Source organism: Sphingomonas sp. P4_G3 (genome assembly GCF_056401105.1).
The window spans coordinates 167151-223797 of record NZ_JBFUJZ010000001.1 but is presented as its reverse complement, the minus strand read 5'-3'; the positions used below and the strand labels follow the sequence as shown (position 1 = coordinate 223797).

Genomic DNA, 56647 nt, shown 5'->3' with positions numbered 1-56647 from the left:
CGTCGGATGACAAGGCCGGGCGGTCGCGACGACATTGGGGAAAAGAGCGATGAAGCGACTTGGCCTGCTGGCTTGCCTGGCGTTGATCGGCGCAGCGGACACGCCCCCCTCCCCGGTGGTTATCCCGGTGACCGTGGCGCCCGCGCTGGGCGATCATTTCTCGGGGCGACTGATTGTCTTCGCCGAAAAGGCCAAGCCCGACGCCAAGCCGGCGACCGCAGTCGATTTCTCGCCGTTCGAGCCGACCGGCGCGTCGATCGCGGCACGCGAGGTGAGCGACCTCGGCCCCAATATGGTCGCGCAGATCGACGGCGAGGCCGATGCCTTTCCCGCGCCGCTGTCGAGCCTGCCGCCCGGCACCTATCGCGTCCAGGCGGTGCTCGATCGCAACCACAATTACAATTATGGCGGCCGCGATGCCGGCGACCTGGTGTCGAAGGTCGTCGAGGTGACGCTGCCCGGCAAGCTGCCGACGATCGCGCTCGACACGATGATTCCGGCCGATGATCCGACGGCGATGCTCGCGCGCCTGTCGCCCAAGGAGCGGCCGCCAGTCGAAGCCGCACTTGCCCAGCTCAAGCCGGTCGAGTTCCAAAGCAACGCGCTGACCATTTTTCGTGGGACACCAACATCGATCCGCGGCTGGGTCGCGCTGCCGCCCGGCTATGATGGCAAGACCAAATTCCCCACCGTCTATTCGGACAGCGGCTTCGGCGGGACGCTCGCGTCCGAGCGGATGCAGGGCGCGCGCATTTCGGCGATGATGGCCGATCATTCGCTGCCGCCGATGATCTGGGTGTTCCTCGATCATAGCGGCGCAACCGGAACCAACGAATTCGCCGATTCGGTCAATAACGGTCCCTGGGGCAAGGCGCTGACCGAGGAACTGATCCCCGCGCTCGAGCGCCAATATGCGATGGACGCCAGGCCGAGCGGGCGCTTCCTGACCGGGCATAGTTCGGGCGGCTGGTCGACGCTCTGGCTCCAGGTTCGCTATCCAAAACTGTTCGGCGGCAGCTGGCCGACCTCACCCGACCCAAGCGACTTCCACAATTTCACGAATATCGACCTCTACGCACCGGGCGCGAATTTCTACCGCGATGCCAAGGGCCAGCCGATTCCATTGGTCCGCGATCACGGCAAATTGATCGCGACGATGGAGCAATTCGCCCGCGCCGAGGCAGTGCTCGGCCCCTATGGCGGCCAGATCGCCTCGTTCGAATGGGTGTTCAGCCCGCGCGGCGCCGATGGCCGGCCGGCGCCGGTGTTCGATCGTGCGACCGGCAAGGTCGATCCCGCCGTGATCGCTTATTGGCGCGACAATTACGACATCGCCAATATCGTCACGCGCGACGCCGCGGTGCTGCGCCCCGACCTCGACGGCAAGATCCACCTGGCTGTGGGCACTGCCGACACCTTCTATCTCGATGGTCCGGCGCATCTGCTCGAGGCAGCGATGGCCAAGGCGCGGATCAAGGCGAGCTTCACCTATCTGCCCGACAAGACGCACTTCGACCTCTATGTCCGCGGCGACGACAAGATGGCGCTGATGAAGGACAATGCCTGGGCGATGTATGCCGTGGCGCGGCCGGGGATGAAGCGCCCGGCGCCTTAAGCTTCACTAGGGCTTTCCCCTCCCTGCAAGGGAGGGGATTAAGGGGTGGGTTGAGCGTTGGGCGGGGCTCGATGCCCCGTCCGACGCTGCTTTTCCGGGTCGCCGACGAGTTTTTGTGAGCGCGCAGACGCGCGCACCCACCCCCTGCCCCTCCCTGCAAGCAGGGAGGGGAGTTCAAAGACGTCGCTTAAGCCCGGTCGATCCGCGCCGCGAAGCACCCTGCGCGGGCGTTGTACGCCTGGAGATAGGCGACATTCGGATCCTCCAGCCACGGCCCGATCGCCTCGGCCAGCTCGCCGCCGTCCATCACATCGCCCTTGAGCATCATCCCATCGGCATCGAACGCGCGCAGCGCGAGCAGGCGGCAGGAGAGTTGCTCGGGCACTGCATCGCGATATTCCGCCGCCCGCTCGGCGCCTTCGCGGACGAAGATCGCGTAGCTCGCACGATAGGGGCTATCGACCGGCAAATGCTGGTAGTTGATGAGGATCAGATTCTCGCCCAACTCGGCATCCTCGAGCGTCACGCGACACGGAAAGCCAGGCTTCTCATCGGCGCGGCGGCGCACCGCACCGAAGGCGGCGAGTTCGCCGTCGCTCAGTCCATAGAGCGGCTTGAACGGGGTGGGATCGAGCCCGCGGATGACATACGCCATTACTTCACTCCTTCGCGATCGAGCAGAACGGTCTTACGGTCGACGCCATAGGCATAGCCGCCCATCGAGCCGTCGCTGCGCAGCGCGCGGTGGCAAGGGATGACGACCGCGACATGATTGGCGCCGCACGCGCTGCCGACGGCACGCACTGCCTTGGGGTTGCCCGCGATGGCGGCGAGCTCGGCATAGGACCGCGTCTCCCCCGCGGGGATGTCGCGAAGCGCTTGCCATACTGCCTCTTGAAAGGCGGTGCCCTGGACGTCGATCGGCAGATTCTGGTCGCGATCAGGCGATTCGACCTTGGCGACGACGCGCGCGGCAAGGTCGCCGAGCGCGGCGCCTCCAGGGACGATCTCGGCCTTGGGAAAATGCTTGGCGAGGTCGAGCGCATCCTCGTCGAACGAAACGCGGCACAATCCCTTGTCGGTAGCGGCGATCAGCAACTTGCCCAGGCTGGTATCGGCGATCGTCCAGCGGATCGTCACCCCTGCCCCGCCCTGCCGCCAGGCGCTCGGGGTCATGCCCAGCCGCTTGGCGCCGCCTTCGTAGAAGCGACTGGGGGCTGAATATCCAGCCTCGTAGATCGCATTGGTGACCGAGCTTTCTTCCTTGAGTGCCTGGGCAACGCGGGTGGCGCGCAGACCGCGGAGATAAGCGGCCGGCGTCACCCCGGTGGCGCGCTTGAACAAGCGGTGGAAATGGTGCGGCGCATAGCCGACCTCCGCCGCCAACACCTCGAGCGGGATCGCCTCCTCCGCCGCTTCTAGCAGCGCAATAGCGTTGGCCACCGCGATGCGATCACGGCCAACCTCATCGGGCTTGCAGCGCAGGCAGGCGCGGAACCCAGCAGCCCGCGCGCCGGCGGCATCGCGATGGAACTCGACATTCTCGCGTCTCGGATGCCGCGCCGGGCAGCTCGGCTTGCAATAGATGCCGGTCGTCTTGACCGCGACGACGAAGCGTCCGTCATGCGCGCGGTCGCGAGCCTCGAAGGCCGCCCAGGCGGCGTCGATATCGATGGGGGTTTCGGTCGTCATGCAGCCTATGTAGGCGCCCGCGCACTTCCCCACATCCCGGCGTTTGCGGCCAAAGCGGCAACGGGATTACGCCGCCTTGGCGGGCCGATCGATCGTGTAGATCACGTGCGTCACGGGCTTGCCCGCCATCTCGGCATGATGGCGCCGATCGGTCAGCTTGCCGCCGATCTTTTCGACCGCGCGGCGCGAGCGGACATTGGTCTCGCCGATCATGAACATCGCCCGCGACACGCCGGCAAAGGCATGATCGAGCATCAACCGCTTCATCTCGCCATTATAGCGCCCGCCCCAATGCGACCGCGCGAGGAAGGTCCAGCCGATCTCCACTTCATCCGGCTCGGCGCGGCCAAAATCGTAGCGCGAGCTGCCAATCACCGCCCCGCTCGCGCGGTCGATCGCGACCAGCATCCCGCCCGAGGCGAGGCCGTCGGCAAAGAAGCGGCGGAACACCGGCTCCTGCCAGCGATCGTGCGCCGGATGGACTTCCCAGACCAGCGGGTCGGTGGCGACCGCGAACAGCGCGTCGAAATCGTCGGGAGCAGCGGGGCGAAGCTCGATCAGCTCGCCGATCAAGTGTGGCTGGCGGTCGAGCACCTGGTCACGCAATCAAGAGAACGACCGGCACGACGATGCCGAGTGCCAATGCAATGAGTGACTTGCGACGCATATTGCGCGTGCCCAGGGCGATGGTCAGGCCGATCAGCGTCGTGACGAACAAACCGATTGCGGTCAGCAGCGCGAAGATCTTGAGCGGTGTGAAAGCGTCCGCATCGTGACCGCCGCTGCCGGGCCGCGCCGCTCCCGCCGGTTTGCGCGCTGGTTCGGCCGGGCGCGGCTTGGGCAACGCCTGTTTCTTGTGGATTCCGGCGATCGCCGAGACCCAGGCGGCCGGCGGCGGATTGCGCTGGTCCTGCCACCCCAGCACCTGGATCAACCCGCTAAACGCGAAGAACAGGATCGCAGGGGCGAGGGACACACCGATAAGGTGGTGCCATTGGCGCAGGCTGCGGAGCGTGGTGCCTTTCATTGGCCCGCCTTAGGCAGCGGCAGTATCGCGGACAAGCCGGATCAGGACATCAGCCGCTCGTAGAAACCGCCATAGCGCCCGGCGGGATCGACCAGGTGGATTTCGAGAATCCAGAAGCGTTCGTTACCATTGGGGTCCGGGTCGCGCAGCCGCGTCGTGTTCTCCGGATTGATCCGGTAGAAATCCTTGTCGCCGGGCAGATGCGCGTGCGGGAATTCGCCGACGACATGCCCGGCGATGACGCCGCCGAACCGCCAGCCCGCCGCCGCCGCGCTGTCGCACGCGAAGGCGTAGAGCTCGGCACCGGTGATATCGGGATGCGCGTCGAACTGCGCTTTGACCTTGTCGAACTGGACCGGGAGGTCGGCAACCAGGCGGATCTTGTCGGGATCGTTGCCGACGACATAGGAGCGGCCGACATCGGCTTCCCAATCGTCGAACACCGGGCCGAGATCGAGGAACACCAGATCGTCCTCGGCGATCGTCAGCACCGGCGGATTCTCGCGCGCGGTAGCGAGGCCGTTGACCCCGGCATGGACGATGCGCTTGTGCCAATGCTTCTCGACCCCGAATTCGTCGCGCGCCAGGGCATAGATGTCCTGCTCGACCTCGCGCTCGGTCCGGCCCGGCGCGATCAATCCCAGCGCTTCGATCCGATCGAGCAATGTCTGCGCGATGTCCTGGGCGGCGTGAAGCTCGGCATGGCGCGCGGCGGGCGAGAGCGTGGCGTGAGTCATCGCGTGTCCAATAGGCGGTCGCACCACGCTGGGCCAGCGATCAGAGCCTATGCGCGTCGAGCCAACGGGCGATCAGTGCCTGTGCCGCCGGCGTGAACACCACTTCGTGTCCGACGCCCGGAACGACCGCGCGATCGGCAGCTGGGCGCAGCATCTTGAGCAAGGCGCTGTTCTCCGGAGGAATGGTCGTGTCGGCCGCACCGTGGATCAGCAAGGTCGGGCAGGCGATGCGGCCGATCTTGGCCGCCGTGTCGAACCGCTCGCTGACCAACAAATTGGCGGGAAGCCACCAGAAGCGGGCCGCGGCGACATGGGCGATGCTGGCATAAGGAGCGACCAGGATCAGCGCGCGGGGCTTTTGCTCGATCGCCATCTGCGCGGCGACGCCGGTGCCGAGCGAATAGCCGATGATGACGATGCGGTCGGCGGCGATCCCGTTCGCCGTCATCCACGAGCGCGACGCGCGCGCGTCGCGATAAAGTCCTTGCTCGTCAGGAATGCCGGGCGCACCGTTGAAGCCGCGGAATTCGGGCAGCACCGCGCCATAGCCCGCGGCCACCAGCGAGCGCATCGCAACCGCGCTGCCCAGCACCGAATCGCCGTTGCCGTGGAAGAACAGGATCACCGGCTTGCCAGGCTGCGGCGGATGATAGAGCAGCCGCCCGCGCAAACCGTCAGAAGTCGTGATGGTGACGTCGCGATAGTCGCTCAGATCGGGATTGACTGCCGCGGTCCCGAAATACCAACCGGGATAGATCAGCCGCCGCTGGAATGTGTAAAGCAGCCCGACGATGGCGATATAGATCAGTGCAGCCGCGGTCAGCAGCCGGATCGCGGCCCGGCGCAACCCGCGGCGCACTATTTCTTCTTGTCCTTCTGCGCCTTCATGCTCTTCGAGATGACGATCTCGGCCAGCCGCGCGCCGGGGATGAAGATGCCCGCCGCTTCGACCCCCGCATTGATCAGGAATTCGGCGTCGATCTTGTGCCCAAGGAACTGCTCGAACGTACTGCCGCCGGTCCGCGTGTCGCCGGTCACCCCGTCGAACTCGACCACCGCTTCCTTGCCCTGCCAGCGATAGCGGAAGGCGTAGACCGGCCGATAATAGAGGTCGATGTGATGGAGCGAGAGCTTCTCCTCAAGCACCTTGTCGGCCTCGATCCGCTCGATCGAGCTCGCCAGCACGTCGCGCACCAGCATCGACGCCTTGGCGGTCGGCGGCACCACCACCGCGCCATCGGCCGCCGCTTTGGCAAGGCCCGCGGCGTCGATGATCTTGGCTTCGTGCTGGACGTATTGCGCGGCGCTAGGGTCGGGGCTGCCGCTGATCGCGTCGTAATAGACTTCGCGATGGATCTCGTCGTGGCAGGTTTCGGTGCCGGTCAGCGTATAGGCGCCCGAGGTGACCTCATGCGTCTTGCCGTCGATCTCGACTTTGGTGACGTTGGCGTCGACCGCGACGCGATAGTCCTTTCGCCGCTCATAGATCATCGTCGCGGTGCAGCCGATGCGAAAGAAGGGCTGCAGCCGCCGCTCGCGATAGATCACTTCATACTCGTCGTCCTTGGGGCGCGACAGGAATCCGGTGATCTTCGCCATCGTCCCGAACGCATCGGTCCGCTTGGTCCAGGCGCGTCCCTCCGCATGGTCCATGTTGAACCGGTCGGCGAGGATCAGCACGCGTTCTTCGGCGAGTTCGACGTCCATTTGGCACCCCTATATGCGCTTTTGCACACTTCCTCGCTGCATCGGTCAAGCACGGATAGGCGAAATTCGCCCTCTCGTGCCTCCTAGCCCTCTCCCGCAAGCGGGTGCACCGGGTCCGGTCATGCCCCCGGCATGACCTGAACAGCGCGGGGCGCTGTTCACCCGGTGCAGGTTGGGTGAGGGTCTTCTTTCTTCTTCCAAGCGGCTGGTGCAAAAAAGAAGAAAGAAGACCCTCACCTTCCCACCGCTTCGCGGCGGGCCCCTCCCTCTCCCGCAAGCGGGAGAGGGGTATGTCGGAGTCCCCATCAAACGTCCGATGGCACCTCATCCTAAAGCACCGGGTTGCATCCCCAGCCCCCCGATGCTAACCGCGCGCCAACCCATAGAGGGCGCCTCAGGGCTGCCCTCTTTTCGTATGGGGCCACATACCCTTTTGAAAAGGACCATCATCGCGTGGAGCAATCCGGCGGTATTCAAGCGAGCTTAGGTGGACGGTACGCAACCGCGCTGTTCGAGCTCGCCCGCGAATCGAAGTCGATCGACACGGTCGAAGCGAGCCTGGCGACGATCCGCCAGGCGCTGGCCGAATCGGCCGACTTCAAGACGCTGACCACCAGCCCGCTGATCGGCCGACTCGACGCCGCCAGGGCGGTCGCCGCCGCGGCCGGCGTGATGAAGCTCGACGCGACGACCACCAGCTTCCTGGGCGTGCTCGCGCACAACCGGCGGCTCGGCCAGCTGCCGGCGATCATCCGCGCGTTCCGCGGCCTGGCGTCGCGCTATCGCGGCGAGACCACGGCCGAAGTGACCTCGGCGCATCCGCTGAGCGCAGCACAGGTGAGCGAGCTCAAGCAGCAGCTCCGCCAGCGCGTCGGCCGCGAGGTCGCCGTTGAATTGAATGTCGACCAGTCGCTGCTCGGCGGCCTGGTCGTTCGTATCGGATCGCAGATGATCGATTCCTCGATCCGTACCCGTCTCAATACCCTCGCGCACGCGATGAAAGGCTGAAGGTTTAGAACATGGACATCCGCGCCGCAGAAATCTCGAAGGTCATCAAGGACCAGATCGCCAATTTCGGCACCGAGGCCGAGGTCTCGGAAACCGGCCAGGTGCTGAGCGTCGGTGACGGCATCGCCCGCATCCACGGCCTCGACAACGTCCAGGCGGGCGAGATGGTCGAGTTCGCCAATGGCGTGCAGGGCATGGCGCTCAACCTCGAAGCCGACAATGTCGGCGTCGTGATCTTCGGCTCGGACGCCGAGATCAAGGAAGGCGACGTCGTCAAGCGGACCGGCACCATCGTCGACGTCCCCGTCGGCAAGGGCCTGCTCGGCCGCGTCGTGGACGGCCTCGGCAATCCGATCGACGGCAAGGGCCCGATCGTCGCCGAGAAGCGCAGCCGCGTCGAGGTGAAGGCGCCGGGCATCATCCCGCGCCAGTCGGTCAGCGAGCCGATGCAGTCGGGCCTGAAGGCGATCGACGCACTCGTCCCCGTCGGCCGCGGCCAGCGCGAATTGATCATCGGCGACCGTCAGACCGGAAAGTCGGCCGTCGCGATCGACACCTTCATCAACCAGAAGACGGTCAACGCTGGCGACGACGAGTCGAAGAAGCTCTATTGCGTCTATGTCGCAATCGGCCAGAAGCGCTCGACCGTCGCGCAGCTGGTCAAGACGCTGACCGAGAACGGCGCGATGGAATATTCGATCGTGGTCGCGGCGACCGCGTCGGAGCCCGCCCCGCTGCAGTTCCTGGCGCCCTATACCGGCACCGCGATGGGTGAATATTTCCGCGACAACGGCATGCACGCGCTGATCGTGTTCGACGATCTGTCGAAGCAGGCGGTCGCCTATCGCCAGATGTCGCTGCTGCTGCGCCGCCCGCCGGGCCGCGAAGCCTATCCGGGCGACGTCTTCTATCTCCACTCGCGCCTGCTCGAGCGCGCCGCCAAGATGTCGGACGCGATGGGCGGCGGATCGCTGACCGCGCTGCCGATCATCGAGACCCAGGCGGGCGACGTGTCGGCCTACATCCCGACCAACGTGATCTCGATCACCGACGGCCAGATCTTCCTCGAAACCGATCTGTTCTTCGCGGGCATCCGTCCCGCCATTAACGTCGGCCTGTCGGTATCGCGCGTCGGCTCGGCCGCGCAGACCAAGGCGATGAAGAAGGTCGCCGGCTCGATCAAGCTCGAGCTTGCCCAGTATCGCGAGATGGCGGCGTTCGCGCAGTTCGGCTCGGACCTCGACGCGTCGACCCAGAAGCTGCTCAACCGCGGCGCGCGCCTGACCGAGCTGCTCAAGCAGCCGCAGTTCAGCCCGCTGCCGTTCGAGGAGCAGACGGTGTCGATCTTCGCCGGTACCGCTGGCTATCTCGACGCGGTGCCGACGCTCGACGTGGTGCGCTACGAAGCGGCGATGCTCGCCGACATGCGCGCGAACCACGCCGGCATCCTGAAGGCGATCCGCGATAGCAAGGATCTGAAGGACGACGTCCGCGACCAGCTCAAGGCCGCGCTCGACGCCTTCGCCAAGACGTTTGCGTAAGTTCTAGCCCTCTCCCGCTTGCGGGAGAGGGTTGGGTGAGGGTCTTCTTCCTTCTTCCAGGCGGTCTGGACGAAGAAGAAAGAAGACCCTCACCAACTCCGACTAGGCAGCAAGCTGCCAGTCTCCGTATCCTCTCCCGCAGGCGGGAGAGGCAAAGAAGGTTACGATGGCAAGTCTTAAGGCCCTCAAGATCCGCATCGGCTCGGTGAAGTCGACGCAGAAGATCACCAAGGCGATGAAGATGGTCGCCGCCGCCAAGCTGCGCCGCGCGCAGGAAGCGGCCGAGGCCGGCCGCCCCTATGCCGAGCGGCTGGAAAAGGTCGTGGCGAGCCTCGCCTCGACCGTCACCGTCGGGCCGAACTCGCCCAAATTGCTCGCCGGCACCGGCCGCGATCAGGTTCACCTGTTCGTCGTCGCGACGTCGGACAAGGGTCTGGCCGGCGCGTTCAACACCAATATCGCCCGCCTCGCACGGCGCCGCGCCGCCGAGCTGATCGCCGAGGGCAAGACCGTCAAGTTCTACACCATTGGCAAGAAGGGCCGCGCGGTACTCAATCGCCTGTACCCCAATGACTTCATCCACTCGATCGAACCCGGCGCGCTCGACAAGCTCGGCTTCGCCGATGCGCGCGGCTATGCCGACGACCTGATCGCGCGGTTCGAAGCGGGCGAGTTCGACGTCGCGCATCTCTTCTATTCGCGCTTCAAGTCGGTGCTGACCCAGGAACCGACCGAACAGCAGATCATCCCGGTTTCGATCCCGACGATCGCCGCCGACACGACGGGCGTCAGCGCCTCGGTCGATTACGAGCCGGATGAGGAGGAAATCCTCGCCGACCTGCTGCCGCGCAACGTCGGCATCCAGCTGTTCCGCGCGATCCGCGAGAATTCGGCGTCGGAGCAGGGCAGCAAGATGACCGCGATGGACAATGCCACGCGCAACGCCGGCGACCTGATCAAGCGGCTGTCGATCCAGTACAACCGCGCCCGTCAGGCCGCGATCACGACTGAACTCGTCGAGATTATCTCGGGCGCCGAGGCGCTGTAATTCCCGCGTCGCCCCGGCGGAGGCCGGGGCCGCCATGTTGGCGGAGCTGACGCGTTTAACTTAGCGGCCCCGGCCTCCGCCGGGGCGACGAATTGAAGAAGCAAGGTAGGACATCATGGCAACCGCTGCTCCCAAGACCAAGGCCCCGGCCAAGAAGGCCGCCGCTCCGCGCAAGGCCGCTGCGCCTCAGGCCGAGGCGACCACCACCGCGCCGATCGCGACGACCAACAATGTCGGCGTCATCAGCCAGGTGATCGGCGCGGTCGTCGACGTGAGCTTCCCCGATCAGCTGCCGGCGATCCTCTCGGCTCTCGAGACCGATAACAACGGCAACCGCCTGGTCCTCGAAGTCGCGCAACATCTCGGCGAGAACACCGTCCGCACGATCGCTATGGACTCGACCGAGGGTCTGACCCGCGGCCAGAACGTCACCGACACCGGGTCGCAGATCCGCGTTCCGGTCGGCCCGGCCACGCTCGGCCGCATCCTCAACGTCATCGGCGAGCCGATCGACGAGCGCGGACCGGTCAACGCCACGCAGACCTCGCCGATCCATGCCGACGCGCCGCTGTTCGTCGATCAGTCGACCGAGAGCTCGATCCTGGTCACCGGCATCAAGGTCATCGACCTGCTCGCGCCCTACGCCAAGGGCGGTAAGATCGGCCTGTTCGGCGGCGCCGGCGTCGGCAAGACCGTGCTGATCCAGGAGCTGATCAACAACATCGCCAAGGGCCATGGCGGCACCTCGGTGTTCGCCGGCGTCGGCGAGCGCACGCGTGAAGGCAACGACCTCTATCACGAATTCCTCGACGCGGGCGTCATCGCCAAGGATGCCGACGGCAATGCCGTCAGCGAGGGATCGAAGGTCGCCTTGGTCTATGGCCAGATGAACGAGCCGCCGGGCGCGCGTGCCCGCGTCGCTTTGTCGGGCCTGACCATCGCGGAATATTTCCGCGACGTCGAAGGCCAGGACGTGCTGTTCTTCGTCGACAACATCTTCCGCTTCACCCAGGCGGGCGCCGAAGTGTCGGCGCTGCTCGGCCGCATTCCGTCGGCGGTGGGCTATCAGCCGACCTTGTCGACCGACATGGGTGCGCTCCAGGAACGCATCACCTCGACCAACAAGGGCTCGATCACGTCGGTCCAGGCCGTGTACGTCCCCGCGGACGACTTGACCGACCCGGCACCGGCGACCTCGTTCGCCCATTTGGACGCGACGACCGTGCTCAACCGCGCGATCTCCGAGCTCGGCATCTATCCGGCGGTCGATCCGCTCGATTCGACCAGCCGCGTGCTCGAACCGCGCATCGTCGGCCAGGAACATTACGACACCGCGCGCGCGGTCCAGTCGATCCTGCAGAAGTACAAGTCGCTGCAGGACATCATCGCCATCCTGGGCATGGACGAACTGTCGGAAGAGGATAAGCTGACCGTGTCGCGCGCACGCAAGATCCAGCGCTTCCTCAGCCAGCCGTTCCACGTCGCCGAGGTGTTCACCAACATTCCGGGCGAGTTCGTCCAGATCGAAGACACGATCCGCTCGTTCAAGGCAGTGGTGAACGGCGAGTATGATCACCTGCCGGAAGCGGCCTTCTACATGGTCGGCGGCATCGACGGCGCGATCGCCAAGGCCGAGAAGATGGCCGCGGAGGCGTAAGGCTACTGCAAACCTTCTCCAGAGGGAGAAGGATACGAAGGCTTGGCAGCTTGCTGCCTAGCCGAAGTTGGATGAGGGGACCCGCTCTCGATAGGGTGATCCCCTCACCCAGCTCCGACTAAGGCCCTGACGGGCCTAAGTCTGCGCAACCATCGGGCTGTCCCGCCGGGTCAACGATGCTCCCAGCATCGTTGAGAAATTCCCGGGGGGAATTTCGGCCCGGCGGAACAGCCCGATCCCGACGGGAGAGGGAAAACAGGACAAGGCAATGCTGCATTTCGAACTCGTCACGCCCGAAAAGCTGCTCCGCTCGGAGGAAGTCTATCAGGTCGTCGTGCCCGGCACCGAAGGCGATTTCGGCGTGCTGGAAGGCCATGCGCCTTTCATGTCGACGATTCGCGACGGCAATCTGGCGATCTATCGCGCCGACAAGACCGAGCCCGAGCTGGTGCCGATCAAGGGCGGATTCGCCGAGGTGTCGGCAACCGGCTTGACGGTGCTGGCTGAGCAGGCGGGGTAAGGCTCGGCGCAGGGAAATAGCCGCAGCTATTTCCCGCCCGGCGACAAGCCCGGCCGGCCTCGCATAGCGAGGACCGACGACGCGGCCTTGCCGCGGCGCTCCATTCCCAAGTTAGAATTAACGGCTCGGCGAAAGCTGGCGCCTTATTGTTGCAGTCCCAAAGCTGCTTGAGATCCTAGCTTTCGCTGGGATGACGAAAAAGCCTCAACTCCCGAGTTGCCGCTTGTACCGCCAGCGAAACGCCTTGGTCCCGTCCATCAGGCTGGTTTCCGCCGCCAGGTCCATCCCCTCGCGCCAATAGCGGATACGTTGCGGATAATCGTGCCGCGGGTTGGCGAAGACGATCTCGCGTGACCCTGACGATAGTTCCGGAAAAGCGACCCGCGGCGCGCCCTTGGGCGAGCCGTAGAAGACGAGCCTGCCGTCCGGCCCACGCTCGATCTGCATCGCTTCCCATGATCGGAGGTCGTCGCCGCGCCCATTGCGGCCGCTCCCCAGCATGTTGCCGGCGCGCGGGCTCGTCCAGCATTCCTCGGTCCAGTTGGGGCCTTTCTGCTCGCTCCAGCATCCGGTGAGCCAGCCCGGCATCGCCGGCACCGGCGCCGATCCGGCCCCCGTCGCCAGCAATGCCAGTCCGAGCAATATCGTTCGACGCATCCTCGCCTCCCCGTTGTCGCCAAGCCCAGCTTAGCCCGGCATCGCCTTGGTTAGGAAATTGTCAAAGCTTAGCCCCTACGAACCGGACCTGACCATGAAGGATCGAGGGGCATGAGCGCGTTCGGACGCCGTAATGGATTGGGTGCCGGGCAGGCTGCAAGGCCGGCCTTCGGCGTGGCGCGTCCGATGCAAGGTGGCGGCGCCCAGCCCGCCGCCGATCCTGCCGAGCAGTTCCCACCGCTTCCCGATACGAGCGAGATCGACGCCGATCTGCCGGGCAATATGCCGGGCAGCAACGGCGACGCGATGGCGCGCCTGACCGAACGCCAGAATTCCAGTGGCGAAGCCGCCGGGATGAAGGCGGAAGGGTTCGAGGCATCGGTCCACAAGATCAAGGAACAGGTGCTGCCGCGCCTGCTCGAACGCGTCGACCCCGAAGCCGCCGCCACGCTCAACAAGGACGAGCTGGCCGAGGAATTCCGCCCGATCATCGGCGAGGTGCTCGCCGAGCTCAAGCTCACGCTCAACCGCCGCGAGCAATTCGCGCTCGAAAAGGTGCTGGTCGACGAATTGCTCGGCCTGGGCCCGTTGGAAGAGCTGATCGCCGACCCTGACATCAGCGATATCATGGTCAACGGCCCCAATCAGACCTTCATCGAAAAGAAGGGCCGGCTGGAGATCGCGCCGATCCAGTTCCGCGACGAGGAGCATCTGTTCCAGATCGCGCAGCGCATCTGCAACTCGGTCGGCCGCCGCGTCGACCAGACCACGCCGTTGGCCGACGCCCGCCTCAAGGATGGCAGCCGCGTCAACGTGATTGTCCCGCCGCTCAGCTTGCGCGGTACCGCGATCTCGATTCGTAAATTCTCCAACAAGCCGATCACGCTCGACATGATGGCGGGCTTCGGCTCGATGTCGCAGAAGATGGCGACCGCGCTCAAGATCGCGGGCGCGTGCCGGTTCAACGTCGTCATCTCGGGCGGTACCGGCTCGGGTAAGACGACGATGCTCAACGCCCTGTCGAAGATGATCGACCCGGGCGAGCGCGTGCTGACGATCGAGGACGCGGCCGAACTCCGGCTGCAGCAGCCGCATTGGCTGCCGCTCGAAACGCGCCCGGCCAATCTCGAAGGCCAGGGCGAGATCACCATCCGCGACCTGGTCAAGAACGCGCTGCGTATGCGGCCGGATCGCATCATCCTCGGCGAAATTCGCGGGTCGGAATGCTTCGACCTGCTCGCCGCGATGAACACCGGTCACGACGGATCGATGTGTACGCTCCACTCCAACTCCCCACGCGAGTGCCTGGGCCGTATGGAGAACATGGTGCTGATGGGCGACATCAAGATTCCCAAGGAAGCGATCAGCCGCCAGATCGCCGATTCGGTCGACATGATCGTCCAGGTGAAGCGTCTGCGCGACGGCAGCCGCCGCGTGACCAACATCACCGAGGTGATCGGCATGGAAGGGCCGGTCATCGTGACACAGGAATTGTTCAAGTTCGAATATCAGAGCGAATCGGCCGACGGTAAGATCGTCGGCGAATATCGCGCCATGGGGTTGCGCCCTTACACGCTCGAAAAGGCGCGCCAGTTCGGGTTCGATCAGGCGTTCCTCGAAGCCTGCCTCTGAGCCTCTGCTCGGGGACGTACTAACCGCGAGAGTCGTTTGCAGCTTCGCTGAGTCGATGTCGCCGTTTCAGCTTCGCTGAAACAGACTCCAACAACGCGGTTAATAAGCATTTTACCCCGTATCCGCGGGGTCGCGACAGGTATAAGCGGGGGGCATGCGCCGCCGCATGCTGCCCTTGCTGATGTTCGCCGCTTTGCCGCTTGGCGCGGCGATGCCGCCGGCCATGCCCGCGCCGCAACCCGAACGCGTCGTATTGTCACTCGATGCCGAGGCGCAATGGGTGCCGTTCGAACTGACCCCCGGCAACCAGATTCAATTCCAGATGACGGTCGATGGCCGTCCGGTCGCCGCGATTCTCGACACCGGGTTCAGCCTGTCGGTGGTTTCGCGCCGTTTCGCCACCCGCGCCGGGCTGAAGGTGTCTGGCGGCGGCGAAGGCGTCGGCATCGGCGGCACCGTCGCGATGGGCCAGATCAACGGGCGCATCTTGGCGATCGGCGGATTGACGCGCAGCGGCGGGCGGCTCGGCGTGCTCGACTTGCCCGGCGGCGCCACCGGCAACGGCACGACGATCGACGCAGTGATCGGCAGCGACCTGTTGCGCCGCTACGCGCTCGATATCGACTTCGCAGCGCAGCGTTTCCGCTTGCTGCCGAGCGGCCGCCTGCCCTTTGTCGGCCAGACCGCGCCCCTGGCGATGGCCTTGCGCGACCAATTCTATGTCAGCGAGATGTCGATCGACGGCACAAGGCTGCGTCCGATGATCGTCGACACCGGGGACGGTGCGACGATCACCATGTCGGACGAGGCATGGAAATCGGTCGGCGGCGTCAAGCCGACCACGACCACCACCATTTCGTACAGCATCGCCGGCCCGGTCACGTCCGAGCTGACGGTGCTGCCCGCGGTCCGCGTCGGCGAGACGATGGTGCGCGATGCCGAGGCGCGCATTGAGCCGGGCCGCGGCTTTTCCGCGCAGATGGGCGCGGCGGGGCGGATCGGCCTGGGCTATCTCCAGCGTTATCGCGTGCTGCTCGATCCCGGCGCGGGCAGAATGGTGATGGCGGCCGGCGCCGATGTCGACCGCCCGCCGCTGCGGTCGACCAGCGGATTGCTGCTCGGCTTCTATAGCGATCGCCTGCGCGTCCTCCACGTCATGCGCGGCAGCCCGGCAGCCAGCGCCGGCTGGCAAGCGGGCGACCAGATCTGCAGCGTCGATGGCCAGCCGATCACCGCCAATTACGCCAGCGAGCCGATCTCGACCTGGTCGGTCGCCGACCCGGGGCGAATCGTGCGCCTGGGCATTTGCGGCGGCGGCGAGCGCAAGCTGACGCTGGAGCGCTTCTATTGAGCGCAGGCGGGTTGGATCGTCTCAGGGCCTGGCAGATGGCGGCGGTGCTCGCGGTCGTCGCACTTGCCTTGCGCGCCTGGGATTTCGGCAACCCGGTCATCCATGTCGACGAGCAATATTATCTGCTGGTCGGCGACCGCATCTTGCACGGCGCGATACCCTATCTCGACATCTGGGATCGCAAGCCGGTCGGGTTGTTCCTGCTCTATGCCGCGATGCGGCTGCTGCCCGGCGACGGCGTGATCGCCTATCAATTGGTCGCGAGCCTGTTCGCCGCCGCGACCGCTTATATCGTCTGGCGCGCGGCATTGCGGACGGGAGCGAGCCGGACCGGCGCGCTTGCGGCGGGGGCAGCGTATCTGATCTGGCTGCCGTTGCTGGGCGGGCGCGGCGGGCAATCGCCGGTCTTCTACAATCTGTTCGTCGCCGGCGCCGCGCTGATCGCGCTCCACTTGCCCGATCGCGCGCGGGCTGGTGCAGCTCGCGCGATTATCGCCTGGGGGGCATTCGCCTGCTTGCTCGGCGGGCTTGCGATCCAGACCAAATACACGCCCGCGATCGAAGGCGCGTTCATCGGCTGCGCCCATCTCTGGTATCTGCGCCGCGCAGGCGCAGGCTGGGCAATGCTCGCGGCCGCCGCGCTGTTATGGGTGTTGGCGGGATTGGCGCCGACCTTGGCGATCGGCGCATATTATTGGCACCTCGGCCCGCAGGCGTTCGACGCCTTCTGGTTCGCCAACGTCACCTCGATCTTCCTGCGCGCTGGTTATCCGACCGACCAATTGGCGATGCGGCTGCTCGGCATCGTCGCGACCCTGTCGCCATTGATCGTGTCGGCCGCGATCGCCTGGGCGTGGCGGCCCCGCGCCGATCGACGCGAGGAAGCGCTGATCGGGTTCGGCTGGCTGGCGGCCGCCGGCGGCGGGTTCCTGCTGATCGGCACGTTCTTCGATCATTACGCCTTGCCGCTGGTCGCGCCGATCGCGGTCGTCGCGGCGCGCGCGCTGGGCCGGTCGTCGCGGCTACTCATCGCCACGCTCGCGCTCGGGCTGCTGCTCAACGTCGTCGAGCGCGGGATCAAGAGCAACGATGGCGAGGGCGCCTACGCCGTGGCGGCATTGGTCAAGGCCAATAGCCATGGCGGCTGCCCCTATGTCTTTATCGGCGACACCTTCACCTACGAGCGCGCCGGCACGTGCCTGCCGACACGCTATGCCTTTCCGAACCTGCTGGCCTATGCCACCGAGCAGGGCGCGACCGGGATCGACGAGGCGGCCGAGGTGCGGCGCATCCTCGCCGCGCGGCCGCCGGTGATCGTCACCTCGACCCGCCTCCTCGATATCTGGAACCCGGGCAGCCTGGCCGCACTGAAGGCGGCACTGGGCGGCTATCGCGTGATCTACAGCGTGCCGCGCAGCGATTATCGCACCTTGGTCTATCTGCGCGGCGACCTGCCCGCCCGCGATGTACCGGCTACAATTGGAACGCCACCGCCGCGGCAATGATCGCGCTGATCAGCGCGAATACCTGGATATTGCGCCAGTCTAGCAACGATACGCGATCGAGATTGTCGCGCTTGCGGTGACGCCAATCGATAATCCCCGCGACCAGCGCGGTCAGCGCCAGCGCGGCCGCGACTGCCTCCGCAATCTGTTTCGACGAAAAGCCCAATCCCTAGTGGCCGAGCTTGTCGATCTTTTCCTGCAGACGCGCCAATTCGGCCTTGAGCGCGGAGACGTCGTCGTCGCTTTCTGCCGGCTTGGTCGGAGTAGCGCCCATGCCCGCCTGCGGCTTGAATGCCGAGGTCGCCGCTTCGAACATCTCCAAATTGCGCTTGGCGATCTCGGCGAAGGGCGAGTTGGCGAAGGCCCCCTCGACCGCCGATTTGAACTGTTCCTGGTTGCGGCGGAAACTGTCCATCGACGCTTCGAGATAGCTCGGCACGAACGCCTGCATCGAATCGCCGTACATCGCGATCAGCTGGCGGAGGAAATTGACCGGCAGCATCGTCTGGCCGCGCGCTTCCTCTTCCATGATGATCTGGGTCAGCACGTTATGCGTGATGTCCTCGTCGGTCTTGGCGTCGACGACCTTGAAATCACGCCCTTCGCGCGTCATCGCGGCGAGATGGTCGAGCGTGATGTAGGACGAGCTTTCGGTATTATAGAGTCGACGATTGGCGTATTTCTTGATGATCACCGGGCCGTCAGTGGCCGCCTGCTTCTTCATGGGGACGCCCCTCCAATGATTTGTCGCGGCTGTACCATCAATGCATGACGCACCGCAACATGGACCGCGTCCCTTACCGTTGTTCCTCGAGATGCTGCGCGAAGAGACCGCAGCATCGCCCGTGCGCCGTGCCGCCGCCTTGGCCGGGCTGAAAGCGTATCAGGAGGCGCCACGGACGCCGAAAAAACGACGTGCGCCAACGCGTTTCAGAGCCGGGCGGGCAAGATTGCGGGATTATGGCGGCAGCGGGCGCAACGTGATCTTCGTGCCGTCGCTGATCAATCCGCCCTTCATCCTCGATCTTGCGCCGCAAAATTCTTTGTTGCGCTGGTGCAGCGAACACGGACTGCATCCCTATCTGCTCGATTGGGGCGAGCCGTCGCCGGCCGATCGCGCGATGGACGTGACCGCGCATGTCGAGCATATCCTGCTGCCGCTGATCGCAAGGTTCGACGAACCGCCGTTGCTGGTCGGCTATTGCCTGGGGGGCACGCTGGCGATCGGCGCCGCGGCGGCAGGCGGGGTGGCCGGGCTCGCGTTGATCGCGACGCCATGGCATTTTGTCGGCTTCGGCGGCGGGCGCGCGGCGATCGGCGAGCTGTGGCAATCCGCCAAACCGGTCTGCGAACGGATGGGACTGGTGCCGATGGAAGTGCTGCAAACCGGGTTCTGGCGCCTCGACCCGGCGCGCACGGTGAGCAAATATGAAGCGTTCGGGCAGATGGAACCAGGCAGCCCGGGCTGGAATGGGTTCATCGCGCTGGAGGATTGGGCGAATGCGGGCGCACCATTGCCTTATGCGGCCGGTCGGCAGCTGTTCGAGGAGTTCGTCGGCGACGACCTGACCGGCAAAGGCGGCTGGGCCGTCGCGGGTCGCACGGTCGATCCGATCGCTTTGCCCTGCCCCGCGGTCGAATTCGTCTCGCTGAGCGACCGCATCGTTCCCAAGGAAAGTGCCGCCGACCTGGCCGACCGCCACGACCTCGGTTCGGGGCATGTCGGCATGATCGTCGGCGGCCGGGCCAAAGCCCAATTGTGGGAGCCGCTGGCGGACTGGCTAAAGCAGGCCTAGATAGCCGCCAAACCCTATACCTCAATCGGAGTCTCCCATGACCGACATCGTCATCACCGCCGCCAAGCGCACGCCGGTCGGCAGCTTCATGGGCGCCTTCGCCGGAACGCCCGCGCACGAACTCGGGCGGATCGCGATCGAGGCGGCGCTGGCGCAGGCTGGTGTCGCGGGCGAGGACGTCTCGGAAGTCATCCTCGGCCAAGTGCTGACCGCCGCCCAGGGCCAGAACCCCGCGCGCCAGGCATCGATGGCGGCGGGCGTGCCCAAGGAGATCCCCGCCTGGGGCGTCAACCAGGTGTGCGGCTCCGGCCTTCGCACGGTCGCGCTGGCGGCGCAGGCGGTCGCGACCGGCGATGCCCGCATCGTCGTCGCGGGCGGGCAGGAATCGATGTCGCTGAGCGCGCATGCCCAGACCATCCGCGCCGGGCAGAAGATGGGGACGCTCGAACTGATCGACACGATGATCCGCGACGGCCTGACCGACGTGTTCAACGGCTATCACATGGGGATCACCGCCGAGAACCTGGCCGAGCAATATCAGATCACGCGCGAGATGCAGGACGAATTCTCGGTCCGCTCGCAGAACCTGGCCGACGCGGCGCGCTCGTCGGGCCGGTTCCGCGACGAGATCGTTCCCGTCACGATCAAGGGCCGCAAGGGCGACACGGTGGTCGCCGATGACGAATATATCCGCGCCGGCGTGACGATCGACAGCGTGTCGGGTGTGCGCCCCGCGTTCAAGAAGGACGGTACGGTGACCGCGGCCAATGCCTCGGGCCTGAACGACGGCGCGGCGGCGTTGGTGGTGATGTCGGCCGACGAAGCGGCGAAGCGCGGCGCGCCCGTGCTGGCGCGGATCGCGAGCTGGGCATCGGCCGGGGTCGACCCCTCGATCATGGGCATCGGCCCGGTCCCGGCGACGCGCCGCGCGCTGGAAAAGGCCGGCTGGTCGATCGCCGATCTCGACCTGATCGAGGCCAATGAGGCGTTCGCCGCGCAGGCGCTGTCGGTCGGCAAGGAACTTGGTTGGGATCCCGACAAGGTCAACGTCAATGGCGGCGCGATCGCGATCGGCCATCCGATCGGCGCGTCGGGCGCGCGCGTGCTGACCACATTGCTGTACGAAATGGCCAAGCGCGACGCGAAGAAGGGATTGGCGACGCTGTGCATCGGCGGCGGGATGGGGATTGCGATGTGCGTCGAGCGGTAGCGGCCTACTCGCTGAGTTCTAAAATTACGTAACGGGGAGCGGCGACGTAAGCTTCGCCAAGTAGCGTTGCAGATTTACCACGCCTCATTGGAAACATTGTCACTAACGAGGTGCTGAACCTTGCATGAATGAAGCCGCAAGGGTTCTATCGCTGTACCGAGGCATATAGACCTCGACAGCAAGGGGCCTAACATGAACATCCAGCGTTTTCTGGGCGCGACCGCGCTCGTTGGCGTGCTGTCCGCAATGCCGGCAGTCGCCTTTGCCAAAGCTGACAAATCCACGCCTGCGGCTACCACCGCTCCCGAAGCGGCGCCGCAGACCGACCCGCAGACCACCACCGCGACCGACGACGGCAAGCCGAACAAGGACGAGATTATCATCACGGGCTCGCGCATTGCTCGCCCGACCCTGTCGTCGCCCGTTCCGATAACGACGGTCACCGCCGAAGATCTGCTTTCCAACGGCCAGCTCAACGTCGGTGATGCACTCAACAACCTGCCGGCGCTGCGTTCGACGTTTAGCCAAGCCAACTCGACCCGCTTCATCGGAACCTCGGGCCTCAACCTGCTCGACCTTCGCGGCTTGGGCACCGCCCGCACCCTGGTGTTGGTTAACGGCCGCCGTCATGTCACGGCGTCGCCAGGTGACTATCTGGTCGACACCAATACCATTCCGGATGATTTGCTAGAGCGTGTCGACATCGTCACCGGCGGCAGCTCGGCGGTCTACGGTTCGGACGCAGTCGCCGGCGTCGTCAACTTCGTCATGAAGCGTAATTTCACCGGCATCAAAATCTCGGGCCAGGGCGGCATTTCGTCGCGGGGCGACCGTGGCGGCTACTTCGGGTCGATCGCTGCCGGTACGAATTTTGCCGGTGGCCGGGGCAACATCGCCGTCGCCGCCGAATATTCGAAGAACAACGCGCTTTACCTGACCGATCGCGACTATCTGACCGGCGCATTCAGCGGCCGCAACCAGTTCAACACCGATTCCGACACCACGCTCGATGGTACCAGCGGTTCGAACGGCATCATCGACCAGCATTTCTACAGGGGCGTTCGCAACGGCACGATCTCGGATGGCGGCGAGTTGACCGCGATCTGTCCGAGCACCGCGGCCGGCGGCCCGGCAGCTGGTAGCATCCTGGCCGGCAGGTGCCGCGCCAGCCGAGTGACCGGCGCGTCGGCAAACAACGCTGAGCGCTACATGTTCATGCCGGACGGTTCGCTGGCGCTCAGTCAGCCGACGATCGACTTCCGCGACATCACCAACGGCATCAGCTCAAATACCGTGGGCGGCCTTGGCTCGACGCTGAACAACACCGGTCAGCTCGACCCAGAGCTCGAGCGCATATCGGTCAGTCTGTTGGCGCATTTCGATGTCTCGCCGGCGTTCAAGCCGTTCGTCGAAGCCAAGTTCGTCCGCATCAACGCCAATCAGGAAGGTCAGCCGAGCTTCTTCCAGGGCTCGTTGGCCGGGTTCTTCGCGACCACCGACGACCAGTTCGCGGCAATCAAGGAACTTCGCTGCAACAATCCGTTCCTGAGCAATCAAGCGCTGCAAACGCTGCAGTCGATCGGCCGTTGCGCCAACCCGGCGACCGGCTTGCTGACGCTCAGCCGCTTCAATGTCGACTTCGGCGGCCGCGGCGAACTGCATCGTCGCGACACCTTCCGTATCGTCGGCGGCGTCGAGGGCACGTTCAATGAAGATTGGCGCTACGAAGTGGCGGTCAATTATGGGCAACTCGACACGCACATGACGTCGTTGAACAACCTTAAGTTGTTCGATCTCAACGGCAACCTTGACGGGTTCCTGCTTGCGGAAGACGCCGTGGTTGCACCGGCCGGCTTTAGCGGCAGCAACTTCGCTACCGGCGCGAACGGACAAAAGGTCATCTGCGGGATCAATGCGGGTGCGGGCGGCAACGTTCGTCCGGACTGCGTGCCGATCAACCTGTTCGGCAGCGGGGCACCGTCGGCCGCCGCATTGCGGTTCATCAACACGACCGCAACCCGCGTCGAGCGCGCTACCGAGCTCGACATCACGGCGAACCTCACCGGCGACCTTTCGCAGCTCTTCTCGTTGCCGGGCGGGCCCGTCGCGTTCAACCTCGGCGCTGAGTACCGTCGGGAAACCGCGCGTTCGGTCTACGACGCTCTGACCCAGTCGGGCGGCACCTTCCTCAACGCGATCCAGCCGTTCCTGCCGCCGGCCTTGGACGTCAAGGAGGCGTTTGCGGAAATCAACATCCCGATCCTCAAGGACCTGCCGTTTGCGCAGGAGCTGACGATCGCCGGCGCCGGCCGCGTATCGGACTACAACACGGCAACCGGCACGGTATGGACCTACAACGTGTCGGGAATCTGGGCACCGGTCAGGGATATCCGGTTCCGGGCAGGTTATTCGAAGTCGGTACGTGCGCCGACCCAAAGCGATCTGTTTTCACCATTGTCACAGAACTTCGCCTCGGTCGGCGATCCCTGTGACATCGCCAACATCAATAACGGCACTGGCGGCAGCACCAACCGCAAGGCCAATTGTGCGGCTGCTGGCGTCCCGGTCGGGTTCGTCAACACCCCGGCGCGTACCCAGACGCTCAGCTATCTGGACGGCGGTAACTCGCAGCTGACGGCCGAGACGTCGAACAGCTGGACCTACGGCGCGGTGATCACCCCACGCTTCGCGCCCGGCCTCGTGCTGACGTTCGACTATTATAATATCAACGTGAAGAGCCTGATCGCGTCGTTGAGCCTGCAGACAATCCTCAACCAATGCTACGACGCGTCATCGCTGAACAACCAATATTGCGCGCTGCTCAATCCGCGTAACTCAACCACCCACGAATTCGCGACGCCCTATGTCGGCTCGTCGGGTCCGGTTAACTTCGCGCGGCAACAGACTCGCGGTTTGGACGCTGACTTGTCATATACCCGCACCGTTCTGGGCGGTCGTTTGTCGCTTCGCGGTATCGGAACCTACGTGTTCGAGAAGACCAACTATCTCGATCCGGTCAACCCGAACAAGCCAGACCGTCAGTTGAGCGAACTGGGCGATCCGCAGTTCGAGGCGCAGGCGTCTGTCGCTTACGAGACCCAGGGTGGGTTTAGCCTGCGCTACCAGGCACGGTATATCGGCAAGATGACGATCGGCACCTACGAGGCACAGCATTCGTTCAACGGCAGCCCTCCGCAGAACGCCGATCTCACTAGCGAGGTCTGGTACCCGGCGACATGGTATCACAACGTCCGCCTGGGCGCGACGATCAGCAAGAAGTATGAGTTCTATGCTGGCGTCGACAATTTGTTCGATACCAAGCCGCCGTTCTTGCTGACCGGCACTGGAGCTGGCAGCTCGATCTACGATAACGTGGGTCGCTTCTTCTACGCAGGCTTCAAGCTCAAGTTCCGCTAAGCAGGCGAAGGCAAATAAAAAGGGGCCGTCTCGCAAGAGGCGGCCCTTATTTTTTGGGGATTGCGAACCCGCCGCGGGCAGCGTCAGTTCGAACGCGACCGGTCAACCCATCCGATCGAACCGGCGCCCCAGCCCCGTCAGCAGTTCATATTGCGACATGCCTGATTCCGCCGCGGCGCGCGGCAGGTCGAAGTCGATCGTCAGCCAGTCGCCCTCGCCGACATCATGCCCTGTCACATCTATCGCGATCAGGTCCATCGACACACGGCCGAGTAGCGGCAGCACCGCAGAACCGATCAGCGCAGAACCGCGCCCCGAAAAGCCCCTGAAATAGCCGTCGGCATAGCCATAGTTGAGGATCGCGACTTCGGTATCCGCAGGCGCCTCCCAGGTCGCGTTGTAGCCGACCGCTTCGCCCGCCCGCACGGTGCGTCGCTGGAGCACCTGCGCCTCTGGCCGGGCGACCTGAATGATGGCACCGCCAAGCTCCGGCCGCGGAACGCCGCCGTACAGCGCCAGGCCCGGACGGGTGAGGTCAAAGGTATAATTGGCGCCGAGCGCGATCCCCGCCGAATTGGCGAGGCTCAGGCGCTGTGCCGTGACCCCATCGGCCATCGAGATGAACCGGCCGCGCTGGTCGCCGCTCTGCGGCCCGTCCTCGTCGGCCGAGGCGAGATGGCTCATCAGCGTGTCGATCTCGAGTCCCTCGACCGCGCCGGCGGCGAGGTCGTCCTCGCCGAGCCCCAGCCGGTTCATCCCGGTGTCCAGCATGACATGGCACATGCCGCCACCGGCTTCGCGCCAACGTGCCGCCTGCTTCACGGTGTTGAGAACGGGCGTCGCGATGCCCGACAGCGCCAGTTCCATGTCCTCGTCGCGCACGCCGTGGAAGACCGACAGGCTGGGCAACCCCAGCGTCGCCAGCGCAGCGGCCTCGGCCCAGGTGGCGACAAAGAAGTCGCGACATCCGACCGCTGCCAGCCTCTCCGCAACCCAGCCGGCGCCGAGCCCATAACCATCGGCTTTGATCGCCGCGCCGCACGCAGCGGACCCACTCAGCCGCGCAAGCGCGCGCCAATTGGCGACCAGGGCGTCGGCATCGCGACGCAAACGAAGGGGAGCTGCGACCATGCGCCGCTGCCTAGCGGCAGGGCGGCGGTGACGCTACCCTGAGTGCCGCCCGCAAGACCGAACTCACAGGAGCCGCCGTTACTCGGCCAGCTTATCGCCTTTCCATTTGAGGCCCCAGAGCGACACCAGCAGCGCCATCAGCACCACAGCCCAAGTATACCACAGCCCGGCATAGGGATCGCCGGTCTTGGCGACGATATATTGGCTGATGAACGGCAGGAAGCCGCCGAAATAGCCGGTGCCGATATGATAGGGGATCGACATCGAACTGTAGCGGATGCGCGCCGGAAACATCTCGGCGAGCAAGGCCGCTACCGGCCCATACGTGGCGCCGGCCAATGCCCCCATCACCAGCATGGCGAAGATGATCACTGCGATCCCAATCGCCGTCGGCCGCACCTTGTCGAGCTTGTACCCATTGGCGGCGAGCGCCGCATCGAGCCCGGCCGGGCTGGTGTCGGACACCGCGTCTCCCCCGATGATCACCGCGATCGCGGGGGTGGTGTCCTTGGTATAGGCGATCCCCTTTTTGGAGAAATAGTCGAGCAGCTGGCCGCATTCGTCGACCTGCTTCGCGGCGAACGGATCATAGCTGCAATGCGGCCCCGACACGATGACGGGCGCGCGCTTCGCGGCATGCGCGAGATCCGGATTGGCGGCGCTGCCGATCACCCAGAAGATCGGGAAGAGCAGGGCCAGGGTCACCGCATAGCCGATCACGATCGGCGCCTTGCGCCCGACGCGATCGGACATCCGGCCGAAATAGATGAACCAGAACAATCCCGCGCCGCCGGCGACGCCGACGATCAGCTGTGCGGTGGTTTCCTCGACCCGCATCGTCGTCGTCAGGAAAGACAAAGTCGAGAACAACGCGGTGTACCAGATCACCGTCAGCCCAGCGGCGACGCCGAACAAGGCGACGAACAGCCGCTTAAGATTGCCGGGATAAGTGAAGCTGGAAACGATCGGATTCTTGACCGTCTCCCCCGCTTCCTTGATCGCCCGGAACACCGGGCTTTCGCTGAGCTTGAGCCGCATCCACAGCGACACCGCGAGCAACACCAGCGAGAACAGGAACGGGAACCGCCATGCCCAGGCCGCCCAGTCCGCCTCGCTCACCGCGAGCTTGGTCAGCAGCACGACCGCCAGGCTGAGGATGAAACCACCGGCGACGCAGGCCTGGATGAAGCTGGTGTAGAAACCCGATTTACCGGGCGGAGAATGCTCCGCGACATAGATCGCCGCCCCGCCATATTCGCCGCCCAGCGCCAGGCCCTGCGCGACGCGCAGCAGGATGATGATACCGGGCGCCCATAGGCCGATCTGCGCGGCCGGCGGGACCAGCCCGACGCCGGCGGTGGCGATGCCCATCAATGTGATAGTGACGAGGAACGTATATTTTCGGCCCAATTTGTCGCCGAGATAGCCGAACAGCACCGCGCCCAGCGGACGGAAACCGAAGCCGACCGCGAACCCCGCCCAGGCGAGCAGCGTCTGGACCATCTCGTTCCCCGCCGGGAAGAACGCCGCGCCGATGATCTTGGCGAGCGTGCCGTAGATGAAGAAATCATACCACTCGAATGCGGTGCCGAGCGACGAGGCGGCGATGACCAGCCGGATATCGGATGGGCTGGGATCCGGCCGCAACTCTTCCGCCATTACCGTCGCCATCGATCAATCCCCTGTTTGCCGCCGGTTTAGCGTGTCATGTGGCGGCGGCAAGCATGATGCTTGGCCGCGATGCTTGACGTTATCGGTGCGCGGGCGTAACGGGCCCGGCCTCGGGTGGCGAGTCCGCCCGATATGTGAGGACAACGCATGTTTGGACGCAAGATCATAACGGGGCTCCGCTCCGTCCGCGTCCCGCGCCAGCCCTAGCGCAAGCCCTTGCGCGCCGGCCCGCGGGCATCGGGCGCGCCGATCTCCACAACCACTGAACGAGTTGCCGCAGGCGTGCACCTTTGCACGCGTGCGGCACGAAGGAGATGTCATGGGCGAGTTGCGCCTGGTGGCGACGCTGTTGCGCCACCTGATCGATACTTACAGAGGGTCCGTCACGGTCGCCCGCGCGCTGACCGAATGGGCCGAAACCAATGCGACCTGGCTGGCCGGTGCACCCGTGGAGGGTGTGGCGACCGATCTCGCATGGCTGGAAAACGCCGCCGCACGGGCGATCGCAGCACCTGACGAGACAGACTCGTTGGTCGATCTCGCTACGGCGCTTGGCGATCTGCTCGCGCTCGACGCGTTTGACCGGCGGTTGCTGACACTGGCGCTGATGTTCGAGCGGCGCCCGCGCGCCAATGCGCTGGCGCGAGCGATGGCGCGCGCGCAGGTCGACATGGCGATGGCGCTTGGCACCCTCGCCGGTGCCACCACCGCGTCCGCGGCGCGCGCCAGCCTGGTGATGCGACTGGGCTTGTTCGAATTCAGCCGCGAACATCTCGAGGCGCCGCGGATCGAGACGACCTGGCGATTCGACCGGCTGCTCGACCGCGGCATCACTGACGGCGAGGAGATCGTCGCCGCGATGGTCGGTGCACGCCAGCGCGGGACGCTGCCGCTCGACGCCTTCCCTCAAGCGCGCGCGTGCAGCGACCTGCTCGTTGGCTTGCTGCGCGGCGCGGCGGCGACGCGGACGCCCGGAGTCAACATCCTGATCCACGGGCCGCCCGGCACCGGCAAGACCGAGTTCGCGCGCAGCCTCGCCGAAGCGGCAGGAGCGGCGTTGTTCGCGGTTGGCGAGCACGATTTCGATGGCGAGGAACCGAGCCGGTTCGACCGGATCGGCTCGCTCAATCTCGGCCAGCGGGCATTCGCCGCGCGCGGCAATACCGTGCTGCTGTTCGACGAGTTCGAGGATTTGATTGGCGATGCCTCGCCGAGCAACGGCGACTTCATGCGCGGACGGCAGGGGTCCAAAGTGTTCGTCAATCGGATGCTGGAAACCAACCAGCTGCCGGTGATTTGGACCAGCAACGCGATCGGCAATGTCGACCCCGCGATCCTGCGACGGATGAGCTTCGTGCTGCATATGAAGCAGCCGTCGGCACGCGCGGCGCGGCAGGTGCTGGCGCGGATCGCGGCGGAGGAGGGCGTGGCGGTGCCGCCGGCGTTCGACGCTTTGGTGTCGCGCGCGCCAGAGGCAGCGAGCATCGCGCGCGTCGCGATCCGATCGGCCAAACTGGGGGGCGGCGATGCGGTGGCGACGGCCGAATCTTTGGTCACAGCGCTGTCCGGGCCGTTGCGCCCGGTCGAAGGCACGGCGCGGTTCGACCCCGCCTTGGTCGAAGCGGATATCGACGTCGCCGCGTTGCTCGATCGCGTCACCCGCACCGAGGCGCCGCGCGACTTCTCATTGCTGCTGACCGGGCCGCCGGGCACCGGCAAGACCGCGCTGGCGCATCACTTGGCCGAGCGGCTCGACCGGCCGCTGATCGTCAAGCGCGCGTCGGACTTGTTGTCCAAATGGGTCGGCGGGACCGAGGCGAACATCGCCGATGCGTTCGCCGAAGCGCGAGAGGACGAGGCGGTGTTGCTATTCGACGAGATCGACTCGATCCTCGCCGATCGCGGCAATGCACAGGCGAGTTGGGAAGTCAGCCAGGTCAACGAATTGCTGACCTGGTTCGAGCGGCACCCCCTGCCGTTCGTCGCGGCGACCAACCACGCGGCAAAGCTCGACCCGGCGGCGATGCGGCGGTTCGTGTTCAAGCTCGAACTGCGCGCGCTGTCGCCGGTGCGGGCGGCGCAGGCGTTCGAGCGGCAGTTCGGGGTCGCGGCACCGCGCTCGCTGGCGCGGCTCCACGGCGTGACGCCGGGCGACCTCGCGGTGGTAGCACGCGGCCTGCGCTTCGCCGAGGCCCGACCCGAGCCCGAGGCGCTGGTCGGGCTGATCGCGAAGGAAGTGGCGTCGCGGCCGGAAGGTGGTGGACGGATTGGGTTCTAAAACCGTGTTCCTGCAAAAGCAGGAACACGGCGCTATTGGTTCACGGCTTGCGCGTCGCGACGTTGTTCGACCGGTCGCGATCGGGCAGCTTATGGCCCGGGTCGAGCTCGGCCCTCACGACCGTGCCGCGCGGCACCGCGACGTCGGTTGCTGCCTGGCGAATCCACGTCTCTGCTGGCAACGCGACGTCGCTCGTCCGCCCGTCTGCATAAGTCATGCGCAACGTCACCGGCATGACCAGCTTGTCACGCGACACGACGCGGACCAATGGCGTGCCGTCTTTGGCTGTCGAGATAGTGTCGACCGCCAAATCCATCTGCCAATTGTTCGCGTACCAGCCGCGCCACCACCAGGACAAATCCTCGCCGCTTTCGCTTTCCATCGCGCGAAAGAAGTCGGCCGGTTTCGGATGCTTGAATGCCCAAGCGGCGATGAAGCGGCGGAACGCAGCATCGAACCGCTGCGGGCCGAGAATCTGTTCACGCAACAGCACCAGCCCGAGTGCCGATTTGAAATAGGTCACCGGGTGGCGGTACTTGCCGGGGATCGTGTCGGCGCGCGACAGGATCGGCGGGGCGTCGGGATCGGCCAAAATCGGAAGGATTTCGTCGACCGGATTGCCGCCGCCCGGCGCATATTCGCTATCGCGCTTGGGGGCATATTCGCCACGGTTGAACTCGTCCGATTCATAGGTGTCGATGAACGTGTTGAAGCCTTCGTCCATCCAGGCGTTGCGGCGCTCGTCGAAGCCGACGATCATCGGGAACCAGCTGTGCCCGATCTCGTGCGCGCTGATCCAGAACAGCTCCTTGCCCTTGTCCTCGACACCGTCGAACACGATGCCGGGATATTCCATCCCCGATGCGGGACCGGCGATGTTGATCGCGGCGGGCCAAGGATAGGGGTACCATTTGGCCGAATACCGCTCGACCGCGTCCTTCATATATTCGGTCGAGCGCGCCCATCGGTCGGGGCCGGCCGATTCCGCCGGATAGAAGGACATGGCGAGCGAGCTCTTGCCGCCGGGCAGGTTGATCCGCGCCGCATCCCAGGCGAAGGCCGACGAAGCGCTGAAGGCGACGTCGCGGCTATTGTCCATGTGGAAATGCCAGGTCAGCGAGCCGACCTTGGGCCGCGTGGTTGGGTCGCCGATCCGGTCGGGTTCGCGGATCATCACCGTGCGGTCGCTACGCCGCGCTGCCGCCAGCCGCGCTTGCTGTTGCGGGGTGAGCACGTCCTGCGGATTCAGCAGCTCGCCCGATCCGGCGACGATCATGTCCGACGGGACGGTGATGAAATAGTCGAAATTGCCGTATTCGAGGTAGAATTCCTGCGCGAGATAGGGCGCCGGGTCCCAGCCGCGCAGGTCGTCGAACACCGCCATGCGCGGGTACCATTGCGCAACCGAATAGATCGGCGCGCCGTTCTTCGCGGTCAGCCAGCCGGTGCGCCCGCCGAACGCGTCGTTGGGCACTTCGTAATGATAGCGGATGTGGATCACCGCCTTGCCGCCAGATGCGAGGGCGGCCGGCAGTCGAAGCTGCGCGCGGGTGTCGCTGATCACCGGGTCGACCGCCACCGTGGCCTTGCCGAGCGTCACCGACACCTGGTCGAGCGTCATCCCGTCGGTATTGCCGCGCGGCGCACCGCCCTGCGCCAGGCTGCCGCGCGATCCGGGACGGTAGATATTCTGCTCGAGTTGCAGCCACAGCACGTCGAGCGCGCTCGGGCTGGCATTGGTATAAGTGATCGCGACCTCACCCTTGATCGTGTGCGCGGCGGGGTCGAGCGTCGCGCGGATCACGTAATCGGCGCGGTTCTGCCAGTAATCGGGGCCGGGCAGGCCGTCACCGCCACGATAGCGATTGACCGCTTGCTCCATGTCGAACGGCGCGAAGGTCTCGCGCGGTTGGTAGCTCGGTCCGCTCGCCGCGGTGGTCGCGGCGACGATCAGGGCGGAACCGATGAGGCGGGCGAGCCGGCTGAACATGGAGGGAGAATCCTGGACCTGGGAGGGGTGCGCCCTTCCGCCACAATGGCGGGCGGATGTCCAGCCAGCCAGAGCTGAATAGACCCTCACCCTTCCCACCGCCTTCGGCGGCGGGCCCCTTCCCTCTCCCGCATGCGGGAGAGGGAGGGAGGCGCGAAGCGCCGGAAGGATGAGGGTCTGTTTCTAGGCGTCTGCTGCAGCTAAAATCTGAATCACCTCAACCGCATCAGGCCGGCCCGGCAGAGACACCGCCTCCCCCTCCTCTGCCCCGATCAACGCCCGCGCCAGCGGCGCCGAAAACGCGATCAGCCCTGCCGCCGGATCGGCCTCATCATCGCCAACGATCCGGATCACCCGCTCGCTCCTATCCACCGCGATCCGCACCCGCGACCCGAAGGCGATCTCGTCCGCCGGCGGCACAGGCGCGACGATGGCGGTAACGCGGCGAGTGTGCCAATAGCGCAAGTCGCGCGCGATCTCCTCGCGGCGCGCCTCATCCGCTTCCGCCTGCTCGGCTTCGAGCGCGGCGATACGTCCGTCGATCAGCGCCGGTCCGCCTTCGGTGACCAGATTCGGCCCGGCCGGAATCGGCAGCTCGAACCGCGGTTCCTTATGCTCCTCGTCGCTCTCGCGGCGGAACGCGACGCTCATTGCCGGTCCTTGCCGAGCAAGCGGATGATCGCCGAGAAATCGAGCCCGCCATTCCCGGCATCGTTGAACGCTTGATAGAGCTCCGCCGCTTTAGCCCCCATCGGCGTATCGGCATCGACCGACGCCGCTGCTTCCATCGCCAGCCGCAAGTCCTTGAGCATCAGCGCGGTCGCGAAGCCGCCCTGATAGTCGCGGTCAGCCGGCGTTTCCGGGCCGACACCGGGCCAGGGCGCATAGCTCGTCAGCGACCAGCTCTGGCCCGAACTCACGCTGGCGATGTCGAAGAATTTCTGCGGATCGAGACCAAGCTTGTCCGCCAGCACGAACGCTTCGCAGGTCGCGATCATCTCGGCGCCGAGCACCATGTTGTTGCAGATCTTGGCCGCCTGTCCGGCACCCGACGCGCCGGCATGGATCACCGCCTTGCCCATGTCGGCGAGAAACGGCTGGGCGCGATCGAACGCCTCTGCCGAGCCGCCGACCATGAAGGTCAAGGTGCCCGCATTGGCCGCCGCGATCCCGCCCGACACCGGCGCGTCGACCGCGGCATAGCCCTTGGCCTGCGCCGCCTCGCCGACGCGCTTGGCGGTCGCGACGTCGATCGTCGAGCAATCCATCAGGATCGCGTTGAGTGGCGCCTTGCCCAGGATCGACTCGTCATAGACGCTTTCGACATGCTTGCCCGCGGGCAGCATCGTCACCACCGCCTCGGCACCGTCGACCGCTTCGGCTGCGTTCGCGGCGGGCAGGCAGCCGGCAGCCTTGGCCTTGTCGAGCGCCTCGGCCGACAGATCGAAGGCGCGGACGTCGTGCCCCTTCTTCGCCAGATTCGCGGCCATCCCGCCGCCCATATTGCCCAGCCCGATGAATGCGACGCGTGCCATTGTATGTCCTCTTCTCAAACCTTCTCCAGAGGGAGAAGGATAGCGTAGCTTGGCAGCTTGCTGCCTAGCGGAGCTTGGATGAGGGGATCCGCTCTCGATAGGGTGATCCCCTCACCCAGCTTCGACTAAGGCTCTTCGAGCCTAAGTCTTCGCAACCCTCTCCCGACGGGAGAGGGCCTATTCACCTACTTCCCGACCCATTTTCCCGGGCGCTTCTCGACGAACGCGGCCATGCCTTCCTTCTGATCTTCCGTGCCGAACAAGCCATGGAACAGGCGACGTTCGAATTGGACGCCCTGCATGAGCATCGTCTCGAACGCGGCGTTGACCATTTCCTTGTTGGCGAGCACCGCCAGCGGCGCCATGCCGGAGATCGTCGCCGCGGTCTTGACCGCTTCCTCGACCAGATCGGCGGCGGGAATGATCCGCGACACCAAACCGGCGCGCTCGGCTTCCTCGGCGTCCATGAAGCGGCCGGTCAGGCACATCTCCATCGCCTTGGCCTTGCCGACCGCGCGGGTCAGGCGCTGCGATCCGCCCATGCCGGGCGCGACCGCCAGCTTGATCTCGGGCTGCCCGAACTTGGCAGTGTCGGCGGCCAGGATGAAGTCGCACATCATCGCCAGCTCGCAGCCGCCGCCGAGCGCGAAACCCGCGACCGCGGCGATCACCGGCTTGCGGGTGCGAGTGAACTGCTCCCACCCCGCGAAATAATTGTCGCCGTACATGTCGCCGAACGATTGCGGCTGCATCTCCTTGATATCGGCGCCCGCGGCGAACGCTTTTTCGCTGCCGGTCAGCACCGCGCAACCCTGCGACGGGTCGGCGTCGAACGCCTGCAACGCGGCGACCAGCTCGCGGAGCACCTGATTGTTGAGCGCGTTGAGCGCCTGCGGCCGATTGAGCGTGATCAGCGTGACGCCGCCCTCGCGCTGGTCGACCAGGATGGTTTCGTAATCAGCCATTCAATTCCTCCAATCGTCATCCCAGCGAAAGCTGGGCTGACGGACAAATTCACGCCGGCGTCCAAGCCTCTGCCGCCGGCAATGGTGCGAAAATCGCGTCGATCAGCTCGTCGGTGACGCCTTCGGGGGTGTCGGGGTCCCAGACCGGCGCATTGTCCTTGTCGACGATCACCGCGCGGACGCCTTCGAGGAAATCGTGGCGTACGACGACGCGGGCGCCGACGGCATATTCCTGGACCATCTCGGCGGCGAAATCGACCATCTGCCGCCCTTCCTTGAGCAAGCGCAGCGACACTTTCATCGTCTGCGGCGACTTGGTCCTGAGCGTCGCCAGCGTTGCCGCGCCCCAGGCGCCGCCTTCGCTCTCCAGCACCGCGTAGATGTCTTCCAGCCGATCGGACTCGAACAGGCGATTGATCTCCTCTTCCTGCGCGACGATCTTCGCCTCGGGCACGGGACCTCCCAGGTCGACGAGAATCTCCTCGATCTCGGTCGGCGCCGCCGCGATCCGCACCTTGGCCTCATCGAGCGTATCGCTGGTCAGATAGTCGCTCGCCAGCCCGAGATTGAGGCACTCAGCCCCGTCGAGCCGATGCCCGGTCAGCGCGAGATACTGGCCGACGCGGCCCGGCAAGCGCGACAGATACCAGCCGCCGCCGACATCAGGAAACAGGCCGATCCCGGTCTCGGGCATGGCAAGCCGGGTATTCTCCGTCGCGACGCGATAACGCGCGGGTTGCGAGATACCGACGCCACCACCCATCGTAATGCCATCCATGAACGCCACCACCGGCTTCTCATAGGTGAACAGCCGATGGTTCATGCGGTATTCGGTGAAGAAGAATTCGCGCGCCTCGACGCCGTCCCTGGCGCCGCTTTCCGCGAGCATGCGGATATCGCCGCCGGCGCAGAACCCCCTGCCCTCGGCATGGTCGATCATCACTGCCTCGACCGCGGGGTCGTGGCGCCACGCGGCCAGCGCGTCGAGCACAGCCGTGCACATCGCGGTGTTGAGCGCATGGATCGCCTTGGGCCGGTTGAGCCGGATGCGGCCGACCTTGCCCTCGATGAAGGTGAGGACGTCGTCGGTCATCCCAAATCCTCCCCGTTTACGGGGAGGGCGCTGGGGCTTTGGTTCGCCCCCGGCGAACCAAGATCGTGTCCGGGGGACACGATCTCGCCCCAACGCAAGGCGCGAAGCGGCTTGGTGGAGGGGGTGGGCCACGAGCGATGTAGGTGGGGAGATCCCCCTCCACCACTCGCTGCGCGAGCGGTCCCCCTCCCCATGAATGGGGAGGAACTAGCGAGCCCCCTCATTGCCGCGTCAGATCCCGGCCGACGATCATCCGCATCACCTGATTGGTCCCCTCCAGGATCGAATGGACCCTGAGGTCGCGCCAGAAGCGCTCGATCGGATAGTCCATCAGATAGCCGTAACCGCCATGCAGCTGGAGCGCGCGGTCGACGATCGAGCTGCCATTGTCGGTCGCCAGCCGCTTCGCCATCGCCGAGAAGCGCGATTTGTCGGGCGCGTTGGCGGTCACCTTGGCCGCCGCCAGATAGAGCAAAGCCCGCGCCGCCTCGAGGTCGGTGGCCATGTCGGCAAGCATGAATTGCGTGTTCTGAAAATCGGCGACCGGCGTGCCGAATTGCTGGCGTTCCTTTGTGTAGTTGATCGATTCGTCGAGGCAGCGTTGCGCGCCGCCGAGCGAGCAGGCGCCGATATTGAGCCGGCCGCCATCCAGCCCGGCCATCGCGAAGCGGAAGCCGTCGCCTTCGGCGCCGACGCGATTCTCGACCGGTACGCGGCAATCCTCGAAGATCACTTGCGCGGTCGGCGAGGCATTCCAGCCGAGCTTCCTTTCGGGCGCACCGAACGACAAACCAGGCGTGTCCTTCTCGACCACCAGACAGGAAATGCCCTTCGACTTCTCCTCACCGGTGCGGACCATGCAGACATAGATGTCGTTATAGCCGGCACCCGAGATGAACTGCTTGGTGCCGTTCAAGACATAATGGTCGCCGTCGCGCTTCGCGCTGGTCTTGAGCGCCGCCGCGTCCGAGCCCGAGCCCGGCTCGGTCAGGCAGTAGCTGGCGATCTTGTCCATGCTGACGAGGTCGGGAAGGAAACGGTCCTTGATCGCCTGATCGCCGAAACGGTCGATCATCCAAGTCGCCATATTGTGGATCGAGATATAGGCGCTGGTCGCGGGGCAGCCATAGGCCATCGCTTCCATGATCAGCGCCGCCTCCAGCCGACCGAGCCCAATCCCACCCGATTCCTCGGCGACATAGATCGCCCCGAAGCCGAGCTCGCCGGCCGCTTTCCAGACGTCGACCGGATAATGCCGCTTCTCGTCCCATTCGGCCGCGAACGGCGTGATGCGGTCGGCGGTGAACTTGCGCGCGAGATCCTGGATCTCGCGCTGGTCATCGGTCAGGTCGAACTGGTTGGTCATGCGGAAAGTCTCGTCTGGACGGTGTGGAGAGGGCCATAGACCCGCGGTCGGGGCGAAGCCATAACGCGTGAGCAATGACGCGGATGCTGCTCATCGATACTGCGCTGCGCCTGTTGTCGGCAGGCCAGCTGATGCTGATCGCATTGGTGATCGGCCGCGGACGCGCACCGCGCCCAATCCGCTGGGCAACCGTGCTGCTGCTGCTGTGCGTGGCGGCTTATCTGGCCGACGTCGCGCCGGTGATCGACGTGCGCAGCATGCGGATCTGGCCGGTCGTCCAGCTCGGCGCGCAGAGCTCGCCGCTCGCTTTGTGGGTATTCGCCCACCTGATCTTCGAACGCCGCATCGACCGGCGGTTGCTGGCGATCGCTACCGCGATCACGCTTGCGTGCTGGATCAATTTCCTCGTGGCGGTGTACTGGACGCATCGCATGCCGGTGACCGCCGACGTCACCCAGCATGCGCTGGCCTTTGCGCTCTGCGTCCACGCCATCTGGATCGCGATCACCGAACGCGGCGACGACCTGATCGAGCGACGCCGCGCGTTCCGCACCGGCTTCGTGATCGTGGTCGGGTTGCAGACGCTCGCGGTCGTCGTGGTCGAGACGATCGTCGGCTACGCCACCATCCCCTGGCTGATGCTGCTGCAATCGGGCAGCACCCTGATCGCGGTGCTGGCGTTCGGCGCGGTGCTGCTGTCGAGCAATGCCGATCTGCTGTTCGATGCCGACGCCCCAGCGCCGCCGCAGCCGAGCCTGGCGCCGGCCGACAATGTCCTCAAGCAGAAGCTCGACGCGGCAATGGCCGGCCATGTCTATCGCGAGTCCGGGCTGACCATCGGTGTGCTGGCGGAGAAGCTCGCCGTTCCCGAACATCGCCTGCGCGCGCTGATCAACCAGCGGCTGGGCTATCGTAACTTTTCCGACTTCCTCAATTCGCACCGCATCGCCGATGCGCAGGCGTGGCTCGGCGACCCCGCCAAGGTCGCACTGCCGGTGCTCACCATCGCGATGGACCTGGGCTATGGTAGCCTGGCGCCATTCAACCGCGCGTTCCGCGACACCACCGGCCAGACCCCGACCGACTGGCGCCGCGCCGCGCTGGGCGGTTTCGAAAATAGCTGATCGATTCCGGAATCGACCGGCTTTTTCCGGCGTTGCCGCGACCGCCTGCACCCGATCGGCCAGACAGCCCGCATCATTTGACGGGAGCTTGGTATGACCGACTCGATCCGAACGCTCATCATGGGCGGCGCGCAAGGCTATATGATCGAACTGACCCGCTATTTGGCCGCGGCGGGCGGCGTGACCCTGGTCCTGTGGCTGGGCGCGCGCTGGACGGAGAGCCGGCGCATCCAGTTGCGCACGCCCGATTTCGCCGATTGGCAGCACGAAGTGGTCAATTCGCTGATCACGATGGTGACCTTCGCCGCCTCCACCATGCTGACGATCGCGCTGGCGCGGATGGGCATCATCCATGTTTCGATGGCCGCGCCGCCGCTCTGGCTGGCGGGCGTCGAGTTCGTCGCGGTGGTCATCGCGCACGACGCTTATTTCTACTGGATGCACCGGGCGTTGCACCTGAAGGCGCTGTTCCGCCGCGCGCATATGACGCATCACATGTCGCGCACGCCGACGCCCTGGGCTGCCTACAGCTTCGCGCCGATCGAGGCGGCATTCGAAGCCGCCTTCCTGCCGCTGTTCCTGTTGATCGTGCCGTTCCATGCACTCGTGGTGCTGGCGTTCCTGCTTCACCAGATCATCCGCAACGTGATCGGCCATTCGGGGCATGAACTCGCCTGGTCGGGGTTCACGAAGAGCCGCTGGACGGGATGGCTGACCACCACTACGCATCACGACCTCCACCATAGCGAGGGCCGGCACAATTTCGGCCTCTACTTCACCTGGTGGGACCGGATGATGGGGACGGAGCACCCGCGCTATCATGAGAAGTTCGAGGCGATCGTCGCCGACCGCCCCGCCCTTACCCCATCGTCGGGATGACGAAGGCGTTGGCGCCGTCACCGACGCCGCCATCGGGCCAGCGCTGGGTGATCGTCTTGACCTTGGTCCAGAACTTGACCCCTTCCAGGCCGTGCTGGTTGGTGTCGCCGAACGCCGAGCGCTTCCAGCCGCCGAAGGTGTGATAGGCGACCGGCACCGGGATCGGCACGTTGATCCCGACCATGCCGACATTGACCCGCGCGGCGAATTCGCGCGCGGCATGGCCGTTGCGCGTGAAGATCGCGACGCCGTTGCCATATTGGTGGTCGCTTGGCAGCCTGAGCGCGGTTTCGAAATCGGGGGCGCGGACGATCTGCAGGACGGGTCCGAAAATCTCTTCCTTGTACGACTGCATGTCGGGCGTGACATGGTCGAACAAGGACGGGCCGATGAAGAAGCCCTGTTCATGTCCCTGGAGCTGGAAGCCGCGGCCGTCGACGACCAGTTCGGCGCCTTCGTCGACCCCGGTCTGGATCCAGTTTTCGACGCGCTGCTTGTGCGCGGCGTTGACCACCGGGCCGTAATGCGCGTCATTGTCGGTCGAGACGCCGACCCGCAGCGCCGCGATCGCCGGGATCAATTTGGCCTTGAGCGCCTCGGCGGTCTTGTCGCCGACCGGCACCACGACGGGCAGCGCCATGCAGCGCTCGCCGGCCGAGCCGAATGCGGCGCCCGACAGATCGGCGACAACCTGGTCGAGATCGGCATCGGGCATGACGATGCCGTGGTTCTTGGCCCCGCCCATCGCCTGGACGCGCTTTCCGGCAGCGACGCCGCGATTATAGACGTAATGCGCGATGTCGGACGAGCCGACGAAGCTGACCGCGGCGATCGCGGGATGGTCGAGGATCGCGTCGACCATCTCCTTGTCGCCGTGCACGACCTGGAAGATGCCCTCCGGCATGCCCGCCTCGCGCATCAGTTCGGCGAGGCGCACCGGCACCGAGGGGTCGCGCTCCGACGGCTTGAGGATGAAGGCATTGCCGCACGCGGTCGCAACGGCGCCCATCCACAAGGGGATCATCGCCGGGAAATTGAACGGCGTGATGCCGACGCCGATGCCGACCGGCTGGCGCATCGAATAGACGTCGATCCCCGGCCCCGCGCCCTGGGTATATTCGCCCTTGAGCACGTGGGGGATGCCGCAGGCAAATTCGACGACCTCAAGCCCGCGCTGGATGTCGCCCTTCGAATCGGCGATCACCTTGCCGTGCTCGGACGAGAGCAGGTGGGCGAGCTCGTCCATATTCTTTTCGACCAGCGCCTTGAAGTTGAACATCACCCGGGCGCGGCGCTGCGGATTGGTCATCGCCCAGGCCGGCTGCGCGGCCTGCGCGGCGGCGACGGCGCGATCGAGATCGGCTTGCGCCCCGAGGTTTACCTTGGCCTGGACCTGCCCGGTATTGGGGTCGAACACGTCGCTGGTACGAGTGGCGCCACCGCCGGCAGAGCCCGCGATGAAATGGTCGATGGTGCGCATGGTCAACTCTCCTGGGCCTCGTTCGGCTCGATGCTCTATTTCACTAGGCAAATTCGCACGCAAGGCTACTTAATTGCCAAATGAACATGCAAAAATGCAGGTGGCGCGATGCAGAATTGGGATGACCTGCGTATCTTCCTCGCCGTCGCGCGCTCGAAGCGGATCGCGCCGGCGGCACGATCGCTCGGCGTCGATGCCACCACCGTCGGGCGGCGGCTCGCCCGGTTGTCGGCGCGGGTCGATCGGCCGCTCTTCGAGTCGGTTGGGGGTGAGCGCCGGCTGACCGAGGAAGGCGAAGCGCTGCTCGCGCATGCCGAGACGGTCGAAGCCGCGGTGATCGCCGCAATCGCGCCCGCGAGCGACCTGGCGCCTGCCGGTCATGTCCGGGTGAGCGTGGCGGAGGGCCTTGCGACCTGGGTGATCGCGCCCGCGATCGCACCGTTCCAGGTGAGCCATCCGCGCATCCGGCTCGACCTCATCACCGCCTCGGGTTTCCTCAATCCCTCCAAACGCGAAGCCGATATCGCGGTGATGCTCGCCCGCCCACGCAGCGCACAGCTCCGCGCTAGCGAGTTCGCCCGCTATCGCCTGCGCCTTTATGCCACGCCCGATTATCTCGACCGCCACGGCCGGCCGACGTCCAATGCCGACCTCGGCAAGCACATCCTCGTCGGCTATGTGCCCGAGCATATCTATGCGCCTGAGCTCGACTATCTGTCGGAGATCGAGCCCGGCCTGTCCCCGCAGGTGCGGAGCACCAGCATCAACGTCCAGCGCGCGCTGGTGTCCGCCGGCGGGGGGATCGGGGTGCTTCCCGACTTCATGGCGCAGCACGATCCTCGGCTCGAACCTGTGCTGGGCGAGAGCGTCGCCGTCCATCGCACCTTCTGGCTGGTGACCCACCAGGACACTCACGCGACCTCGCGCATCCAGGCGGTGTCCACCTGGCTCCAGGCGATCGGCCGGGGGCTAGGCTGACCCTGAGCGACCCGCCGGGACGGGAAGCATCCGCCCCTGCGCATCGGCGAAGAGCAGCACATCGACGCCGAATGCGTCGCGCAGATGCTGCTGCGTCAGCACCTCGTCGGGCGGGCCGAAGGCGAAGACGCGGCCGTCGCGCAGCATCAGGATCTCGTCCGCGACACGCGCGGCCTGGACCAGATCGTGGAGCACCACGACCACGCCGACCCCGCGCGCCGCTTGGCCGCGCAAGCGATCGAGCAGATCGAGCTGATGCGCGGGGTCGAGACTGGCCAGCGGCTCGTCGGCGAGCAACCATTGCGGCTCGCCCGCCAATACGCGCGCCAGCAGCACCCGCGCGCGCTCGCCGCCCGATAGCTCGCCGACGCGGCGCTCGGCGAATTGCTCGGTGTCAGTCGCCGCCATCGCCGACAGCACCGCTGCGATGTCTTCCGCCACGCCCGCGCGGTGCGGCAGGCGGCCGAGCGCCACGACGTCGCGCGCCGGCATGTTCCAGGCGACATCGCCCGATTGCGGCAGGTAGCCGATCGTCCGCGCGCGGTCATCGCGGCGCATCGCACCGATCGCGCGGCCGTCGATCGCGATCTTGCCTGCGCTCGGGGCGATCAACCCGGCGGCGGCGCGCAACAGGCTGGTCTTGCCCGCGCCGTTGGGGCCCAGGATCACGGTGATGCGGCCGGCGGCAAACATGGCGCTCGCATCGGTCAGCACTCGGCGCCCGCGCAGATCGAGTGTCACCCGGTCGAGAGTCAGCGCCATTGCTTGGCTCCTTCGCGGAACAGCAACGCCAGAAAGAACGGCGCGCCGATCAGCGCCATGGCAACGCCCAGCCGCACCTCACCCGCACCCGGCGCGAGCCGGCACAGGCTGTCGGCCGCCAGCGTCAGCGCGGCGCCACCCAGCGCGCTCGGCACCAGCAACGCCGAGGGTTTGGCGCCGAACACTGGCCGCAACAGATGCGGGACGACCAAGCCGACGAACCCGACCACGCCGGTCACCGCGACGCCCGCGCCGACCGCCAGCCCGGTGCCGATCACCACTTGCCAGCGCAACCGGCCGAGATTGGCGCCGAGCGAGCGCGCGGCATCCTCGCCCAGCGCCAGCGCGTCGAGCGCTGGCCCCGTGAACAGCATCAACAGCATGCCCGCGCCGATGAACGGCGCCGCCATCAACACGTCGTCGGGCCCACGGTCGGTCAGCGCGCCCATCAGCCAGTCGATCGCCTCGGCGATGGCATAGGGATTGGGCGCGATCGAGATCAGGAACGCGGTCAGCGCGCCCGCCAAACTGGCGAGCACGGTGCCGGCCAGCACGAACACCACTGGCGTCTCCGCACGCGCGGTCAGCATCGCGAGCAGCGCCATCGCACCCCCCGCCCCCGCCATCGCCCAGCCGAACTGGCCAAGCCAGCCGGCACCGAATCCGAGGACGATCGACGCGACCGCGCCGAGCGCCGCGCAGGACGACACGCCGATCACCGTCGGATCGGCGAGCGGGTTGCGAAGATAGCCCTGCAGCACCGCGCCCGACAGGCCGAGCGCGGCGCCGAGCAGGACACCGAGCACCGCACGCGGGATGCGCAACTCGGCAATGATCGCCCAGCGCGGATCGTGCCCAAACCAGGCGTCGAACGGGATCCATTGCTTGCCCGCCATCAGCGACAGCGCGAACAAAGCCGCGGTCAGCAACACGAGCAGGCCGAGGCGGATCGCGCGGCTCATGACAACGCCCGCGATCGAATCGCGGCGAGCGCCTGCAGCGCGGGGATGATGGTCGGCCCGCCGCAATTGACCAATTGGCGCGGGAAACGCTCCTCGATCACCTGATACCCCGCCATGCCGAGCACGCGGCGGCGCAGCGACGCGGTGCGGCCATTGGGGTCGGGGTCGATCACGATGCGCGGCGGATGCGCGACCACACTTTCGATCGGCACGTTGCCCGAGAAAGCGAGCCCGAAATCCTTGCTGACATCGCCCAGCCCGGCGAGTTCGACCATCTCGGTCAACAGGCTGGGCCCGGCATTGGCGAAACTGTCGGAAATATAGAGCAAGGTCGCGGGCCGGCGGCCGTCACGCGGAGCGGCGTTGGCCACGGCGCGATCGATGCGCGCGATCAGCCGCTCGCCCGCCGCGGGTTCCCCCACCGCGGCGGCGACGCTGCGGATCTGGTCGCGGCTGGAGGCGACATTGGTCGGCGAATCGAGCGTCAGCACCTTGAGCCCGGCGCGACGATACGCGGCGAGTGTAGTCTTGGAGGTAAAGCTCGACGCGACCACCAGGTCAGGTTTGAGCGCGATCACTTCCTCGGCGGTCCCCGCGGTCGCGCGATAGCGCCGCGCGAGGCCGAGCGGGATCGAGGTCGCGCCCGGCTCCTGCGAATAATGGCTGATCGCCGTGACCTTGCCCGGCGCCAGCGCCAGCAGCAATTGGTCCGAACACGGATTGGTCGAGACGATCCCCCCGGTCGTGGCGGGCTGCGCACTCGCGCACCCCGCCAGCCCGAGGGCGATCAAGGCGATCAAAGGCTTCAATTGAACTTCAAGCGAATGCCGCCATAGGCCGCGCGGCCCGGTGTGCTGTAATATTTCACCACGGCATATTTCTCATCGAACAGATTATCGACGCGACCATAGATCGAGAATTTATCGCCGATTGGGAAGTCCGCGCGCAGCCCGACCACAGTATAGCCATCGAGTCGGCTGAAATTGCCGGCGTCATCGAAGCTGTCGCCGACGCTCAGCACGGTCGCGCCGATCCCGAGACCGACCGGAGTCTTCCAGTCGATCGACGCGCTGACCGATTGGCGCGGACGGCGCGCCAGCTCGTTGCCGAAATTGAACCCGGGCGAGAGGTTGATCGAATCGATGAAGCTGTAGGACCCGCTGAGCGTCAGGCGATCGCTCGGCCGCACCGACAGCGCGAACTCCACGCCCTTGGTCCGGGCGCGGTCGATATTGACGTAGGAGAAGGCCGGACCGAAATCGATTTGATCGGTCGTGTCGCGGTGGAACCAGGTGATGCCGGCGACGATCCGCCCGCCGACCAGCCGCTGCTCGACTCCGATGTCATAGCTTTGCGCGGTTTCGGGCTTGAGATCCTGGTTGCCGAACACCGACGTTCCGAACCGTCCGTAGAGTTGGTAGAGGGTCGGCGCCTTGAACCCTTCGGCATAGCTGGCGCGGAACGTCGTCTCGGTCGGCAAGGTATAGACCGCATTGGCGCCCCAGGTCGTGTGCCCGCCGAACGCCGAATCGTCGTCGTAGCGCACGCCGCCAGTAATGGTCAGGCGATCGATCGGCGACAGGATGGCTTCACCATAGAAGCTGGTGACGCCGCGTGTCGCGGCGAGATCACCATCGAAATAGCGCGTATTCTCGCGCTCCGCGCCAGCGACCAGCCGTACGCCGTCGACTACCTGGAAATCGCCCTGATATTGATAACGCTCGCTACGGCCGCGGCCGAAGAAGCTGACCGCGGGACCGAAGGCCGGGTCGTAATTGTCGCGGTTGATATCGGCGATGGTGAAGGCGATGCGGTTCTTGAAGCGGCCGCCGAGGAAATCGGCATTGAGCCCGGCATAGCCGTACAATTCCTGCGTCTTGGCATATTCGCCGTCATCGGCGGGCAGGAAGGTCACGCCGTCAAAGCCATCGATATCGACCTTGCTGTGCGCGTAATAACCGCGCAGGTCGAGCCTGATGTTATCGGCCAAGGCGATCTCGATCCGCCCGGTCGCGCCGAACTGGCGATAGCCGTCGGGCTCACTTCCCGACGACACCGCCGAGAAGCCGTTGGTCTTGAGATAGCCCGCGTTGAGCGAGGCCGAGATGATCCCACTCTTTCCCGACACGCCGCCATTGGCGAAGACCGTATCGAAGCTGCCATATTCGACATTGCCGCGCGCCTGGAGGCCATAGCCGGGCTGCATCGTGGTGACGTTGACGACGCCGCCGATCGCCTGGCTGCCCCACGGCACCGAGTTCGGACCACGTAGCACCTCGACGCGATCGATCGATCCGGCGAGCAAATTGGCGAAGTCGAACGCGCCGCCGGGCGACGAGGGGTCATTGACGCGAACGCCGTCAATCAGGGTCAGCGTCTGCGAGTCCTCCGCCCCGCGAATGCGGACGGCGGTCAGGGCGCCGAGCCCGCCGTTGCGCGACACGGTCACGCCCGGCGTGGTCGCCAGCAGGTCGGACAAAGCGACGGTCTGGCGCTGCTCGATCGTCTGGCGGTCGATCACGGTCACTGCCTGGCCGATCGTCTCCGGCGCCTGCGGCACACCGGTCGCGGTCACGATAATGTCGGTTCGGGTCTGATCGGCGAGGACGATATTGTTATCGTCGGTCGCCGCCGTCTCCTGCGCATAGGCTGGCGTCGCGATGGCGATCGCGGCGAACGCCGAGGTCGCGAGGATGGAAAACTTCAACATTGGACATGCCCCTTTGGTGGGGCCGCGGACTCCGGGCGCCTGAACGCGACACCCGGACCTTACGGCCCGGTTCATGTCGCTCACACGAGGGATGTCCCTCGTTCGCCCGGCACACCCCGTCCGCGCAAAGGATCGACCGTGGCGGGCAGGTCTCCTGGCTTCCGGGTCATCGCGTCCGCCCCGCCTTCCCGACCTCGCAGCCAGTGGCATTATTGGGGCAACCGCTCTCCGGTCACAGTTGCGGGGGCAGCGCCGGCATCTCGACCGGACTTCCCTTTTGCTTCCCCTTGCGGGGAACCCGTCACGGCGCGGCGTCTATGCCGCAGCGCGGTAAAGCGCAAGCGATGCCTGATTTCAGAATTCGAACGCGGTCTGCGCGGCAGGCGGCGGCTCGGTCGCCACGCCTTCGATCTCGAGCATGCGGACCTTGGCGAGCGCCCCGCCAGGCGCCGAGAAACCGTGGACCCGGCTGCCCGCGGCAAGCACGCGGTGGCAGGGCACGATCAACGGGATCGGATTCCTCGCCATCGCCTGACCCACTGCGCGCGCCGCTTCCGGCCCCGCGCCGAGTTCGCGCGCGACCGCGCCATAGGTCATGGTTTCGCCGCGGCCGATCGCTCGGACACGGTCATAGACCCGCGCGAAGAACGGCTCCTGCTCGCCGAGATCGATCGCGACCGCATCGAAATCGACCGGCTCGCCGGCGAAATAGCGGACCGCGTCGGCGATCACCGCGGCGATGGCTGGGGGCGGGTCGCCCGCGACAGCGTCAGGCAAGCGGCGAAGCAGCGACCACTCCGCCTCGCGCGCCGTTTCTCCCGGCAGACGAAAGGCGGTGATCGCGTCGCCGCTCCACGCGATTGCGGCGACGCCGTGTGCGGTCTCGAAAACGCGGTAGCGATGGAGCGTGGCCATGCTGCCAAGATCGGCGACCCGATCGTTCAAATCAACCATCCGCAGGAGGTACCGGCCGTTCGAGACTTTACCCGGCTTCCACCTTGGCCGACTCTGGCAGATCGTAGCGGCGCTTGTCCTTATCCTCGACGCCATTCTTGACCCACGCGCCATGCGCATGCGCGGTCGCGATCACTTGCCATTGGTCATGACCGGGCCAGCTCTTCACGCGGATCACTTGATGGGCGAAGGCGCGGTCGGGTTCCATCATCACCCAGGCGAGCGGACGCTCGGTCGTGGCGCGCGCTCCCGCCGCATTCATCGCTGTGCGAATACGATTGGCGCTCTCCTCGGGCAAATATTGCCACACCACCGAATGCATCAGCACGCGCGTCACGCCGGCTGGTTGCGGTTCGGCAAGTCGCGCTTCGATCCAGTCGGCGGCATCGGCCTGGACCAGATCGACCGGCTTGGCGCGCTGCATCGCGATCGCCTGGCGCAGCCGCTCGGCACGCGCCGGCGTTTCGGCCCAGACATAAGCGGCCAGCCGCGCCTCGACCGCGGGATCGGTGGCGTCGAGCGGACGGACGTCGCAACCGCGCACCGAGACGATCTCGATCGGCGCCGGCACCGGCGGTTCACCGCGCCAGTCGGGCGTGATCGTGACGGGCGCGTCGGCGGGGCCGACCTTCACGCCGCCAAGATCGAAGGCATAGCGGTCGATCAGCAGGTTAAGCCCGGCGCTCGATCCGATTTCGAGCAGTTCGATTTTGGGTCCGTAACGCCGCGCGATCTCGAGCAACCCGACGATCAGCGCGCCCGATCGGCCCGGTTCGTTGGTCTGCGGCGGCCCATCGAGCCAGGGCAGCAGGAAATCGTCATGCACGCCGAGCGCGGCATTCACCGCCGCCGCGATCGCGTCCTGATCGGTCGTCTCGCCGCAGAATACTGCCGCCAGACCCGAATCGGCACTCGCCTGCACCAGCGCATGCAGTCCGCCGATGAACCTGAGCGGCAAGGCGTCGCGAGTCGGCTCGCCGGGCCAGTCGAGGATGCGGGCGCCGGTACGGCTGTCGCGCGCCAATCCATCGGCGATGGCGGCGCACAGCCGCGCATAGATCGGCGCGTCCATGTTCCGGCAATAGAATTCCTGGATCCGGAATGCCTCGCGATTGCCCGCCTCGTCGGCCATGTCGCCTCCTCATTCGCGCAGTTCCGGCGCGCTAACCCGCGCGACCTTCCATAGATTGCTGTCCTTCGGAGGGTCGGGCGGGGAAGCGCGCCGGCGCGGCAAAACCGCTGAAAGCGGAGCCACCAGGATGCATTGCGCCTTCGCAGGTGCACAAGTAAAGCCCCGCCATGGCGCAACCCCTAGTCATTGCCGTCCCCAAGGGCCGTATCCTGTCGGAAGCCGTGCCGCTGCTCGTGCGCGCCGGCGTCGAGCCCGAGGCGGCATTCTCCGACGAGGATAGCCGCGCGCTGCGCTTTTCGACCAACCATCCCGGCATCGACCTGATCCGCGTCCGCGCGTTCGACGTCGCCACCTTCGTCGCGCACGGCGCCGCGCAGATCGGCATCGTCGGGTCGGACGTGCTCGCGGAGTTCGACTATCCCGAACTCTACGCGCCGGTCGATCTCGGCATCGGCCATTGCCGCCTGTCGGTCGCCGAACCGGCCGAAATGGCGGCGGCCGATGATCCGCGCGGCTGGAGCCACGTTCGTGTCGCGACCAAATATCCGCACGTGACGCAGCGCCATTTCGAGGCGCGCGGCGTGCAGGCCGAATGCGTCAAGCTCAACGGCGCGATGGAACTGGCGCCGACCTTGGGCCTCGCGCCGCGCATCGTCGATCTCGTCTCGTCGGGCCGGACGCTCAAGGAGAATGGCCTGGTCGAGGTCGAGGTGATCGCCCAGGTCACCAGCCGGCTGATCGTCAACCGTGCGGCGTTCAAGACGCGGCCGGAACTGGTGCCGTTGGTCGATGCGTTTAGGCGCGCGGTGGAGAAGCGCGATGTGGCATGATCGTGTTCTTAGCCCCTCCCCTTCAGGGGAGGGGTTGGGGTGGGGCGAAGCCTCGCAGAGCGCATCCCTTTTGACTCCCCCACCCCAAACCCCTCCCCTGAAGGGGAGGGGCTTAAAATGATCAAACTCTCCACGTCCGAGCCCGGCTTCGAGCGCCAGTTCCAGGCGCTGGTCGACGCGCGGCGCGAGGCGGATAGCGATGTTGCGCGCGATGTCCGCACGATCGTCGCCAGCGTGCGCGACGAAGGCGATGCCGCCGTCCATGCCTTCACCCGCAAGTTCGACCATCACGACCTCAACGAGACCGGCTGGCGGATCGAGCGGGCCGAATGGCTCGCCGCGCACGAAGCGCTGGCACCCGATCTGCGCGACGCGCTCGAACTCGCCGCCGAGCGGATCGCGGCCTATCACATCAAGCAGAAGCCGGAGGACCGCGACGAGATCGACGCGGTCGGCGCGCGGCTCGGCGCGCGGTGGCGTGGGGTCGACGCGGCGGGGATCTATGTTCCCGGCGGACGCGCGGCCTATCCCAGCTCGGTGCTGATGAACGCGATTCCCGCCAAGGTCGCGGGGGTCGAGCGGCTGGTGATGGTCACGCCCACCCCCAATGGCGAGGTCAATCCTTTGGTRCTCGCCGCCGCGCATATCGCCGGCGTCGATGAAGTCTGGCGGATCGGCGGCGCACAGGCCGTCGCCGCGCTGGCATACGGCACCGGCCACATCGCACCGGTCGACGTGGTGTGCGGTCCCGGCAATGCCTGGGTCGCGGAGGCCAAGCGTCAGCTCTACGGCGTGGTCGGGATCGACATGGTCGCCGGGCCCAGCGAGATCGTCGTCGTCGCCGACGGCAAGAACGATCCGCACTGGATCGCCGCCGATCTGTTGAGCCAGGCCGAGCACGATCCGTCGAGCCAGTCGATCCTGTTCACCGACAACGCGGCCTTGGCCCGTGCGGTGGCCGAGGCGGTCGACCTCCAGATCGGCGAACTCTCGACCGCCAAGGTCGCACGCGCGAGTTGGGACGCGAACGGTGCGATCATCGTCACCGCCGACCTGGTCGAGGCGATGCCATTGGTCAATCGGCTGGCGCCTGAGCATCTCGAGCTCGCCTGCGACGAAGCAGATGCGCTGTTCGACATGGTCAAACATGCCGGGTCGGTGTTCATCGGCCGCTACACGCCCGAAGCGGTGGGCGATTATGTCGCCGGTCCCAACCACGTATTGCCGACCGGCCGCCGCGCCCGCTTTTCGAGCGGATTGTCGGTGCTCGACTTCATGAAGCGCACCAGTTTCCTCTCGCTCGATCCGGCCTCGCTGGCCGCGATCGGCCCCGCCGCGGTTACCCTGGCGGAAGCCGAGGGCTTGCCCGCGCATGCCCGCTCGGTCGCGCTGCGGCTGGGCTGATGGCTGTTGGTTGAGGCGCGGCGTCGTGCGCCCCTAACCTCCCCACAATTCCTTCGTCACCCCGGCCTTGTGCCGGGGTCCACTCCTCCGCAACCGAGATGAGGAGTTGTTGCACGGTGGATGCCGGGACAAGCCCGGCATGACGAACTTAGATAACGTCGCCCGGAGGAACGATTCATCATGGCACCGCTTTTTTTTGGCGGCGCGCGCGCCTAAGGCACCGTCATGTCCCAACGTACAGCCACACGATCCAAAGCCCGCGCCGCCGCGCGGCTCGCCGCGACCCAGGCGCTCTATCAGCACGATATGGACGGAACGGCCGTCGTCTCGCTGCTCCACGAATTCCATCAGCATCGCCTCGGCGCGACGATCGAGGACGCCGAATATGCCGATGCCGATGTCGATTTCTTCGACGATCTGGTGACCGGCGCGCTGGCGCGGATCGACGAGATCGATGCGCTGATCTCGGCAAATGTGACCGCCGACTGGAAGATCGAGCGGCTCGACAAATTGATGAAGGCAATCCTGCGCGCCGGGACCTACGAATTGCTCGCGCGTAAGGACGTCGCGGTCGGCACCGTGATCAACGAATATCTCGACGTCACCGATGCCTTTTACGAACGTCGCGAAAAGGGCTTCGTCAACGGCATCCTCGACGGCGTCGCCAAGAGCGCGCGGGCCTGACCGGCGGCGCCGATGGCGGAGATCGTCAACCTCAACCGCGCCCGCAAGGCGAAAGCGCGCGGCGAGGCCCAGGCGACTGCCGCCGCCAACCGGGTCGCACACGGCCGGACCAAGGCAGAGAAACAAGCTGCCAAGGCGGAAGCCGAGCGGCGCGCCCGCGACCTGGACGGGGCGAAGCGCGAGCCATGAAGCGGCGGGCGTGACCGAGGACGATTTCATCGCCGCGTTGCGCACGCTGCGGCTCCACCCGGGCGCGCACGACCTGCGCGACGATAATGCGACGATCGGCGGATTGACCGTCACCACCGACACGATCGTCGAGGGCGTCCATTTCCTGCCCGACGATCCACCCGGCGACGTCGCCTGGAAGCTGCTCGCGGTCAATCTGTCCGACCTCGCCGCCAAAGGCGCGCGGATCGAGGGCGTATTGCTCAATTATCCGCTGTCGAGCGACACGTGGGATCACGCGTTCCTCGACGGCCTGCGCGCCGCGCTCGACACGTTCGGCTGTGCGCTGATCGGCGGCGACACCGTATCGCTTCCCGAGAACGCGCCGCGCGTGCTGACGCTGACGGCGATCGGCCGCGATGCGCCCGCGCCGCTCCGCTCGGGCGCGCAAGCGGGCGACGAGCTTTGGGTGACGGGGACGATCGGCGACGCCGGCGCGGGCTTGCGGATCGCGCAGGGGGCAGCGGGTCCGCAAGCGCTGCTCGCTCGCTATCGCCGCCCGACCCCGCGTCTCGCCGAGGGATTCCGGCTGGCCCCGCTCGTCCATGCGATGATGGATGTGTCGGACGGACTGTTGATCGACGCCAGCCGCATGGCCGCGGCCTCGGGCCTGGCGGTCATCGTCGAGCTCGCCGCCGTTCCGCTATCGGCAGACTATCTCGCCTTCGCGGGCGCTGATCTCGCCGCTCACCTCGCCGCGGCGACCGCGGGTGACGATTACGAATTGCTGTTTGCGCTGCCCGAGGGCGACGAGCCGTCCATCGGCGCATTCTCGGTCGGCCGTTTCGCCGCCGGCAGCGGGATCACGCTGACATGGCAGGGCGCCTCCGTCCCGCTCCCGGCCAGCCTCGGTTTTCAGCACTGACGGCCGGGGTCCGTGGGCGCTTGCGCTCGCTCGATCCCTCCTTATACCTCCTGCCCACCTTCGGGAAAGTTCGCGCGCGCCATCCGGCGCGACGTGTCTAATAGGGGAAGAGGAATGACGATTGTCTATGCGGCCATCGTCTGCGGCCTGATCGCCGTAGTCTATGGCTTCATCACCAGTCAGCAGGTGCTCCGCGCGCCGGCCGGCAACGAAAAGATGCAGGATATCGCCGCCGCCATCCAGGAAGGCGCCAAAGCCTATCTGGGTCGCCAATATACCACCATCGCGATCGTCGGCGTTATCGTCGCCGTGATCCTGTTCTTCACGCTCGGCGCCTTGTCGACCGTGGCGTTCCTGATCGGTGCGGTGCTGTCGGGCATCGCCGGTTTTATCGGCATGAACATCTCGGTCCGCGCCAATGTGCGCACCGCGGAAGCAGCACGCACCTCGCTTCAGGGCGGCTTGACCATGGCGTTCCGCTCGGGCGCGATCACCGGCATGCTGGTGGCGGGTCTCGGCCTGCTCTCGATCGCCGGCATCTTCTGGTATCTGACCGGGGTCAAGCATCTCGAGCCGGGCGATCATGAGATCGTCGCCGCGCTGACCGCGCTGGCCTTCGGGGCCTCGCTGATCTCGATCTTCGCGCGCTTGGGCGGCGGTATCTTCACCAAGGCCGCCGACGTCGGCGCCGACCTGGTCGGCAAGGTCGAGGCGGGCATCCCCGAGGACGACCCCCGCAACCCCGCAACCATCGCGGACAATGTCGGCGACAATGTCGGCGATTGCGCCGGCATGGCGGCCGATCTGTTCGAAACCTATGTCGTGACGATCGGCCTGACGATGGTATCGATCGCGCTGCTCCTGTCGGGCGCACCCAATCTGTTCGCGCTGATGAGCCTGCCGCTGATCGTCGGCGGCGCGTGCATCATCACCTCGATCATCGGCACCTATTTTGTCCGGCTCGGCAAGGGTCAATCGATCATGGGCGCGCTGTACAAGGGGTTCTGGACCACCGTCATCCTGTCGGCTTTCGCCATCTTCGGCGTGACCAAATGGGTGCTCGGCGACCTCAACGCCGCGATCGGCACTGTCGGCGACAAGAGTTTCAACGGCATGTCGCTGTTCTATTGCATGCTGATCGGCCTGGCGGTGACCGGCCTGCTGGTATGGATCACCGAATATTACACCGGCACCAACTATCGCCCGGTCAAGTCGATCGCCAAGGCGTCGACCACCGGCCACGGCACCAACGTCATCCAGGGGCTGGCGATCAGCCTCGAATCGACCGCGCTGCCGACGCTCGTCATCGTCGTCGCGGTGATCGCGACGTACCAGCTGGCGGGGATCATCGGCGTGGCGTTCGCCGCCACCTCGCTGCTGGCGCTTGCCGGCATGGTGGTCGCGCTCGACGCTTATGGCCCGGTCACCGACAATGCCGGCGGCATTGCCGAAATGGCGGGGCTGCCCGACGACGTGCGGCATCGTACCGATGCGCTCGACGCGGTCGGCAACACCACCAAGGCGGTTACCAAGGGCTATGCGATCGGCTCGGCGGCGCTCGCCGCGCTGGTCCTGTTCGGCGCCTACACGACCGATCTCGATCGCTATGCGACCCAGCTCGGTATCGGGAAGATCAACTTCGAGTTGAGCAATCCCTATGTCATCGTCGGGCTGCTGCTCGGCGCCCTCCTTCCTTATCTGTTCGGCGCGTTCGGCATGACCGCGGTCGGCCGGGCGGCGGGATCGGTAGTCGAGGACGTTCGCGCGCAGTTCGCCGCGGACAAGGGGATCATGGAAGGGACCAGCCGTCCCAATTACGGTCGCACCGTCGACATCGTGACCAAGGCGGCGATCAAGGAAATGATCATCCCGTCGCTGCTGCCGGTGCTGAGCCCGGTCGTGGTGTTCTTCGTCATCCAGGCGGTGGCCAACCGCGAAGAAGGTTTCGCCACGGTCGGCGCGATGCTGCTCGGCGTGATCGTCTCCGGTCTGTTCGTCGCCATCTCGATGACTTCGGGCGGTGGTGCCTGGGACAATGCCAAGAAGTATATCGAAGACGGCAATTACGGCGGCAAGGGCTCCGAAGCCCATAAGGCCGCGGTCACCGGCGATACCGTGGGCGATCCGTACAAGGACACGGCCGGCCCTGCGGTCAACCCGATGATCAAGATCACCAACATCGTTGCGCTGCTGCTGCTCGCGGCACTGGCCGCGCACGGCGCCGGCTAAGCGAGTACTGTTCCCGTCCGGCCATTGCGCCGGACGGGGCAGATTGTTCTTTTCGGACATAAAAATGGATCAGGGGCAGCTTGTCTGCCCCTTTTTCATTGCTAGACTTGGCGCCGGGGCATTGGGGGGAAAGCCATGTTCGGGCGTATCATATCGATAGCGGCGGCGGCCGCGCTGTTTCCGGCGATCACCGCGGTGTCGGCGCAAGACGCCAAGCCGGCCGCGCCGGAGGCAAAGCCGGTCCCGGCCAATGCCGGTCCGCCCCCCGCTGCCGCCTTCGCGCAATTGCCGTTCATCGAGGCGCCGGCGCTGTCGCCCGACGGTACCCGCATCGCCGCGCGAATGGCGATCCAGGGCAAGATGCGGCTGGCGATCATTCCGCTCGCCGACACCACCAAGCTCAAGCTCCTCGATCCGGGCGATTTCGAGCTGACGAGCTGGAAATGGGTCAACAATGACTGGCTGTTGCTCCGCGCCGGAGAGATGCAACCGGTTCAAGGCGACAGCTGGTATGTCAGCCGCGCGTTCGGCGTCCGGGCCGATGGCGGCAAGATCAATGTCCTGGCGACGCCAACCACCGGCCAGAATGGCGCCGATATATTGTGGATCGCACGCGACGGCAGCCCGCATGCCCTGATCGCGATGCAGAACTCGATCTATATGGACGAGGATTTCTGGCCGCAGGTACGCGACTTCGACATCTCGACCGGCAAGAGCAAGATCGTCCAGGGCTCGACGACGAATGTGATGGACTGGTATGCCGATACTGCCGGAACGGTCAGGATGGGCATCGCCTATGACGACGACCGGCGGTCGTACCGTACGCTGTACCGCACGCAGGCCGGCGGCTCGCTGAAAACGATAGCTCGCACGACCGGCAAGGGCAGCACGCTCAGCACTTTGCCGGCATTGATCTTGCCGCAATCGGGCAAGGCAATCGCGATCGACGATGCCGACGGGTTCGACGCGGTCTACGATTTCGATCTCGACACGATGAAGATCGGCGCCAAGATCTTCGATTCGCCCGGCTATGACGTCGACGGGCCTTTTCTCGACCCGACAGGCACGAAGCTGATGGGATTCCAATATACCGATACGCGGACGCGCACGAAGTGGCTCGACCTCACTTTGGCCCAGGTCCAGGCGGATCTCGACAAAGCGGTTCCCAATTTGTGGCCCGATATCGTGTCGTGGAGCAACGATCTGAGCGTGTTGATCGTGCATATCGGCGCGGCCGACAGCCCGGGCGCCTATTATCTCTATCGGCCGGCCGACGGACGCATGTCGGTCTTCGCAACGATCAACGCGACGCTCGGCACCAGGACCTATGCGCCGGTCAAGACCGTCCGCTACACCGCGCGCGACGGTACCGAAATGTCCGCGGTACTGACCTTGCCCAGGGGGCGCGAGGCGAAGGATCTCCCGCTGATCCTGATGCCGCATGGCGGTCCGGCGGTTCGAGACGAGGAGGACTGGGACTGGTGGTCTGAGTTCCTGGCAAGCCGCGGCTATGCCGTGCTGAAGCCCAATTATCGCGGCTCGACCGGTTTCGGCACCAAGTTCAACAAGCTCGGCGAGGGCCAATGGGGCCTAAAGATGCAGGACGACCTGGTCGACGCGGTCGGCTGGGCGGCGAAACAGGGGATCGCCGATCCCAAGCGCGTGTGCATCGTCGGTGCGTCCTATGGCGGCTATGCCGCGTTCCGCGCGGCGCAGCGCGACAAGGGCGTCTATCGCTGCGCGGTGTCCTTTGCCGGCGTGTCCGACATGACGGCGATGCTGCGCTACGACGGATCGTTCCTCAACGGCGGCCGAAACAAGGATTATCTGCGCAAGCAGGCTCCCGACCTGAAGGGGGTGTCGCCGATCAACTTCGCCACCGATTTCTCGACGCCGATCCTGATCATGCACGGCAAGGCCGACCAGGTCGTACCGGTCAAGCAATCGCGCGAGATGGTCGAGAGACTGAAAGCGGCCGGCGCGACCTATCGCTATGTCGAGCAGCCTTTGGGCGACCACCATTTCACGCGTCAGGCCGACCGCCTGCAATTCCTGGAGGAACTCGAGACGTTCCTGGCGAAGTACAATCCGGCATGACGGGATATCTGGCGTCGGCAGTGTGGTTGCCCGCGTCTGGATGCGCGTTACTATTCAACCATTGATAGAGGCAGGGGGCAGCCTTTTATGAAGACACTTCATCGCGCGGTGCTTGGCGCGGCAGCATCGATCGTCCTGGCGGGGACAATGGCATCGGGGCAAGTGCCGCCGACAAGTAGCGATTGGGCGACCAAGACCGTTCCGCTCGAGGTCCTGGCGCAATTTCCGATGATCACCCAGCCGCGTATGAGCCCGGATGGCAAATGGATCGCAACCCGGATCAGGGCCGGCGGCGAACAGGTGCTCGCGATCGTCCCGGTGAAGCCGGGGGAAGCCAAGACAGAAGTCATCGCGCGCAACGGCGAGGCGATCAAGGACAAGGAAGGTGATCGCCAGATCGTCGATTATCGCTGGGCCGATTCCGATCATCTGGTCATTACGTTCGACACACGCGAGAATTTCTACGGACAGTGGATCGATGATGTCCGCTATGCTTCGTACAACCGCACGACGAAAAAGATACTTCCGCTCGGGTGGGACAAGTCGCTCGGCTCGACCGAAATGTTGTGGCTGTCCAACTCGGGCAAGCCGCACATGCTGCTTCAACGCATTCCGTGGGACGCCAACTCGACACGCGGTCCAGACACCGAGATGACGCGCAATCCGGAAGTCATCGACGTGGATCTCGACACCGGCAATTCGACCACCGTCATGCCGCACAACGCAGCGGTCGAGGATTGGACCGCCGATGCCGACGGCGTCGTCCGGATCGGTACCGCGAGCGACGCGGATTCGGGCAAGGTGCAGGTCTATTACCGCACCGTATCGAGCCAGCAGCTGAAGAAAATCTTCGACGGCACGCCCGATCGCTATGGCGAACTCGGTATCCCCTCGCTGTTCCTGGCGGGCGGCACCAAAGCCTATGCCTATGGCAAGGAAGACGGATATCGCTCGCTGTACGAATTCGACCTCAGCACGATGAAGCTGGGCAAGAAGGTCTTCGGCGTGCCGGGATACGATATCGGGGGTGCTGCGCTCACTCCCGACCGCTCCGCTTTGCTCGGCGTGACCTATACGACCGGCCGCGAGCATTGGACCTATTTCGACCCGCGGTTGAAGGAAATCCAAAGCCTGCTCGAGGAAAGCTTCGGCAAGGACAATGTGCTGATCGCCACCGCCG

General features: G+C 65.7%; 49 protein-coding genes and 1 riboswitch (1 of these 50 running past the window's edge). Of the genes, 24 read left to right on the top strand and 25 right to left on the bottom strand.

Annotated elements, in window-relative coordinates:
* The first annotated feature begins 49 nt into the window (after positions 1-49).
* Positions 50-1615 carry an alpha/beta hydrolase gene (locus tag AC1DQQ_RS01030; RefSeq protein WP_478044021.1) on the top strand — a complete coding sequence of 522 codons (1566 nt, stop codon included), beginning with the start codon at positions 50-52 and terminating at the stop codon, positions 1613-1615.
* 187 nt (positions 1616-1802) lie between these two features.
* Here AC1DQQ_RS01030 and AC1DQQ_RS01025 read toward each other — a convergent pair whose 3' ends face one another.
* The 7 genes from AC1DQQ_RS01025 to AC1DQQ_RS00995 all read right to left on the bottom strand — a co-directional run bounded on the left by AC1DQQ_RS01025 (position 1803) and on the right by AC1DQQ_RS00995 (position 6778).
* Positions 1803-2270, bottom strand: coding sequence for a DUF1203 domain-containing protein (locus AC1DQQ_RS01025; protein ID WP_478039942.1), 468 nt, complete (start codon positions 2268-2270; stop codon positions 1803-1805).
* Positions 2270-3307, bottom strand: a complete 1038-nt coding sequence (gene ada / locus AC1DQQ_RS01020) for a bifunctional DNA-binding transcriptional regulator/O6-methylguanine-DNA methyltransferase Ada (RefSeq protein ID WP_478044020.1) — start codon at positions 3305-3307, stop codon at positions 2270-2272. Before ada ends, AC1DQQ_RS01025 begins: the two co-directional genes overlap by 1 nt.
* Positions 3308-3373: 66 nt before the next feature.
* Entirely contained in the window at positions 3374-3913 is a 540-nt protein-coding gene (locus AC1DQQ_RS01015; RefSeq protein ID WP_478039938.1) for a GNAT family N-acetyltransferase, read from the bottom strand.
* Positions 3906-4334, bottom strand: coding sequence for a hypothetical protein (locus AC1DQQ_RS01010; protein ID WP_478039936.1), 429 nt, complete (start codon positions 4332-4334; stop codon positions 3906-3908). The genes AC1DQQ_RS01015 and AC1DQQ_RS01010 overlap by 8 nt, the downstream gene beginning before the upstream one ends.
* 41 nt (positions 4335-4375) lie before the next feature.
* Positions 4376-5071: a M24 family metallopeptidase gene (locus AC1DQQ_RS01005; RefSeq protein WP_478044019.1), complete on the bottom strand. Its 696-nt coding sequence runs from the start codon at positions 5069-5071 to the stop codon at positions 4376-4378.
* 40 nt (positions 5072-5111) lie between these two features.
* Positions 5112-5930, bottom strand: a complete 819-nt coding sequence (locus AC1DQQ_RS01000; protein WP_478044018.1) for an alpha/beta hydrolase — start codon at positions 5928-5930, stop codon at positions 5112-5114.
* Complete coding sequence (locus tag AC1DQQ_RS00995) at positions 5930-6778, bottom strand: hypothetical protein (protein ID WP_478044017.1); 849 nt, start codon at positions 6776-6778, stop codon at positions 5930-5932. The genes AC1DQQ_RS01000 and AC1DQQ_RS00995 overlap by 1 nt, the downstream gene beginning before the upstream one ends.
* A 453-nt stretch (positions 6779-7231) precedes the next feature.
* Between AC1DQQ_RS00995 and AC1DQQ_RS00990 the strand changes: the two genes are divergently transcribed.
* The 5 genes from AC1DQQ_RS00990 to AC1DQQ_RS00970 all read left to right on the top strand — a co-directional run bounded on the left by AC1DQQ_RS00990 (position 7232) and on the right by AC1DQQ_RS00970 (position 12552).
* Positions 7232-7786: a F0F1 ATP synthase subunit delta gene (locus tag AC1DQQ_RS00990; RefSeq protein WP_478044016.1), complete on the top strand. Its 555-nt coding sequence runs from the start codon at positions 7232-7234 to the stop codon at positions 7784-7786.
* A gap of 11 nt (positions 7787-7797) precedes the next feature.
* Positions 7798-9327, top strand: a complete 1530-nt coding sequence (gene atpA / locus AC1DQQ_RS00985; protein WP_478027692.1) for a F0F1 ATP synthase subunit alpha — start codon at positions 7798-7800, stop codon at positions 9325-9327.
* A gap of 166 nt (positions 9328-9493) precedes the next feature.
* On the top strand, positions 9494-10375 hold the full coding sequence (locus AC1DQQ_RS00980) for a F0F1 ATP synthase subunit gamma (RefSeq protein ID WP_478044015.1): 882 nt from the start codon (positions 9494-9496) through the stop codon (positions 10373-10375).
* Between the two features lie 214 nt (positions 10376-10589).
* Positions 10590-12032 carry a F0F1 ATP synthase subunit beta gene (atpD, locus tag AC1DQQ_RS00975; RefSeq protein ID WP_478040601.1) on the top strand — a complete coding sequence of 481 codons (1443 nt, stop codon included), beginning with the start codon at positions 10590-10592 and terminating at the stop codon, positions 12030-12032.
* 268 nt (positions 12033-12300) lie between these two features.
* A complete protein-coding gene (locus AC1DQQ_RS00970; protein WP_478027690.1) occupies positions 12301-12552 on the top strand; it encodes an ATP synthase F1 subunit epsilon in 252 nt (83 codons plus the stop codon).
* A gap of 204 nt (positions 12553-12756) precedes the next feature.
* On the opposite strand, the gene AC1DQQ_RS00965 is transcribed toward AC1DQQ_RS00970, so the two are convergent.
* Positions 12757-13209: a DUF6265 family protein gene (locus AC1DQQ_RS00965; RefSeq protein ID WP_478027689.1), complete on the bottom strand. Its 453-nt coding sequence runs from the start codon at positions 13207-13209 to the stop codon at positions 12757-12759.
* Positions 13210-13320: 111 nt separating this feature from the next.
* Between AC1DQQ_RS00965 and AC1DQQ_RS00960 the strand changes: the two genes are divergently transcribed.
* The 3 genes from AC1DQQ_RS00960 (at position 13321) to AC1DQQ_RS00950 (ending at position 17697) form a co-directional block, all read left to right on the top strand.
* Positions 13321-14841: a CpaF family protein gene (locus AC1DQQ_RS00960; protein ID WP_478039921.1), complete on the top strand. Its 1521-nt coding sequence runs from the start codon at positions 13321-13323 to the stop codon at positions 14839-14841.
* A 154-nt stretch (positions 14842-14995) separates the two neighbouring features.
* A complete protein-coding gene (locus AC1DQQ_RS00955) occupies positions 14996-16192 on the top strand; it encodes an aspartyl protease family protein (RefSeq protein WP_478044014.1) in 1197 nt (398 codons plus the stop codon).
* 11 nt (positions 16193-16203) lie between these two features.
* A complete protein-coding gene (locus tag AC1DQQ_RS00950) occupies positions 16204-17697 on the top strand; it encodes a hypothetical protein (protein ID WP_478044013.1) in 1494 nt (497 codons plus the stop codon).
* Here AC1DQQ_RS00950 and AC1DQQ_RS00945 read toward each other — a convergent pair.
* Together AC1DQQ_RS00945 and phaR are read right to left on the bottom strand one after the other, a co-directional pair.
* Positions 17666-17863 (bottom strand): hypothetical protein, encoded by a 198-nt coding sequence (locus tag AC1DQQ_RS00945; protein ID WP_478044012.1) that lies wholly within the window; start codon positions 17861-17863, stop codon positions 17666-17668. The genes AC1DQQ_RS00950 and AC1DQQ_RS00945 overlap by 32 nt on opposite strands.
* Positions 17864-17866: 3 nt before the next feature.
* Complete coding sequence (gene phaR / locus AC1DQQ_RS00940; protein WP_478039915.1) at positions 17867-18421, bottom strand: polyhydroxyalkanoate synthesis repressor PhaR; 555 nt, start codon at positions 18419-18421, stop codon at positions 17867-17869.
* 40 nt (positions 18422-18461) lie between these two features.
* On the opposite strand from phaR, the gene AC1DQQ_RS00935 reads away from it, so the two are divergent.
* The 3 genes from AC1DQQ_RS00935 (at position 18462) to AC1DQQ_RS00925 (ending at position 24120) form a co-directional block, all read left to right on the top strand.
* Positions 18462-19493 (top strand): alpha/beta hydrolase, encoded by a 1032-nt coding sequence (locus AC1DQQ_RS00935; protein WP_478044011.1) that lies wholly within the window; start codon positions 18462-18464, stop codon positions 19491-19493.
* A gap of 37 nt (positions 19494-19530) precedes the next feature.
* Positions 19531-20703 carry an acetyl-CoA C-acetyltransferase gene (locus AC1DQQ_RS00930; protein ID WP_478044010.1) on the top strand — a complete coding sequence of 391 codons (1173 nt, stop codon included), beginning with the start codon at positions 19531-19533 and terminating at the stop codon, positions 20701-20703.
* A gap of 192 nt (positions 20704-20895) precedes the next feature.
* Entirely contained in the window at positions 20896-24120 is a 3225-nt protein-coding gene (locus AC1DQQ_RS00925; RefSeq protein WP_478039911.1) for a TonB-dependent receptor domain-containing protein, read from the top strand.
* A gap of 102 nt (positions 24121-24222) precedes the next feature.
* Here AC1DQQ_RS00925 and AC1DQQ_RS00920 read toward each other — a convergent pair whose 3' ends face one another.
* The gene (locus AC1DQQ_RS00920) at positions 24223-25251 is read right to left on the bottom strand and encodes an alanine racemase (protein WP_478039909.1); all 1029 of its coding nucleotides are present in this window, start codon (positions 25249-25251) and stop codon (positions 24223-24225) included.
* Positions 25252-25329: 78 nt separating this feature from the next.
* A complete protein-coding gene (locus AC1DQQ_RS00915; RefSeq protein WP_478027679.1) occupies positions 25330-26922 on the bottom strand; it encodes an MFS transporter in 1593 nt (530 codons plus the stop codon).
* 319 nt (positions 26923-27241) lie between these two features.
* On the opposite strand from AC1DQQ_RS00915, the gene AC1DQQ_RS00910 reads away from it, so the two are divergent.
* The gene (locus tag AC1DQQ_RS00910) at positions 27242-29200 is read left to right on the top strand and encodes an AAA family ATPase (protein WP_478039907.1); all 1959 of its coding nucleotides are present in this window, start codon (positions 27242-27244) and stop codon (positions 29198-29200) included.
* A 40-nt stretch (positions 29201-29240) separates the two neighbouring features.
* On the opposite strand, the gene AC1DQQ_RS00905 is transcribed toward AC1DQQ_RS00910, so the two are convergent.
* The 6 genes from AC1DQQ_RS00905 to AC1DQQ_RS00880 form a co-directional block, all read right to left on the bottom strand.
* Positions 29241-31190 (bottom strand): M1 family metallopeptidase, encoded by a 1950-nt coding sequence (locus AC1DQQ_RS00905; RefSeq protein WP_478044009.1) that lies wholly within the window; start codon positions 31188-31190, stop codon positions 29241-29243.
* Between the two features lie 183 nt (positions 31191-31373).
* On the bottom strand, positions 31374-31841 hold the full coding sequence (locus tag AC1DQQ_RS00900) for a GreA/GreB family elongation factor (protein ID WP_478044008.1): 468 nt from the start codon (positions 31839-31841) through the stop codon (positions 31374-31376).
* Entirely contained in the window at positions 31838-32725 is an 888-nt protein-coding gene (gene mmsB / locus AC1DQQ_RS00895) for a 3-hydroxyisobutyrate dehydrogenase (RefSeq protein ID WP_478039902.1), read from the bottom strand. The genes AC1DQQ_RS00900 and mmsB overlap by 4 nt, the downstream gene beginning before the upstream one ends.
* Positions 32726-32910: 185 nt before the next feature.
* The gene (locus tag AC1DQQ_RS00890) at positions 32911-33690 is read right to left on the bottom strand and encodes an enoyl-CoA hydratase (protein ID WP_478044007.1); all 780 of its coding nucleotides are present in this window, start codon (positions 33688-33690) and stop codon (positions 32911-32913) included.
* Positions 33691-33739: 49 nt separating this feature from the next.
* Positions 33740-34783 (bottom strand): enoyl-CoA hydratase/isomerase family protein, encoded by a 1044-nt coding sequence (locus AC1DQQ_RS00885; protein ID WP_478044006.1) that lies wholly within the window; start codon positions 34781-34783, stop codon positions 33740-33742.
* Positions 34784-35003: 220 nt separating this feature from the next.
* Positions 35004-36149 carry an acyl-CoA dehydrogenase family protein gene (locus AC1DQQ_RS00880; RefSeq protein WP_478027672.1) on the bottom strand — a complete coding sequence of 382 codons (1146 nt, stop codon included), beginning with the start codon at positions 36147-36149 and terminating at the stop codon, positions 35004-35006.
* A 74-nt stretch (positions 36150-36223) separates the two neighbouring features.
* Here AC1DQQ_RS00880 and AC1DQQ_RS00875 point away from each other — a divergent pair, with 74 nt between their 5' ends.
* Positions 36224-37273, top strand: coding sequence for an AraC family transcriptional regulator (locus tag AC1DQQ_RS00875; protein WP_478044005.1), 1050 nt, complete (start codon positions 36224-36226; stop codon positions 37271-37273).
* A gap of 93 nt (positions 37274-37366) precedes the next feature.
* Entirely contained in the window at positions 37367-38152 is a 786-nt protein-coding gene (locus tag AC1DQQ_RS00870) for a sterol desaturase family protein (RefSeq protein ID WP_478044004.1), read from the top strand.
* Here the strand turns inward: AC1DQQ_RS00870 and AC1DQQ_RS00865 are convergent.
* On the bottom strand, positions 38133-39632 hold the full coding sequence (locus AC1DQQ_RS00865) for a CoA-acylating methylmalonate-semialdehyde dehydrogenase (RefSeq protein ID WP_478027669.1): 1500 nt from the start codon (positions 39630-39632) through the stop codon (positions 38133-38135). The two genes, AC1DQQ_RS00870 and AC1DQQ_RS00865, sit on opposite strands and share 20 nt — an antisense overlap.
* A gap of 108 nt (positions 39633-39740) precedes the next feature.
* On the opposite strand from AC1DQQ_RS00865, the gene AC1DQQ_RS00860 reads away from it, so the two are divergent.
* Positions 39741-40610 (top strand): LysR family transcriptional regulator, encoded by an 870-nt coding sequence (locus AC1DQQ_RS00860; protein ID WP_478027668.1) that lies wholly within the window; start codon positions 39741-39743, stop codon positions 40608-40610.
* Here the strand turns inward: AC1DQQ_RS00860 and AC1DQQ_RS00855 are convergent.
* The 6 genes from AC1DQQ_RS00855 to AC1DQQ_RS00830 all read right to left on the bottom strand — a co-directional run bounded on the left by AC1DQQ_RS00855 (position 40602) and on the right by AC1DQQ_RS00830 (position 47130).
* The gene (locus AC1DQQ_RS00855) at positions 40602-41372 is read right to left on the bottom strand and encodes an ABC transporter ATP-binding protein (RefSeq protein ID WP_478044003.1); all 771 of its coding nucleotides are present in this window, start codon (positions 41370-41372) and stop codon (positions 40602-40604) included. The genes AC1DQQ_RS00860 and AC1DQQ_RS00855 overlap by 9 nt on opposite strands.
* Complete coding sequence (locus AC1DQQ_RS00850; protein ID WP_478027666.1) at positions 41363-42334, bottom strand: FecCD family ABC transporter permease; 972 nt, start codon at positions 42332-42334, stop codon at positions 41363-41365. Before AC1DQQ_RS00850 ends, AC1DQQ_RS00855 begins: the two co-directional genes overlap by 10 nt.
* The gene (locus tag AC1DQQ_RS00845; protein ID WP_478044002.1) at positions 42331-43143 is read right to left on the bottom strand and encodes an ABC transporter substrate-binding protein; all 813 of its coding nucleotides are present in this window, start codon (positions 43141-43143) and stop codon (positions 42331-42333) included. The genes AC1DQQ_RS00850 and AC1DQQ_RS00845 overlap by 4 nt, the downstream gene beginning before the upstream one ends.
* Positions 43140-45044: a TonB-dependent receptor plug domain-containing protein gene (locus tag AC1DQQ_RS00840; protein ID WP_478044001.1), complete on the bottom strand. Its 1905-nt coding sequence runs from the start codon at positions 45042-45044 to the stop codon at positions 43140-43142. Before AC1DQQ_RS00840 ends, AC1DQQ_RS00845 begins: the two co-directional genes overlap by 4 nt.
* A 127-nt stretch (positions 45045-45171) precedes the next feature.
* A riboswitch (cobalamin riboswitch) is annotated at positions 45172-45361 on the bottom strand.
* A gap of 37 nt (positions 45362-45398) precedes the next feature.
* Positions 45399-45989 carry a methylated-DNA--[protein]-cysteine S-methyltransferase gene (locus tag AC1DQQ_RS00835; protein WP_478039884.1) on the bottom strand — a complete coding sequence of 197 codons (591 nt, stop codon included), beginning with the start codon at positions 45987-45989 and terminating at the stop codon, positions 45399-45401.
* A gap of 37 nt (positions 45990-46026) precedes the next feature.
* A complete protein-coding gene (locus AC1DQQ_RS00830) occupies positions 46027-47130 on the bottom strand; it encodes a DUF2332 domain-containing protein (protein ID WP_478044000.1) in 1104 nt (367 codons plus the stop codon).
* Between the two features lie 167 nt (positions 47131-47297).
* Between AC1DQQ_RS00830 and hisG the strand changes: the two genes are divergently transcribed.
* The 8 genes from hisG to AC1DQQ_RS00790 all read left to right on the top strand — a co-directional run.
* Positions 47298-47960, top strand: a complete 663-nt coding sequence (hisG, locus tag AC1DQQ_RS00825; protein WP_478043999.1) for an ATP phosphoribosyltransferase — start codon at positions 47298-47300, stop codon at positions 47958-47960.
* A 117-nt stretch (positions 47961-48077) separates the two neighbouring features.
* The gene (hisD, locus tag AC1DQQ_RS00820) at positions 48078-49364 is read left to right on the top strand and encodes a histidinol dehydrogenase (RefSeq protein WP_478027660.1); all 1287 of its coding nucleotides are present in this window, start codon (positions 48078-48080) and stop codon (positions 49362-49364) included.
* 225 nt (positions 49365-49589) lie between these two features.
* Positions 49590-50048, top strand: a complete 459-nt coding sequence (nusB, locus tag AC1DQQ_RS00815) for a transcription antitermination factor NusB (RefSeq protein WP_478027659.1) — start codon at positions 49590-49592, stop codon at positions 50046-50048.
* 12 nt (positions 50049-50060) lie between these two features.
* Positions 50061-50237, top strand: coding sequence for a DUF4169 family protein (locus AC1DQQ_RS00810; RefSeq protein WP_478043998.1), 177 nt, complete (start codon positions 50061-50063; stop codon positions 50235-50237).
* A gap of 10 nt (positions 50238-50247) precedes the next feature.
* Positions 50248-51141 (top strand): thiamine-phosphate kinase, encoded by an 894-nt coding sequence (gene thiL, locus AC1DQQ_RS00805; protein WP_478043997.1) that lies wholly within the window; start codon positions 50248-50250, stop codon positions 51139-51141.
* Between the two features lie 114 nt (positions 51142-51255).
* Positions 51256-53370 carry a sodium-translocating pyrophosphatase gene (locus AC1DQQ_RS00800; RefSeq protein WP_478043996.1) on the top strand — a complete coding sequence of 705 codons (2115 nt, stop codon included), beginning with the start codon at positions 51256-51258 and terminating at the stop codon, positions 53368-53370.
* A gap of 135 nt (positions 53371-53505) precedes the next feature.
* On the top strand, positions 53506-55467 hold the full coding sequence (locus AC1DQQ_RS00795; protein WP_478043995.1) for an alpha/beta hydrolase family protein: 1962 nt from the start codon (positions 53506-53508) through the stop codon (positions 55465-55467).
* 87 nt (positions 55468-55554) lie between these two features.
* On the top strand, positions 55555-56647 hold the 5' portion of the coding sequence (locus AC1DQQ_RS00790; protein ID WP_478043994.1) for an alpha/beta hydrolase family protein. Its footprint extends 926 nt past the window's final position; only the first 1093 of its 2019 coding nucleotides appear in the window; the start codon lies at positions 55555-55557; its stop codon lies beyond the right edge, outside the window.

What these genes read in the sequence shown, in the direction of transcription:
- AC1DQQ_RS01030 (WP_478044021.1), top strand. Translation starts at nt 50, where the DNA reads ATGAAGCGACTTGGCCTGCTGGCTTGCCTGGCGTTGATCGGCGCAGCG.
- AC1DQQ_RS01025 (WP_478039942.1), bottom strand. Translation starts at nt 2,270, where the DNA reads ATGGCGTATGTCATCCGCGGGCTCGATCCCACCCCGTTCAAGCCGCTC.
- ada (WP_478044020.1), bottom strand. Translation starts at nt 3,307, where the DNA reads ATGACGACCGAAACCCCCATCGATATCGACGCCGCCTGGGCGGCCTTC.
- AC1DQQ_RS01010 (WP_478039936.1), bottom strand. Translation starts at nt 4,334, where the DNA reads ATGAAAGGCACCACGCTCCGCAGCCTGCGCCAATGGCACCACCTTATC.
- AC1DQQ_RS01005 (WP_478044019.1), bottom strand. Translation starts at nt 5,071, where the DNA reads ATGACTCACGCCACGCTCTCGCCCGCCGCGCGCCATGCCGAGCTTCAC.
- AC1DQQ_RS00995 (WP_478044017.1), bottom strand. Translation starts at nt 6,778, where the DNA reads ATGGACGTCGAACTCGCCGAAGAACGCGTGCTGATCCTCGCCGACCGG.
- atpA (WP_478027692.1), top strand. Translation starts at nt 7,798, where the DNA reads ATGGACATCCGCGCCGCAGAAATCTCGAAGGTCATCAAGGACCAGATC.
- AC1DQQ_RS00980 (WP_478044015.1), top strand. Translation starts at nt 9,494, where the DNA reads ATGGCAAGTCTTAAGGCCCTCAAGATCCGCATCGGCTCGGTGAAGTCG.
- AC1DQQ_RS00970 (WP_478027690.1), top strand. Translation starts at nt 12,301, where the DNA reads ATGCTGCATTTCGAACTCGTCACGCCCGAAAAGCTGCTCCGCTCGGAG.
- AC1DQQ_RS00965 (WP_478027689.1), bottom strand. Translation starts at nt 13,209, where the DNA reads ATGCGTCGAACGATATTGCTCGGACTGGCATTGCTGGCGACGGGGGCC.
- AC1DQQ_RS00960 (WP_478039921.1), top strand. Translation starts at nt 13,321, where the DNA reads ATGAGCGCGTTCGGACGCCGTAATGGATTGGGTGCCGGGCAGGCTGCA.
- AC1DQQ_RS00955 (WP_478044014.1), top strand. Translation starts at nt 14,996, where the DNA reads ATGCGCCGCCGCATGCTGCCCTTGCTGATGTTCGCCGCTTTGCCGCTT.
- phaR (WP_478039915.1), bottom strand. Translation starts at nt 18,421, where the DNA reads ATGAAGAAGCAGGCGGCCACTGACGGCCCGGTGATCATCAAGAAATAC.
- AC1DQQ_RS00935 (WP_478044011.1), top strand. Translation starts at nt 18,462, where the DNA reads ATGCATGACGCACCGCAACATGGACCGCGTCCCTTACCGTTGTTCCTC.
- AC1DQQ_RS00930 (WP_478044010.1), top strand. Translation starts at nt 19,531, where the DNA reads ATGACCGACATCGTCATCACCGCCGCCAAGCGCACGCCGGTCGGCAGC.
- AC1DQQ_RS00925 (WP_478039911.1), top strand. Translation starts at nt 20,896, where the DNA reads ATGAACATCCAGCGTTTTCTGGGCGCGACCGCGCTCGTTGGCGTGCTG.
- AC1DQQ_RS00920 (WP_478039909.1), bottom strand. Translation starts at nt 25,251, where the DNA reads ATGGTCGCAGCTCCCCTTCGTTTGCGTCGCGATGCCGACGCCCTGGTC.
- AC1DQQ_RS00915 (WP_478027679.1), bottom strand. Translation starts at nt 26,922, where the DNA reads ATGGCGACGGTAATGGCGGAAGAGTTGCGGCCGGATCCCAGCCCATCC.
- AC1DQQ_RS00910 (WP_478039907.1), top strand. Translation starts at nt 27,242, where the DNA reads ATGGGCGAGTTGCGCCTGGTGGCGACGCTGTTGCGCCACCTGATCGAT.
- AC1DQQ_RS00905 (WP_478044009.1), bottom strand. Translation starts at nt 31,190, where the DNA reads ATGTTCAGCCGGCTCGCCCGCCTCATCGGTTCCGCCCTGATCGTCGCC.
- AC1DQQ_RS00900 (WP_478044008.1), bottom strand. Translation starts at nt 31,841, where the DNA reads ATGAGCGTCGCGTTCCGCCGCGAGAGCGACGAGGAGCATAAGGAACCG.
- mmsB (WP_478039902.1), bottom strand. Translation starts at nt 32,725, where the DNA reads ATGGCACGCGTCGCATTCATCGGGCTGGGCAATATGGGCGGCGGGATG.
- AC1DQQ_RS00890 (WP_478044007.1), bottom strand. Translation starts at nt 33,690, where the DNA reads ATGGCTGATTACGAAACCATCCTGGTCGACCAGCGCGAGGGCGGCGTC.
- AC1DQQ_RS00885 (WP_478044006.1), bottom strand. Translation starts at nt 34,783, where the DNA reads ATGACCGACGACGTCCTCACCTTCATCGAGGGCAAGGTCGGCCGCATC.
- AC1DQQ_RS00880 (WP_478027672.1), bottom strand. Translation starts at nt 36,149, where the DNA reads ATGACCAACCAGTTCGACCTGACCGATGACCAGCGCGAGATCCAGGAT.
- AC1DQQ_RS00875 (WP_478044005.1), top strand. Translation starts at nt 36,224, where the DNA reads ATGACGCGGATGCTGCTCATCGATACTGCGCTGCGCCTGTTGTCGGCA.
- AC1DQQ_RS00870 (WP_478044004.1), top strand. Translation starts at nt 37,367, where the DNA reads ATGACCGACTCGATCCGAACGCTCATCATGGGCGGCGCGCAAGGCTAT.
- AC1DQQ_RS00865 (WP_478027669.1), bottom strand. Translation starts at nt 39,632, where the DNA reads ATGCGCACCATCGACCATTTCATCGCGGGCTCTGCCGGCGGTGGCGCC.
- AC1DQQ_RS00860 (WP_478027668.1), top strand. Translation starts at nt 39,741, where the DNA reads ATGCAGAATTGGGATGACCTGCGTATCTTCCTCGCCGTCGCGCGCTCG.
- AC1DQQ_RS00855 (WP_478044003.1), bottom strand. Translation starts at nt 41,372, where the DNA reads ATGGCGCTGACTCTCGACCGGGTGACACTCGATCTGCGCGGGCGCCGA.
- AC1DQQ_RS00850 (WP_478027666.1), bottom strand. Translation starts at nt 42,334, where the DNA reads ATGAGCCGCGCGATCCGCCTCGGCCTGCTCGTGTTGCTGACCGCGGCT.
- AC1DQQ_RS00840 (WP_478044001.1), bottom strand. Translation starts at nt 45,044, where the DNA reads ATGTTGAAGTTTTCCATCCTCGCGACCTCGGCGTTCGCCGCGATCGCC.
- AC1DQQ_RS00830 (WP_478044000.1), bottom strand. Translation starts at nt 47,130, where the DNA reads ATGGCCGACGAGGCGGGCAATCGCGAGGCATTCCGGATCCAGGAATTC.
- hisG (WP_478043999.1), top strand. Translation starts at nt 47,298, where the DNA reads ATGGCGCAACCCCTAGTCATTGCCGTCCCCAAGGGCCGTATCCTGTCG.
- nusB (WP_478027659.1), top strand. Translation starts at nt 49,590, where the DNA reads ATGTCCCAACGTACAGCCACACGATCCAAAGCCCGCGCCGCCGCGCGG.
- AC1DQQ_RS00810 (WP_478043998.1), top strand. Translation starts at nt 50,061, where the DNA reads ATGGCGGAGATCGTCAACCTCAACCGCGCCCGCAAGGCGAAAGCGCGC.
- AC1DQQ_RS00800 (WP_478043996.1), top strand. Translation starts at nt 51,256, where the DNA reads ATGACGATTGTCTATGCGGCCATCGTCTGCGGCCTGATCGCCGTAGTC.
- AC1DQQ_RS00795 (WP_478043995.1), top strand. Translation starts at nt 53,506, where the DNA reads ATGTTCGGGCGTATCATATCGATAGCGGCGGCGGCCGCGCTGTTTCCG.